At 39.8% G+C, this 57,671-nt stretch carries 46 protein-coding genes and 1 pseudogene (1 of these 47 running past the window's edge); 17 read left to right on the forward strand and 30 right to left on the reverse strand.

The genetic code is table 11. The features are described 5' to 3' along the window. Positions 1-370 precede the first annotated feature (370 nt). The 7 genes from H6G73_RS14910 to H6G73_RS14940 form a co-directional block, all read right to left on the reverse strand. A complete protein-coding gene (locus H6G73_RS14910) occupies positions 371-1,786 on the reverse strand; it encodes a WD40 domain-containing protein (RefSeq protein ID WP_190605787.1) in 1,416 nt (471 codons plus the stop codon). Positions 1,787-1,844: 58 nt separating this feature from the next. Next, complete coding sequence (locus H6G73_RS14915; protein ID WP_242034210.1) at positions 1,845-4,880, reverse strand: PAS domain S-box protein; 3,036 nt, start codon at positions 4,878-4,880, stop codon at positions 1,845-1,847. A 123-nt stretch (positions 4,881-5,003) separates the two neighbouring features. Then, positions 5,004-6,146 carry a glycosyltransferase family 4 protein gene (locus H6G73_RS14920; RefSeq protein ID WP_190605788.1) on the reverse strand — a complete coding sequence of 381 codons (1,143 nt, stop codon included), beginning with the start codon at positions 6,144-6,146 and terminating at the stop codon, positions 5,004-5,006. 340 nt (positions 6,147-6,486) lie between these two features. Continuing rightward, positions 6,487-8,100 carry an MFS transporter gene (locus H6G73_RS14925; RefSeq protein WP_190605790.1) on the reverse strand — a complete coding sequence of 538 codons (1,614 nt, stop codon included), beginning with the start codon at positions 8,098-8,100 and terminating at the stop codon, positions 6,487-6,489. Further along, complete coding sequence (recO, locus tag H6G73_RS14930) at positions 8,084-8,989, reverse strand: DNA repair protein RecO (RefSeq protein WP_190605792.1); 906 nt, start codon at positions 8,987-8,989, stop codon at positions 8,084-8,086. The genes H6G73_RS14925 and recO overlap by 17 nt, the downstream gene beginning before the upstream one ends. A gap of 79 nt (positions 8,990-9,068) precedes the next feature. Continuing rightward, a complete protein-coding gene (gene deoC, locus H6G73_RS14935) occupies positions 9,069-9,749 on the reverse strand; it encodes a deoxyribose-phosphate aldolase (protein ID WP_190605794.1) in 681 nt (226 codons plus the stop codon). Between the two features lie 173 nt (positions 9,750-9,922). Then, the gene (locus H6G73_RS14940; RefSeq protein ID WP_190605796.1) at positions 9,923-11,056 is read right to left on the reverse strand and encodes a DNA cytosine methyltransferase; all 1,134 of its coding nucleotides are present in this window, start codon (positions 11,054-11,056) and stop codon (positions 9,923-9,925) included. A gap of 454 nt (positions 11,057-11,510) precedes the next feature. Between H6G73_RS14940 and H6G73_RS14945 the strand changes: the two genes are divergently transcribed. Next, a complete protein-coding gene (locus H6G73_RS14945) occupies positions 11,511-13,001 on the forward strand; it encodes a site-2 protease family protein (protein ID WP_190605798.1) in 1,491 nt (496 codons plus the stop codon). Positions 13,002-13,219: 218 nt separating this feature from the next. Here the strand turns inward: H6G73_RS14945 and H6G73_RS14950 are convergent, their stop codons facing one another. Beyond that, positions 13,220-14,374: a glycoside hydrolase family 10 protein gene (locus H6G73_RS14950; RefSeq protein WP_390840151.1), complete on the reverse strand. Its 1,155-nt coding sequence runs from the start codon at positions 14,372-14,374 to the stop codon at positions 13,220-13,222. 116 nt (positions 14,375-14,490) lie between these two features. Beyond that, positions 14,491-14,613 (reverse strand): annotated as a pseudogene (locus H6G73_RS14955) (ATP-binding protein); the annotation flags it as partial. 157 nt (positions 14,614-14,770) lie between these two features. Here H6G73_RS14955 and H6G73_RS14960 point away from each other — a divergent pair. Next, complete coding sequence (locus H6G73_RS14960; protein ID WP_190605804.1) at positions 14,771-15,259, forward strand: hypothetical protein; 489 nt, start codon at positions 14,771-14,773, stop codon at positions 15,257-15,259. A gap of 71 nt (positions 15,260-15,330) precedes the next feature. On the opposite strand, the gene H6G73_RS14965 is transcribed toward H6G73_RS14960, so the two are convergent. Continuing rightward, positions 15,331-16,026 (reverse strand): DivIVA domain-containing protein, encoded by a 696-nt coding sequence (locus tag H6G73_RS14965; protein ID WP_190605806.1) that lies wholly within the window; start codon positions 16,024-16,026, stop codon positions 15,331-15,333. After that, positions 15,909-16,487, reverse strand: coding sequence for a pantetheine-phosphate adenylyltransferase (gene coaD / locus H6G73_RS14970; RefSeq protein WP_190605809.1), 579 nt, complete (start codon positions 16,485-16,487; stop codon positions 15,909-15,911). The genes H6G73_RS14965 and coaD overlap by 118 nt, the downstream gene beginning before the upstream one ends. Before the next feature lie 258 nt (positions 16,488-16,745). On the opposite strand from coaD, the gene lgt reads away from it, so the two are divergent. Both lgt and cobM read left to right on the forward strand, forming a co-directional pair. Continuing rightward, positions 16,746-17,618 (forward strand): prolipoprotein diacylglyceryl transferase, encoded by an 873-nt coding sequence (lgt, locus tag H6G73_RS14975; protein WP_190605811.1) that lies wholly within the window; start codon positions 16,746-16,748, stop codon positions 17,616-17,618. A gap of 139 nt (positions 17,619-17,757) precedes the next feature. Continuing rightward, complete coding sequence (gene cobM / locus H6G73_RS14980) at positions 17,758-18,546, forward strand: precorrin-4 C(11)-methyltransferase (protein ID WP_242034211.1); 789 nt, start codon at positions 17,758-17,760, stop codon at positions 18,544-18,546. Positions 18,547-18,563: 17 nt separating this feature from the next. Here cobM and H6G73_RS14985 read toward each other — a convergent pair whose 3' ends face one another. Beyond that, positions 18,564-19,496 carry an RluA family pseudouridine synthase gene (locus H6G73_RS14985; protein WP_190605815.1) on the reverse strand — a complete coding sequence of 311 codons (933 nt, stop codon included), beginning with the start codon at positions 19,494-19,496 and terminating at the stop codon, positions 18,564-18,566. A 374-nt stretch (positions 19,497-19,870) separates the two neighbouring features. Here H6G73_RS14985 and H6G73_RS14990 point away from each other — a divergent pair, with 374 nt between their 5' ends. The 7 genes from H6G73_RS14990 to bioF all read left to right on the forward strand — a co-directional run bounded on the left by H6G73_RS14990 (position 19,871) and on the right by bioF (position 26,365). Further along, the gene (locus H6G73_RS14990; protein WP_190605817.1) at positions 19,871-20,899 is read left to right on the forward strand and encodes a response regulator; all 1,029 of its coding nucleotides are present in this window, start codon (positions 19,871-19,873) and stop codon (positions 20,897-20,899) included. Positions 20,900-21,366: 467 nt separating this feature from the next. Then, on the forward strand, positions 21,367-21,678 hold the full coding sequence (locus tag H6G73_RS14995; RefSeq protein ID WP_190605819.1) for a hypothetical protein: 312 nt from the start codon (positions 21,367-21,369) through the stop codon (positions 21,676-21,678). Between the two features lie 373 nt (positions 21,679-22,051). Further along, positions 22,052-23,311 carry an exodeoxyribonuclease VII large subunit gene (xseA, locus tag H6G73_RS15000; protein ID WP_190605821.1) on the forward strand — a complete coding sequence of 420 codons (1,260 nt, stop codon included), beginning with the start codon at positions 22,052-22,054 and terminating at the stop codon, positions 23,309-23,311. Further along, positions 23,298-23,534, forward strand: coding sequence for an exodeoxyribonuclease VII small subunit (xseB, locus tag H6G73_RS15005; RefSeq protein WP_190605823.1), 237 nt, complete (start codon positions 23,298-23,300; stop codon positions 23,532-23,534). Before xseA ends, xseB begins: the two co-directional genes overlap by 14 nt. Before the next feature lie 260 nt (positions 23,535-23,794). After that, on the forward strand, positions 23,795-24,541 hold the full coding sequence (locus tag H6G73_RS15010) for a sucrose-phosphate phosphatase (protein ID WP_190605825.1): 747 nt from the start codon (positions 23,795-23,797) through the stop codon (positions 24,539-24,541). Beyond that, positions 24,538-25,185: a Holliday junction branch migration protein RuvA gene (ruvA, locus tag H6G73_RS15015; protein ID WP_190605827.1), complete on the forward strand. Its 648-nt coding sequence runs from the start codon at positions 24,538-24,540 to the stop codon at positions 25,183-25,185. Before H6G73_RS15010 ends, ruvA begins: the two co-directional genes overlap by 4 nt. Before the next feature lie 10 nt (positions 25,186-25,195). Continuing rightward, positions 25,196-26,365 carry an 8-amino-7-oxononanoate synthase gene (gene bioF / locus H6G73_RS15020; RefSeq protein ID WP_190605829.1) on the forward strand — a complete coding sequence of 390 codons (1,170 nt, stop codon included), beginning with the start codon at positions 25,196-25,198 and terminating at the stop codon, positions 26,363-26,365. A gap of 76 nt (positions 26,366-26,441) precedes the next feature. On the opposite strand, the gene H6G73_RS15025 is transcribed toward bioF, so the two are convergent. The 4 genes from H6G73_RS15025 to H6G73_RS15040 form a co-directional block, all read right to left on the reverse strand. Next, positions 26,442-26,648: a phycobilisome linker polypeptide gene (locus H6G73_RS15025; RefSeq protein ID WP_045870451.1), complete on the reverse strand. Its 207-nt coding sequence runs from the start codon at positions 26,646-26,648 to the stop codon at positions 26,442-26,444. 210 nt (positions 26,649-26,858) lie between these two features. Further along, entirely contained in the window at positions 26,859-27,347 is a 489-nt protein-coding gene (apcB, locus tag H6G73_RS15030) for an allophycocyanin subunit beta (RefSeq protein ID WP_190605831.1), read from the reverse strand. Between the two features lie 64 nt (positions 27,348-27,411). Then, positions 27,412-27,897: an allophycocyanin subunit alpha gene (gene apcA / locus H6G73_RS15035; RefSeq protein WP_190605833.1), complete on the reverse strand. Its 486-nt coding sequence runs from the start codon at positions 27,895-27,897 to the stop codon at positions 27,412-27,414. Between the two features lie 335 nt (positions 27,898-28,232). After that, positions 28,233-31,631 carry a phycobilisome rod-core linker polypeptide gene (locus H6G73_RS15040; protein ID WP_190605834.1) on the reverse strand — a complete coding sequence of 1,133 codons (3,399 nt, stop codon included), beginning with the start codon at positions 31,629-31,631 and terminating at the stop codon, positions 28,233-28,235. 425 nt (positions 31,632-32,056) lie between these two features. Here H6G73_RS15040 and H6G73_RS15045 point away from each other — a divergent pair, with 425 nt between their 5' ends. After that, on the forward strand, positions 32,057-32,398 hold the full coding sequence (locus tag H6G73_RS15045; RefSeq protein WP_190605836.1) for a hypothetical protein: 342 nt from the start codon (positions 32,057-32,059) through the stop codon (positions 32,396-32,398). Positions 32,399-32,455: 57 nt separating this feature from the next. Here H6G73_RS15045 and H6G73_RS15050 read toward each other — a convergent pair whose 3' ends face one another. Together H6G73_RS15050 and H6G73_RS15055 are read right to left on the reverse strand one after the other, a co-directional pair. Then, positions 32,456-33,592: a glycosyltransferase family 4 protein gene (locus tag H6G73_RS15050; protein ID WP_190605838.1), complete on the reverse strand. Its 1,137-nt coding sequence runs from the start codon at positions 33,590-33,592 to the stop codon at positions 32,456-32,458. A 16-nt stretch (positions 33,593-33,608) separates the two neighbouring features. Further along, positions 33,609-34,808 carry a glycosyltransferase family 4 protein gene (locus H6G73_RS15055; protein ID WP_190605940.1) on the reverse strand — a complete coding sequence of 400 codons (1,200 nt, stop codon included), beginning with the start codon at positions 34,806-34,808 and terminating at the stop codon, positions 33,609-33,611. 642 nt (positions 34,809-35,450) lie between these two features. On the opposite strand from H6G73_RS15055, the gene H6G73_RS15060 reads away from it, so the two are divergent. The 4 genes from H6G73_RS15060 (at position 35,451) to H6G73_RS15075 (ending at position 41,790) form a co-directional block, all read left to right on the forward strand. Next, a complete protein-coding gene (locus H6G73_RS15060) occupies positions 35,451-37,694 on the forward strand; it encodes a hypothetical protein (RefSeq protein WP_190605840.1) in 2,244 nt (747 codons plus the stop codon). 524 nt (positions 37,695-38,218) lie between these two features. Continuing rightward, entirely contained in the window at positions 38,219-39,004 is a 786-nt protein-coding gene (locus H6G73_RS15065; protein WP_190605842.1) for a PIG-L deacetylase family protein, read from the forward strand. Positions 39,005-39,044: 40 nt separating this feature from the next. Continuing rightward, a complete protein-coding gene (locus H6G73_RS15070) occupies positions 39,045-40,154 on the forward strand; it encodes a glycosyltransferase family 4 protein (RefSeq protein ID WP_190605845.1) in 1,110 nt (369 codons plus the stop codon). 463 nt (positions 40,155-40,617) lie between these two features. Continuing rightward, on the forward strand, positions 40,618-41,790 hold the full coding sequence (locus tag H6G73_RS15075) for a Vgb family protein (protein WP_190605847.1): 1,173 nt from the start codon (positions 40,618-40,620) through the stop codon (positions 41,788-41,790). Positions 41,791-41,990: 200 nt separating this feature from the next. On the opposite strand, the gene H6G73_RS15080 is transcribed toward H6G73_RS15075, so the two are convergent. Both H6G73_RS15080 and H6G73_RS15085 read right to left on the reverse strand, forming a co-directional pair. Next, positions 41,991-42,869: an aspartoacylase gene (locus H6G73_RS15080; RefSeq protein WP_190605849.1), complete on the reverse strand. Its 879-nt coding sequence runs from the start codon at positions 42,867-42,869 to the stop codon at positions 41,991-41,993. Positions 42,870-43,133: 264 nt separating this feature from the next. Further along, positions 43,134-44,570: an O-antigen ligase domain-containing protein gene (locus H6G73_RS15085; protein WP_190605851.1), complete on the reverse strand. Its 1,437-nt coding sequence runs from the start codon at positions 44,568-44,570 to the stop codon at positions 43,134-43,136. Between the two features lie 19 nt (positions 44,571-44,589). Between H6G73_RS15085 and H6G73_RS15090 the strand changes: the two genes are divergently transcribed. Further along, positions 44,590-44,730 carry a hypothetical protein gene (locus H6G73_RS15090; RefSeq protein ID WP_190605853.1) on the forward strand — a complete coding sequence of 47 codons (141 nt, stop codon included), beginning with the start codon at positions 44,590-44,592 and terminating at the stop codon, positions 44,728-44,730. A 131-nt stretch (positions 44,731-44,861) separates the two neighbouring features. On the opposite strand, the gene H6G73_RS15095 is transcribed toward H6G73_RS15090, so the two are convergent. The 10 genes from H6G73_RS15095 to H6G73_RS15140 form a co-directional block, all read right to left on the reverse strand. Beyond that, positions 44,862-45,881 carry a glycosyltransferase gene (locus H6G73_RS15095; protein WP_190605855.1) on the reverse strand — a complete coding sequence of 340 codons (1,020 nt, stop codon included), beginning with the start codon at positions 45,879-45,881 and terminating at the stop codon, positions 44,862-44,864. Then, positions 45,799-47,001 carry a glycosyltransferase family 4 protein gene (locus tag H6G73_RS15100; protein WP_190605857.1) on the reverse strand — a complete coding sequence of 401 codons (1,203 nt, stop codon included), beginning with the start codon at positions 46,999-47,001 and terminating at the stop codon, positions 45,799-45,801. The genes H6G73_RS15095 and H6G73_RS15100 overlap by 83 nt, the downstream gene beginning before the upstream one ends. 44 nt (positions 47,002-47,045) lie before the next feature. Further along, entirely contained in the window at positions 47,046-48,074 is a 1,029-nt protein-coding gene (locus tag H6G73_RS15105) for a glycosyltransferase family 2 protein (protein ID WP_190605860.1), read from the reverse strand. A gap of 18 nt (positions 48,075-48,092) precedes the next feature. Next, positions 48,093-49,217: a glycosyltransferase family 4 protein gene (locus tag H6G73_RS15110; protein WP_190605862.1), complete on the reverse strand. Its 1,125-nt coding sequence runs from the start codon at positions 49,215-49,217 to the stop codon at positions 48,093-48,095. Positions 49,218-49,308: 91 nt separating this feature from the next. Then, complete coding sequence (locus H6G73_RS15115) at positions 49,309-50,163, reverse strand: hypothetical protein (RefSeq protein ID WP_190605864.1); 855 nt, start codon at positions 50,161-50,163, stop codon at positions 49,309-49,311. Between the two features lie 150 nt (positions 50,164-50,313). Next, positions 50,314-52,164: a heterocyst formation ABC transporter subunit HepA gene (hepA, locus tag H6G73_RS15120; RefSeq protein WP_190605865.1), complete on the reverse strand. Its 1,851-nt coding sequence runs from the start codon at positions 52,162-52,164 to the stop codon at positions 50,314-50,316. Positions 52,165-52,339: 175 nt separating this feature from the next. After that, complete coding sequence (gene hepC / locus H6G73_RS15125; RefSeq protein ID WP_190605866.1) at positions 52,340-53,065, reverse strand: heterocyst development glycosyltransferase HepC; 726 nt, start codon at positions 53,063-53,065, stop codon at positions 52,340-52,342. A gap of 735 nt (positions 53,066-53,800) precedes the next feature. After that, complete coding sequence (locus H6G73_RS15130; RefSeq protein ID WP_190605868.1) at positions 53,801-54,799, reverse strand: glycosyltransferase family 2 protein; 999 nt, start codon at positions 54,797-54,799, stop codon at positions 53,801-53,803. 120 nt (positions 54,800-54,919) lie between these two features. Then, positions 54,920-57,151 carry a GumC family protein gene (locus H6G73_RS15135; protein WP_190605870.1) on the reverse strand — a complete coding sequence of 744 codons (2,232 nt, stop codon included), beginning with the start codon at positions 57,149-57,151 and terminating at the stop codon, positions 54,920-54,922. Positions 57,152-57,221: 70 nt separating this feature from the next. Next, on the reverse strand, positions 57,222-57,671 hold the 3' portion of the coding sequence (locus H6G73_RS15140; RefSeq protein WP_190605872.1) for a glycosyltransferase. The gene runs 651 nt beyond the window's last position; the window shows 450 of its 1,101 coding nt (coding positions 652-1,101); its start codon lies off the right edge, out of view — the gene reads right to left on this strand; its stop codon occupies positions 57,222-57,224.

Raw genomic sequence — 57,671 nt, forward strand, 5'->3', positions numbered from 1 at the left:
AGCTATTAGATAAACTTCGCTATTTACAATCTTGTATGTGTCAGAAAATCAGTTATGTTCATTGGTTTGAGGAGATTATGTTTTGTTGACATATTTAACCTTTTTAGAGCTAGTATAACTAGATATGTAAAGTTTTGTATTAGGATTCAACATTTCTGGAATAATATCAATCTTGTGGTGCGGGCATCTTGCCCGCGCTATGGTTGTACTTCATTTAAATGAAATTTGCTGCAATACCAATTGCGAAAACTCAAAGTTTCGATTGTGTTTCACTTCGTTTAACCCAACATACCCATCTATTTCATTTATTATCAATTTTTTACATGTAAATTAGCAAAAAACACACAAAACTGTCGTTTTTATAATAAGATTAATCTTTAAAATATCTGGATTTGATCTCTGCATGTTCAGCGAGGAAACGTTCTATTTCCAAATATGACCATCGTTCTATTTGAAACCCTTTTTTATGTTTCAAATTATCAAGTTTATCGTGTAGAGTAGAGTCGATTACGCCACTTGTCATGATACAAAAACCACCTGCTTCATGGTCTTCTAACATATCACGAATATTTTCAACCTTCTTGCCTGTGAGGGAATTACCGTTACGAAGCAATTTACACTGTACTATCCATTTCACAGCCTTTGGGTCACTATCACTAGATGTGTGAAATATAATATCTCTTCCACCATCACGAGCGCGAGATTTGCCCATTTTATATATTTCAATAGGATTGTGTTTGATTTTCAGGATATCGTAGCAAAGTTCCTCAAATTCTTCATCATTAAGTTGATTCCAAGGGCAGGATATACTTGATTTTGATGTTTTTGTAGTTGTTTCTTTTTGTGTCTCTGTCTGACTTACTGGTTGGAAATTTCTACAGGGAAATAACGCGATATCTTTTTTCTCATATCCAGCAGCAATCATTTGACCTTTAGGGTGAAAAGCAACAGAGTATACTTCGCTATTTATACCTTTAAAAGTATAAATTTTCTTGCCTTCTGTTAAATACCACAGTTTTACTGTTTTATCTTTACTACCACTCACTAACATTTGACCATTGGGACTGAAAGCTACGGATAAAATATCATCGGTATGTCCAGTTAAAGTGGTTATTTTTTGACCAGTTTCTACTTTCCATAATTTAATGGTTTTATCTTTACTGGCACTAGCTAAAATTTTACCATTAGGATGAAAAGCTAGCGAATAGATACCACCAAACCAATCAGAATGTCCGGTCAATGTATGAACTTTTTTTTCAGAGAGATACCAAAGCTTGATGGTTTTATCGTTCCCACTACCACCACTAGCTAGAATATTACCCTTAGGACTAAAAGCCACACATAATACATCATCTTTATGTCCATTAAATGAGGATATTTCTTGTCCTGATGGCATTTTCCATAGTTTGACTGTCTCATCTTTACTAGCACTGGCTAAGAATTTACCATCGGGACTAAAAGCCACACAATAAACTTTTGACTCATGTCCTGCGAGAGTGACAATTTCTTGTTTACTATTTATGTCCCAAAGCTTAATAGTTTTGTCATCGCTGCCACTTGCCAGTATTTTACCATCAGGACTAAAGGCAACAGAATTAACACCTGCGAACCAAGAAGATTTACCGTGTCCATTCAGGATGAAGGACTCTTTGGTAAATAAATTCCAAATTCTGACAGTTTTATCATCACTAGCACTGGCTAACCAACGTCCATCAGGACTAAAGGCCACAGATAAAACTTTGTCGGTATGTCCTTTTAAAAAGCGTGCAGATACCAAATCTTGCATACATACACAATTTTATGGGTTAATAACACAACATGATGATTGAGCCATATTTATTTAACTAGCTTTTATTAGCAGTTGCTAATTTTTGTGGTTGTGTTTGTAAGATGGGAATTTCAATCACAAATTCTGCACCTCCATCTGGTAGTGAATGACAAGACAATTTTCCTTGATGTCTATCAACAATGATTTGGTAACTGATAGATAGACCTAAACCTGTACCTTTACCAACATCTTTAGTTGTGAAGAATGGGTCAAATAATTTAGAAATAATTTCCTCAGAAATTCCTATACCGTTATCAGCAATGCGAATGGAAATGGTGTCATGATTGACAAGTTCAGTGGTAATGTGAATTTCTCTAGATTTGTTTCCTAGTCTTGGGTCTTCTAAAGCATCTATGGCATTACTCAAAATATTCATGAATACTTGGTTTAATTGACCCGGATAACATTCTATCAAAGGTAGGGTGGCATAATTTCTAATCACTGCTATTTCTGGATGATTAGGCTTAGACTTGAGGCGATTATGCAAAATCATTAAGGTACTATCAATACCTTCATGAATATTCACTTCTTTCACTTCTGCTTCATCCAAGCGAGAGAAATTGCGTAAAGAAATGACAATTTCACGAATGCGGTCTGTACCGATTCGCATAGACTTAACGAGTTTCATTAAATCTACTTTGAGAAAATCAAGGTCAATAGCTTCTATTTCTTCTTGAATTTCTAGGGGTGGTTCGGGAAAATGTTCTGCGTATAAATCCAGTAATCTTAAGATATCTTCAATGTATTCGCTAGCTGGTGATAAATTACCATGAATGAAATTCACAGGGTTATTAATTTCATGGGCCACACCAGCTACCATGTTACCTAAAGAAGACATTTTTTCACTGTGAATAAGTTGGATTTGTGTACGCTTCAAGTCTGACAGGGCATTTTGTAAACTAGTGGCTTGCTGTTGCAATAAAATTTCTGCTTGTTTTCGTTCTGTGATATCAGCCGATACACCGAGAATTTGCTTGACTTGGCCATTGTTATTGCGATTAAACACCGTATCTCGGCTGTATAACCAGCACAATTCACCATTAGCCTTTTGCATCCGATATTCAATTTCAACAATTTCACCATCGGCAATAGTGGTTAATTTCTGCCAATGGTCTAAAACTTTCGGTAAATCATCTTTATATGTAACATTGGGAATGAGATTTTCTCCCATGTTTTCAAAGTCGGTTTGACTATAACCAAGGAATTTATATAATTCTTGATTGGCGTAGACGTTACGTTTTTCTTCTAAATCGAAAATGTACAATAGATTAGGTGAAGAATCAGCAATACGCTGAATAAAGTGCTGACTTTCTTGTAGTGCTTGTTCAGATTTTTTTCTGCCAGTAATATCTAAGGTAGTACCGACAATTCGATAAACTTGACCTTCACGATTTTTAAGGGGGTTAAGTGTTGTAATCCACCAACTAGACTGATTATTAATGGTGAGAAATTCTTCATAACTAATGCTAGTTTCTGAATCTATACAACGTTGATAGCGTTGACTAACTTCTTTAGCTTCAACTTCCCCATGAAAGTATTCTAAGGTTTTGCCGGCAATTTCAGCTTGACTAATACCTGAGGCAATTTCAGCAGAAGAATTCCAACTAGCGTAGCGTAATTCACCATTTTCCATGACATCCACAACAAAGATAATTTGAGGAACGCCTTCATAGATAGTGCGGAGAAATTCTTCTTGTTCTTTGAGTTTAGCTAGTGCTTGTTTGCGATCGCGCAATGCTGCCTGTTGTTCGCTAATATCAAATAGACAGCCGTACCATATAATTGCACCGTCAGGTTGTGGTTCTGGTCTGGCTACAGCTTTTACGCTCTTTCTTTCACCAGTGGTAGTTTTAATCCGCCACTCTGACTGATAATTTTCTAAGGTTTGAGCAGACAGAGACATGGCTGATTGGATTTTGGGAATGTCTTGGGGATGAATATAGTTATAGATGAGCGACCCATCAGCTTGTATTTGTTCTGGTTCTATGCCAATGATGTCTCGACATCCAGATGAAGCATAAGGAAAGGATGTTGTACCATCACTAGCTAACCTAAATTCATACAACATGCCTGGCACATTGTCTGCTAGTCTTTTGAGTCTTGCTTCACTTTGATGTAAAGCTATAGTCCGTTCTTGGACTTTAACTTCTAATTCTTCATTTAATTCTCGTAATGAGATTTCTGCTTGTTTACGGGCAGTAATATCTAAGAGTACACCACAAAAAATCATCTCCCCTTGTTCATTTTTAGTTGGTGTTGACTCTCCTTGCCACCAGCGAATTTCACCGTTAGGTTTAATTAGTCTACCTTCATATTTCCAGGGGACATTTTGGGTAATAGCATGATTGATAGAGGCTAAACAGCAGTCAACGTCTTCTGGATGGATGAGTGCGAAAAAGTTATCTAAATCTTCTATAATTTCACTGGTGGTAATTCCTGCTAATTCATAGATAAAGTCGCTAATATAGTCTACTCGCCAGGTGCCATGACTGTTAGTGAATTGGAAAATTGCACCAGGAAGATTATTAGCAATATCTCTCAACCGTCTTTCGCTTTCTGCTAAGGCCATTTCTGCACATTTACGGTTGGTAATCACTTCCGTAAAGATGATGATGCCACCAATTTCCCCATCATCTTGATACCAAGGATGGATTTCCCATTTCAACCAATCTATACTGCCATCTGTATGGTATATTCTATCTTCCTCACAATGTTCAACAGCACCAGCTAAACAACGTTGGTGTATTTCCTGCCAAGACTGGGGAAGATGGGGGAAAATATCATAATGGCAGTGGCCAATTAATTCCCTATCTCCTAAGCGGTAATCTTCTCGCCAACGACGACTGGCAGACAAATAACGCATTTGCTTGTCGAAGATAGCGATCGCTGCCGGTGTATATTCGATAAATAAACTTATCTGCCTATAGTTATGGGAAAGCGGCTGAGAAATTTGGGGTTCCTTGCGCTCTTTCACTACCTGCCGTAATTGTGCTAATTCAGTTTGCAGGGATTCATAGATTGATCGATCTACAGGAATTACATCACAAGTCATAATCTAGTTATTTACCTGGCAAGGGTTGGAGATTGACTGCTTAATTTAGGTTTCCCCAAGTTGGCCAGTAAATAACATTTTTTTACAAAAAATATGTAAATGCTCAGAATTGAGATATGCAATTTACCAACTCAGGGTTAATTGTCGCTGTGCTAAAACCTCTGTGTATAGGTCTTGCAAGCGACTAATATTGTCGCTGAGAGTATAACGCTCTAAAACTCGCTTTCTGGCTTTCTGTCCCAATAAGGTTGTTAATTCTGGGTGGTCTTGAAATAATGGTAACAGGGTTCGCAGTTGCGATCGCACAGTTTTGGTATTGATGACCACTCCAGCCCCCTTTTCTAGCACTTCTCCATCCGCACCCACATCAGTGGCTAAACAAGCTAAACCACATGCCATGGCTTCCAATAAAGATAGAGATAAACCCTCTACTAGAGAAGGTAAAATAAATACATCTGCTCCCCGTAAAATTTCGATGCGGCGTTCTTCACCAGCCACAAATCCTAACCAAATAATGTTGTATTCTGAACCATAAAAAGGCTCTAAGGATGCTCTTAAAGGCCCATCCCCAACCACCAGTAATTTACTATCAGGGCCCAAGTCTGACTGCCTCCAAGCTCTTAACAAAGGCTCGATATTTTTTTCTGGAGCGATACGTCCTTGATAAACAAATAAGCGTTCGGCCCCAAATTCGGTTTTGACTTGAGAATAACCAGGGGAGTATTTAGCTGTGTCTACACCGTTAGGAATAACAGCAATTTTTTCTTCTCTCACACCCATTCGCGCTAATAATTCTCGTTGAATTTGCGAGAAGACAATTACCCGGTCATAATTGTCTAGAAAAGGTGCATATAACTGATAGGCTAAAAGCTGTGTGCCAGAAATTAATTTTGCCCCTTTCCCGGCAAAGGGAGTGTGGAATGTAGCGACGAGGGGTATATTTAATTCTTCACAAATTTCTGGCAGAACAAAATCTAAAGGAGATAAAGTCAAAGAAGCGTGGACGATATCTGGTTGAATGTTGCGGAGGGATTCAGTTAAAACTTTTGTGGCCTTAAATGTGGGAATTGTATAGACCTGAGATTTATAAATGAATGGCAAAGAGACTTCTTGAAAATTGGGCCAGTTATCTGGTTCTGCTTCTTCCTGTGCGAAATGCAAAAAACTGACTTCGTGTCCCCTATCTAACAATCCATTTGTAATTTCTCTACTATAGGTGACATTACCACAAAAGGGAGATTTTTTTCCAATCCAGGCTATTCGCATTCTTTGTTTTGCTCTTTAAAGTCAAGCGGGTTTAACTAGTTTACTATTTGGTACTTAGTCGTTTTATCCCGTTGTACTTGCTGGATTCTTAATTGATTATAGCTGGCCATTTGGTATTCAAAAAGCGATTTATCTTTGTTAGTTAAAACATTGAACTCATGGCTTTTTTAACTACTGTGAATAAGTCGTGTATTTGCTGAATAGAACACAACCAAATTCATGGCTAATTTTTGGCTAATTTTAATTGATCCCAGCAAGTATTTTATAGATTCTCGCTGGACTCAGTTTAGCATAAAAACCCATGATTTTATGCAGCTATTGATTATTTCCAGAGCAATGATTAGTTACGGGAGTTATACCAGGTTAATATACCACCTAAGAAGACAATTACAGCTAATACCAAAAAAACAGCCTTTAAACCAATAAAGGTTTCTGCCACACCTGCCAATGCTAAAGGTAGGGAGAGGGCAATATTAATCACATTATTTTGGAGTCCAAACACTTTACCCCGCATTTCTGGTGGGGTTTCGGATTGAATTGTGGTTTGCATAGGAATACCAACTAAAGAGCCAAAAACGCCTAACCCAGCTACTAAGATTAAATCCATCCATAAATGGGTAGTGAACATAGATAATCCCACCAGCGCCACAGTCATGCCCATGGAACCCCAGAGACTGAGGCGGTTATAGCTAAAGCGTTGACCAAATTGACCCAGTACCCCTGCCCCCAGAGCAATACCAACGCCTCCAGCAGCTAACAAAAAGCCAAATTGCGAGGCTTTCAAGTTAGGAATGATTTCTGCCATTCTCACCGCCAGGACAGTGAGGGCGGCGAAGATGGAAAATAAGATAATTAGTTGTAATAGGGCATTGCGGACGTGGGCATTAGTTTTTAAGTAGCGTAAACCATCCCGGAGGTCTGAGAACACATGGGGAAATTCGGTTTCTGGAGGATGGGGTTTTTCATTGGTTTGCAGAAGGAATAAAATAATTCCAGCGATCGCATAACTACCACCCACTAAAATTTCCTTTCCCAGTCCATCACCGCTGCCAAAGAACTTTAACCATAATTCATCTGCTATCCCTAGTACAGGTTCTCCCACCGCAAAACCAATAATCACCGATGCCATCATGGTTGTGGTGTAGAGAGAATTCGCTGATAGTAAATGCTGTTCTTCCACCACTAACGGAATTGCCGCTTGTTCCGCTGGTGCAAAAAACTGGGTGAGGGTAGAAACTAAAAAAGTCACACCCAAAATAATCAAAAATCCCACAGGTAGTAATCCCACTGGTTGCCAGTTATGGGTAAACCACAATAAAAAGGGAATTCCTAACACGAGAATTCCCCGCCACACATTAGATGCCACCAATACCACTTTTTTCGACCATCGGTCTACAAATACCCCTGCCACAGAACCAAACAACACAGCGGGAATAGTAAAGGCCATCATTAAGGCGGATACCCAACCACTGATACTTTGTTCACTACTTTGAAACTGGCTGTTAATTAAAGCAATCATTAACACCAAATAAACCTTATCAGCCAGTTGGCAGAAAACTTGACCGCCCCACAAAGCTAAGAAATTGGGATTTTTCAACACAGGGAAAAAACCCTTGTTCTTGGTATGAACAGAATTTGATTCATTCCCTGTCCCAGAACCATTGCCTGGTGTTTGCTCCCCTATTAATTCTGCTGGAGCATTAACTTTGCCATTAGTGCCATTAGTAGGAGCAACTATTTCTGCGGCCTTGGGAATCTCCGCAGCAGGTATTTCCGGCTGCCAATCTTTCTCCTGGGAAAACTCGGTGGGAGTCATATCTTGGCTAATCTGACTAGATACAGGGCTGGAAGCAGCAAGGGTCTTGCTAATCTGAGTATCTGCTACCCTATTCTTCTTTTTAGCTGGGGTTGACAAAGTAAGGATTTTAGTATCCAAATCAGACGATTGCATCATGGTTGGCGGCAAAATAGGAATCGATCAAGGTGGCAGAGCGAATGGAGTAGCCAAAGTGATACTGTGCATACTGGCGCAAAATCTGCTCAACAGATAGCCAGCCATCATCTGTAGCTGCTTCTATTTGCATTATCTCTGGTTGGGACAGATATTGAAGCATGAACAGTTGTTTGGCTGTCAAGCGACGAGAAATTATTGGTAATTCTTGTCGATGAACAACGGTTTGATAATCAGGGTTTGAGGCTTGCGGGGTATCAGCAGGATGATTCTGTTGTCCCTGTTTTTCCTTTTGCCTTTCTAAGCGTAAACGTTCCCAGGCTTGTAAACAAACCACTCCACCGGCGGGAATACTCAATCCTACTCGCCAAAAGGGGTTTGTCCAGTCTGGGTGGAGGGGTTGATGGGTTAAGCAACAGGTGTCTAGTTGTGGCGTTAGTCCAGCTAAGGCCAAAAGTTGGAAGACTCCATGGGCTAAATAAGCAACAACATTCCCTACTTCCGTTTTGGATAGACTTTCTATCCTCTGGAGATATTCATTGAGTAATTGAAACAGTTCCTCTTGGGGTTGGTCGCTTAAAGCCTGACACAGAGTAATTTCCGCTAAATATTGACTAGCAGCTAATTTACCCAAATCTTGAGCGAGACCAGGATAGGTTTTAATCGTTTGGGCTTGAGTAATTCTATCAAGCGATCGCCCCTCGGCAATCAACAATTCATTGACGACAAACATCCCACTCCTACCACCCAAACTAGAGTTATGCTTCCTGGCCCCAGGAGCAACAACCCGAACTAGACCGAACTCTTTGGTCAAAATGGTCACTATCCGATCCGACTCCCCAAAAGTTTGAGTTTTAAGATTAATACCAGTTGCTTTATAGGTTCTACTCATAAGTTATTAGTCAGTGGTCAGCCGGAACAAAAAATAACCAAAGACAAATTCAACATGACCAATGACACCAAAACAATAGCTACTCTTTCTTTTGTGGATGATCACGCTGGCGTAACAAGTCTACACTCCTAGAAGTGCCTAATCTCGTAGCGCCCGCCATTATTAAATCTAACGCTTGCGAGAGGGTACGAATCCCACCGGCTGCCTTAATTCCCACTCTGTCCTTGACTATTTCCTTCAAGAAGCGGATATCCTCTACAGACGCGCCACCATGCCAACCTGTACTGGTTTTTAAGAAAGCTGCTCCTGCATCCATAGCTATTTCCGCTAACAACTTTTTCTCTGCATCGGTGAGCAAATTGGTTTCTAAAATGACCTTAACAGGTTTATCAGCTTCTTCACAAATAGTAGCAATTTCCCGATGGACTGCCTCTGTTTTCCCTGCCTTTAACCAGCCTAAATTCACCACCAAGTCTAACTCAGTTGCCCCATTGTCTACCGCTTCTTGGGCTTCATACAACTTTACAGCAGAAGTTGTCGCTCCGCTGGGGAACCCAATCACAGTACAAATCTTGGGTTTCTTGTTGTGCAGCGATTCGGCTGCTTGCTTGACAAAAGCAGGATAGAGACATACAGCCGCAAAATTAAATCTATCTGCTTCTTCACACCAACGCTCCACCTGTTCCGGGGTGACAGTAGGTGACAGGAGTGCGTGGTCAATAAATGGCGCAATATCAATGTCTGGATAGTCTGCTGCCATCGTCGTCTTGTGCCCGTAAATGTTTATTAAACTTTATAAAAAATTAAAACATTTTTTATCTATTAAACCATAGATATTACGAGTTAACCCGGAAATTAGCTCCTTAATCCTTTGTAATATGCTAGATTTTCTGGGTTTTTCACCTTCATACTAGTATTAAAATTAACCTAAAACTATTTATTAATAATTGTTAAGCAATCCAAAATCGATTTAGCCAAAGCTTGAGCGGCCAAGTAGGGAACACCATTACCAATAGTTTTAAACATATGAGTCAGTGACATATTAGCTGGGAGCAGAAAATTTTTCGGTAAAGACTGTATTGCTAAAGCTTCAGCCACAGAAATTCGTCGCAGTTTGTAAGGATGTAAATGTACTTCATTATTACCATAACAAGCTGTAGGAGAATAACGCCATCGATGTAGACGTTTAAAAGATTTTTTAGAATCATCTCCTTCATCAATGGTAGCAAATTTAGTTAGACCGGCTCGTGGTTGAAAATAATGTTCACCATGAGGATGATTAACTACATCATTGGCTCTAAACCAATATTCAACAGTTAATTCTTGAGGAATATTCTCAGGACAAGGCAGAATAGAATCCACTTGAAATGGATGGCTTTTATCCCAAGGATAAGCAAATACTTGTGCTTGAGGATAAACAATATATTTTTCCCACGGAAATTTAAAATTATCTACCATAAACATATCCTGGAAAAAATCTTTTTTAAAACCAATTAAAATAATTCTTTCTCGATTTTGAGGCACACCATATTCCAGAGAATTAATTAACCTATCTGTTAAAATATAACCTGCTTGTTGTAAATTCTTTCGCAGAAAATCATAAAACAAGCGGTGTTTTTTTGTCTTCCATAAACCCTTGACATTCTCAAAAAGAAAGAAATCAGGGGAATTTTGACAAATCAATTCCATATAAGCAGAAGAAATTTGACCATGGTTTCCTAAATGTCCTTTGTTTTTTCCCCCCATGGAAAAATCTGGACAGGGTGGCCCACCAATAAAGCCAATTAGATGATGAGATTTACGGACATCCTGAACTAATTCCTTGAATCTTTGTTGTGCATTTCCTACTATTAATTTGCTAATATCTGCTGCTTCCCCTTGGTGATATCCATACTCAGGAGATGGAAGGTGCATATTTTCCCTGGCATAGCGATACGCATTGAGAAATGGAGGAAATATTTCATTAACATAAGCAATTTTATAGCCAGTGGTTTCAAACCCTAAATCGAGGAAACCAGAACCAGCACAAAAGGAAAATATATAAGGTTGTATACAAAGATTTGCCACTTATATGGTGATAGAAATTATAGAGATAATTGACTATTGAATAAAAAAGCAAAAACGCTAGCCTAAATTGGTGGTAAACGTTTTTGCTTTATTTTGTTATCACTCCATTGTGCAAGGAGTATTTGTGTAATTAACTTAACAATAAGTAGTTTCTTATATTTGGTTTTTACCAAACCTGGGGTGAATGTTACCTCATAAATTGCTTTTTGTCAAATTTATGGTAATTGAGGAAATAAATCTGTGCAGAAATATGACTTGCACCAAGTGAGGAAATAAGTAAAGGTGAGACTATGTGGGCACAGAAACCAACCATCGTTATAGATTAATTATATGGTCTTCTTCTCCAGATGCGGGAAAAAGGAGATTTTTCCTTTAACTTGTTCATTTGGTAGAGAAACTCTGTATGGAAAAACCGGACTTGTACTAGCTCGGTCTCAATAGCAAAGGGTTGGATATGTTTACTTCATCAGAAACTCCTATAATTGCGGCAATTGTGCTGGTAGCGTTCGGCATTTTAGGCTGGGGCTATTATCGCGCTAGACCTTTTGGTAAGCTGGGAATTCTGGCTTGGTTACAGTCAGTAGTCTTGATGGCTCCTTGGTTGCTGTTCTTTGGCTTTTTTGCTGCCGGGATTTATATCAATATTGTTGGGATATTGTTATTGCTGGTCGTTTCTGTCGGTGTATATGTGTTTTTAGGTAGACAGTTACGTGCAGCTGGACAAGATGCCATTCTCAAACAACGGGCTACAGAAAGAATTGCGGCTCAAGAAACTAATGCCACAACTGATACTAATAATCCTGTAGTAGTTGCCGAAGTGAAACTAGAGGCAATACCCATACCAGAAGAAGATTTAAATGGGATTAAGGGCATTTTTGGCATTGACACTTTTTTTGCTACTAAAACCATTGCTTATCAAGAAGGAGCTATTTTCGAGGGGAATTTACGGGGTGAACCGGAACAGGTTCACGATCGCCTCACTAAAAGTTTACAGGCTCGTTTAGGTGATAAATACCGCCTGTTTTTAGTAGAAAATACTGATGGGAAACCAGTGGTAATTGTTCTCCCTAGTCGTAATGACCCCCGTCCGGCCCAGTTACCCCAAAAAGTATTTGCTGTGATTTTGCTCATAGCAACCATCGCTACCAGTTTAGAAGCCTCTGGGTTACTACTGAATTTTGATTTATTGGCAAATCCTGCCAGATTAGCAGAAACTTTACCCATTGGCTTGGGTTTATTTACAATTTTGATTGCCCATGAAATTGGTCATTGGGTCTTAGCCCGTCGTCACCAAGTACGGTTGAGTTGGCCGTTTTTCTTGCCGGCTGTACAAATTGGCTCCTTTGGGGCAATTACTCGATTTGAATCGCTCCTACCTAACCGCAAAGTCTTATTTGATATTGCCTTGGCTGGCCCAGCTTTTGGTGGCATAGTTTCCTTGGTGATGTTGGTGGTGGGGTTGCTCCTATCTCACCCTGGCAGCTTATTTCAATTACCCAATCAGTTTTTCCAAGGCTCTATTTTAGTGGGTAGCTTGGCTAGGGTAGTTCTGGGTTCAGCTTTGCAGTCACCGATGGTGAATATCCATCCTTTGGTGGTGGTTGGTTGGTTGGGCTTGGTAATTACAGCCCTCAATTTAATGCCGGCAGGACAGTTGGATGGAGGGCGCATTGTCCAAGCTATTTATGGCAGAAAAACCGCCGGGAGAGCGACATTTGCCACTTTAATCTTGCTGGGGATTGTATCCTTGGGTAATCCTTTGGCAATGTATTGGGCCTTTGTGATTTTATTCTTACAACGGGATTTAGAGCGTCCCAGTTTGAATGAAATTAGCGAACCTGATGATGCTAGGGCGGCTTTAGGTCTTCTGGCGTTGTTTTTGATGATTACCACCCTGTTACCACTGACTCCGGCTTTGGCTGGACGGTTAGGTATTGGTGGTTAAATACAGTAGGTGACAGTTAATAGATTACACAGTTAAAAGTCTTGTGTTATCTGCTTTTCATCATCTTGACAATGTTCTAAATACCTTGCCTACTGCTATAGCAGTTCAAAATGCAAAATTTAGTTTTGCACTAGACATCTGGTGAAAATGAATGTAGAGACGTTCCGACGGAACGTCTCTACAAGGGTTTCAAAACAAGTACAATTTGATTTTTTGATTTAAGGCTTCCAGCCCAAAAGTAAATTGGGATATTTAGCAGGTGTAGGGAAGATTTGTTGCCAGGTTGCTTGGCGTGTTTCTGCTTTTTCTTGGCTCAGATTCCAGAGGGTTTCATAGAAAAAGAAGGAAACTCCGGCAAAATTGCGCTCCCTGACTTTTTGCACTTGGGTTTGAATCTGTTCCATGGAAATGGAGCGATTTTTCAAGCCAGTTAAAATGCCAATGCTCACAGGAATATGGCTTTTAGCTGCTTTGACTTCTGGATATTCCAATTCCTTGACAAAGACCTTTAAATCATCACGGTATATCTGCAACACTAATTCTTCGATTAATCCCATTCGCTCCCATTTTTGCCAATCTGCTAAAAAGAAGTCGTAGGAAAAACGCTGTGGATTTGGTGCAACGGAGATTAAACAATTTTTATTCACAGTTTTGACGGCTTTAAATACCCGTTCCATAAACTTGGTGATTTTATTAGCACGCCAATTTAACCATTCTCGATCTAAAGGATTTTTGGGTGGGGCTTTTCCTCTATGTTCTTTTCTGTAGAGGGCAACGGTATAGGCATCATAGCCTAATTCTGAAGGCAAGCCGAAGTGGTCATCAAATTGTATCCCGTCAATATCGTAGTTTTTGGCAATTTCTACGATTAAATCCAGGATGAATTGTTGTACATCTGGACGAAAGGGATTGAGCCATACCCGGTCATGTATTCCTTCTTTGACAATTCTGCTGCCGTTACGCCGATTAGTTAGCCATTGGGGGCGATTTTTAGCTAACAGAGAATCAGCAGGGGCCATGAAACCAAATTCAAACCAGGGAATAACTGTTAAGCCGCGCTTGTGTCCTTCCGTGACAATTTCTTGCAGCATATCCCGTCCCTGTAGTCCTGGTGTGGGGTCTAGGGAACGTCCAATCACTTTGGCGGCAACTTGACTAGGATAGAGGGTATAGCCCCAATTCCACACCGCTGGATAAACAGTATTAAAGTTCAGGTCATCTAACTTTTGCAGAGAATTTTGCAGGCGATCGCGTGCAAATAAGACATCACTATCAATATTGGTTAGCCAAACTCCCCTTAACTCGGAGGTTGGTAATCTATTCACGGTGGTTTGAGCATTCAATGGTAAAGACAGCATCATCACTGTCACCATACTCAGAGCTAGTAAAACTCCAAACCAACTGCGCTTAATCCAGCTATAACTATTTCTACTCAAAAATTTTCTACTCATCGGCTACATGATGTAGTAAAAGTCATCCGCTATAGATGTTACATCGGTAGCTGGATCATAAATTCAGTTCCTTGACCTGGTGTAGAATTGACATCAATGATACCTCCATGGGATTCTTCCACAATCTGCCGAGCGATCGCTAAACCCAAACCTGTCCCCTGCTATAACTAGCTTGTTTTCCTATACTGTCGTAATAGTAATACGGTGCTGCCGGAAATCACCCCTGATGCCAGATGGATATCACTGCTGATCAGTTGCCATATAATAAGAAAAGACAGACAGTTTTAATTGCTTTTGTATGAAAATACAGGATTTTTCATGACCACTTATAGTGCAACTTCAGATTGGCAGGTTAATAACTCATTATCTCTTCATCGGTTAGAAAGAGCGATCGCAGTTGCAGGTCAAGAATTTTCCCTGATATTAGCTTGCTGTAATTCCATTCCTAAACAACAGCAAATCACCACATTATTAACAACATCTTCTACTTTAGATATCCAAGCAGTTAACCTATCTCCAGAAACAACAACCCTGTACACAACTATTAACGATTTGCTAGGGCAGACTCAACCGGCAGCATTGATCATCAACGGCTTAGAAGCTGTGGTGGAAATTAATCAGCTGTTGCTCAGTACCAATTTCATCCGCAATGAATTTCCGAAGCGATTTCATTGTCCCATCGTTCTATGGGTCAATGACGAAATTCTGACGAAATTAGTTTGGTTAGCACCAGATTTAAAAAACTGGGCTGCTACTACAATCAGATTTGAGCTTCCTGCTATCCAGCCTGTGTGTCTGGGTACTTAAATTGAGGTGACAGTGACAACAAGGGTATGGGGTCAGAAATTTCTCCCCGTTCCCCCATCAACACCTCAACATTATTTTTTCTTCGGATGGGAAGCATTACGTGGTGGTGGGGAGTCACCGCGAATTTGTTGCCTACCATTAGTGACAACTCGCAGCATTTCTTTGAGGTTATCTTCAATATTTTCTAAGACGTTATCAGCATATTGATCAGCACCATCTTCAATTTCCTTGGCTTGAGCAATAGCAGCTTGACGCATTTCCTCTAGTTCTTGTTGAAGGGCGCGACGTTGACGATCATTTTCTGCTAAGGTCTCTTGCATCATAGCTTCACATTCTTGCTGCACCTTACGTCGCATTTGGTCAGCTTCCCATTCTGCTTGTCTGACAATATCGCTTTCGGCAAGGATTTGCGCTCTTTTTGCTTGGGCAGCTTCTACCACCTGCTGTCCATATTCCTCTGCTTCCAGCAGAATTTCGTCCTTTTGGGCGAGGATTTCTGCGGCTTCTTGAAACACAGATGGTAAAGAAAGACGGATGAAATCCAGTTGTTCTAGGAGCTTATCTTCTTCTACGAGAGTGCGACCTGTTAAGGGAATTCTCAAACTAGAGAGAATCATATCCTCTAGACGGTTCAATTCCTGCTGAAGGTCTACACCTCCCATTTCTTCAGGGTTCCCGTCGTAGGTGTTTCCGTCGGTATATCCTGATGCGGGAGGGGTGTTTCCGTTGTAGTTGGATTCAAGGCTGGAGATTTTTGGTTGTAGCATTGGTATATATCTAGGGCAATGTGTGGGGGAACGAGATGATCGACAGAGCCACCAAACTTTGCAATCTCTTTTACCACACTACTACTCAAAAAACTATACTCATTTGAGGTGGCGAGGAAAACAGTCTCTATTTGAGTAGAAAGAGTTTTATTTGTATGAGCCATTTGTAGCTCAATCTCAAAGTCGGAAACGGCTCTTAAACCTCTGAGCAACACTTGGGCTTGTCGCATCTGGGCATAGTTAACAGTCAGACCATCGAAGCTGTCTACCTCAACATTGGGCAGGTGTGTGGTAGCTGACCGAATTTGTTCTAGTCGCTGTTGCACTGTAAACAATGGGGTTTTGTTAGGATTTCGCAAAACGGCAACTATCACCTGATCAAACAGCCGACTGCTGCGCTGGATGATGTCTAGGTGTCCCAAGGTAATAGGATCAAAGCTACCAGGATAAATGGCAATCACGATTTTAAATTCATGAGAGTAAATTAGGTGTTTTTATTGAAAGCGTTTTATGGATCTTAATCAAATCTAACATCTGGTTTCCCTTGTGGGGCAAGAGTGATAGATGCAAATTTTCAGGTCAGTCTAGATTCAGATTCAACGGTATCGACAAATAGGGGCAGATATTTGTACAGTAAGTAGCGCCTACCGATTGGGCCACTTTTTTACTGACAAGCCTAAACTGCGTAACTAGTCAATCCACTTTCTAGGTGATTTTGCATGGTACTGGATTTTTCGATTTTGCCCTTGGCATTTCAATTTACCTCCCCAGGGCCGATTTTGGTGAAAATTGGGCCAATAGTTATCCGCTGGTATGGCTTATTGATAGCCTCTGCTGTGTTGATTGGTGTCAGCCTGTCCCAGTACCTGGCAAAGCGCCGTCACGTTAATCCAGAGTTGCTGAGTGATTTATCAATTTGGTTGGTAATTGGTGCAATTCCCGCCGCCCGTTTATATTACGTTTTATTTCAATGGTCAGAATATTCCCGTCATCCTGAACGAATTATTGCCATTTGGCAAGGAGGTATTGCCATTCATGGTGCGATTATTGGGGGTGTTTTGGCGGCATTAATCTTTGCCAAATTAAAAAAAGTATCTTTTTGGCAATTAGCGGATTTGGTGGCTCCTTCGCTGATTTTAGGGCAAGCGATCGGTCGTTGGGGTAATTTTTTCAATTCGGAAGCTTTTGGCGCTCCCACTGATTTACCTTGGAAGTTGTACATTCCCCCAGAACGTCGTCCACCCAATTTAGCTAATTTTGAATATTTCCATCCTACTTTTCTCTACGAATCATTGTGGGATGTCATGGTATTTATTCTGCTGCTGACTTTGTTTTTCCGTGCTTTATCTGGGTTGCCAAGATTAAAAGTAGGGTCGCTATTTTTAATTTATTGGGTAGCTTATAGCTTAGGCAGATTTTGGATTGAAGGGTTACGCACAGATAGTTTGATGCTAGGGCCACTGCGTATGGCACAGGTAGTAAGTTTATGTGGTATTAGTTTAGGACTGGCTGGTTTGGCTTGGCTGTACTTGCGGAAGCGTCCTTTACCTGATGTTGTGTCACCATCCCGTGGCGATGGGTTGATGGAGTAGGCATTTGAACTCCTGAAAATAAAAAATGCCCCAGAGTGTTCTCCAGGGCTTAACCAGGGTGCATCTACCACTTCTCTCTACTAGGGAAATAGACATCGTCCGGATAAGTCATGAAAAATGCCAAAAAATTCTTTTGATTATGAGCGTGAGTTCTAATTTCTCTAGCTATGCCTTGGCACCAGCAGTGTATATTGTGGGTGCGGGTCCGGGAGATCCAGATTTATTGACGGTGAAGGGGCAAAAGCTATTAGCTGGGGCTGATGTGATTGTCTTTGCTGATTCCTTAGTACCAGAGCAAATTTTAGAGGTTTGTCGGCCAGATGCAGAAATAATTCCTACGGCAGATAAAACTTTAGAGGAGATTGTACCCATTATGGTGGCTAGGGTGCGATCGCATCAATCTGTAGTCCGTCTTCATTCTGGTGACCCTAGTCTTTATAGTGCTATCCATGAGCAAATACAGCTATTAGCAGAGGCGGAAATTCCCTTTGAGGTAATTCCTGGTATTAGCGCCTTTCAAGCGGCTGCGGCTAAGTTAAAGGTGGAGTTAACTGTACCTGGTTTGGTGCAAACTATCATTCTCAGTCGCATTAGTGGACGGACAGAGGTTCCGACTAGAGAAGAATTAGCTAGTTTAGCAGCACATCAAGCCAGTCTGTGTTTATATTTGAGTGCGCGTCATGTTGACCAAGCACAAGCCAAGTTACTAGAACATTATCCTGGGGATACTCCGGTAGCGATTTGTTTTCGCATCGGCTGGCCTGATGAAAAAATTCATGTAGTACCTTTAACAGAAATGGCCAGTTGTACCCAGGCAGAAAACCTGCTGCGTACTACACTATATTTAATTAGTCCAGCACTCGGGTCAACTGATGGGCGTTCCCGTCTCTACCATCCTGAACACCGTCGTTTATTTCGGGCTGACTAAAAGAGAGAAGCCAAGTATCAAGAAATTGCTACTCTTCTGCGTAAAACTTCCAACAGAGTAGTGAAGGTTGGGGGAATAGGTGCTGTAACTGCAATTAAATTTTCGGTTATGGGATGTTGTAACTTTAAACGCCACGCATGGAGTGCTTGACCAGGCAAGTTTACCCCCACGGAACGACCAGAACCATAAAGGGGGTCACCAACTATGGGATGGCCGATTTTAGAACTATGAACGCGAATTTGATGAGTTCGTCCCGTTTCTAGTTGGAAGTGAATTAAGGTGTAATTGCCTAAGCGTTCTTGAATCCGCCAATGGGTGACTGCCAATTTTCCTCCTTGTTCAGGGGCAATAACAGCCATTTTTTTACGGTCTTGGGGATGACGACCGATAGGTAAGTCAATGGTTCCACTTTCGGTTTTTGGGGCACCGTAGACCACACCTAAATATTCCCGTCTGGCGGTTTTGGCTTGCAGTTGGGCTTGTAGGTGTTGATAGGCTAAATCAGTTTTGGCAATGGCGATCGCACCGGTGGTATCTTTATCTAAACGATGGACTATTCCCGGTCTTTGGACTCCTCCAATTCCCGGTAAGTTGGGACAATGGGCTAATAAAGCATTGACTAGAGTTCCGTCAGGATGGCCGGGTGCAGGATGGACTACTAAACCGGCGGGTTTGTTGAGAATCAGTAACTGCTCATCTTCATAGAGAATGTCTAAAGGTATATCTTCCGCTTGTAACTCCAAGGGTTGCGCTTCAGGAATCTCTAGAGTAATGCGATCGCCTATTTTCAGATTTATCTTTTTTGATGTGCATACTTGACCATTTAATTGGACATTACCCTGCTCAATTAATTGCTGGATACGAGAACGCGATAAATCTGTTAACTCCTGGGATAGGTAGCGATCAAAACGTTCACTGTTGGCTTGAACTTGAAGATGAATAGCAGTCACCTGAAATTACTTATAACCTGATATTTTTATTACGCTACTCACCATTTTAACAGTATTAATTAACAAAAAAGTCATATACTCCAGAAAAAAAATGAAAACTTTGCATTCATGCCCTAAAAGTTGAGTTAGATTAGCAAAATATACAGAAAAACTAACCCCTTCTAACCATAATATTGTCTGGCGAGAAGACCATCGTTTTTCTCCTTTGGTAATTGTGGGTTTATCTACTACATTTATTAGCTTCTCATCTACTAGTGAGTGGTTTTACTGTGCCAATAAATGCACCTGATACAAGATGAGAATATTGGTGAATTGCCAACCACTAATTCACTGGTTAAAATTGAACTTTTTAATTACAGCTTTGAGCAGTTTGCATGAAAACACTTCCTATTAGTAGATACAGGTTTTTTCAAAAATTACAACCTCTATCGCTGTTGCAAAAAATTACCAGTCCTGCCTTTACTGGTTGTTTGCAAGTATTTAGTGCCAATGGCGCTTGGTCAATTTATATGGAGGAAGGAAAGTTAACTTATGCGTGTTACTCAGAGCAAATGTTTGAGCCTTTGTACAGAAATTTGCAAACTTTAAGCCAGCAAATTTCTACTTTACCCAGAGGCATTAATGAGCAATTAAAGGTCATTTTTGAAAAGGAAATTGAAAATCAAGCTATTCCCAATCCTGACTATCTGGCTATTTGTTGGTTAGTCAATCAGAAGTACATTAGCAAAATTCAAGCAGCAGTATTAATTGAAAGATTGGCTGTAGAGGTGCTTGAATCATTTTTAGAGTTAGAAGTAGGTAGTTATGAATTTATCCCTGAAACATTTTTAGATGATTTACCTAAGTTTTGTCATTTAAATTTGCGCTTATTAGTGGAACAATATCAAGCCGCAGCTAAAGTCGTTCCCAATCAAGCTAATCATACTGTCAGAGAAAATCATCCACAACCTACCAATAATTATCAAGCTACTAAGCTCTCTGACTATAAAATCAAGCATCAGACTAAGCCTTTAGTATGTCCACCATCAACTACAAAAAAAGTTTACAATATCTTTTGTATTGATGATAATGCCACAGTTTTAGAGACGATTAAAGGTTTTTTGGACGAAGAAATTTTTTCTGTCATTGCTTTAACTGATTCATCTCAAGCATTAATGGAAATTTTGCGGGTTAAACCAGCACTCATTTTGCTTGATGTTGTGATGCCACATTTAGATGGCTATGAAGTATGTTCTCTATTGCGAAAACATACTTATTTTAAGAATACACCAGTAATTTTGATGACAGAAACCAGCAGTCTACGAGATAAAGCCAAAGCCAAAATGGTGAAAGCTACAGGTTATTTGCAAAAGCCATTTACGCAAGGAGATTTGTTGAAGATTCTATTCCATCATATGGTATAAAATCAGGGATGACTGTATATTTTTATCAGTCATCTTATTTAACTATTTTTTAGATTGGGACTCAATTAATAATAAGCTATATATTGAACGCAGATACCCACAGCTAAATATGGGTCAATTACGTGGTGCATGATTGTGTTTTTATATAAAAAATATATTTCCTCACAATTATCTAGTAATTTACGATAAATATTTTGCTCATAGTTATGGAAAAAGCCTATTTAATCTCTAGCAATAATTTTATATAGAGACAATTAGAAAATTTCTGGTTATTCCTATGTCAAGATTTACTCATGTAAAGAATAATTATATTTAGTTATTTGGTTACAAATTAGTCAGTATTAAATCTATAGTTTATAGTGTGTTTACAAGGTATTGATCATTACTGTAGAATAAAAACAGCATGATTGGGATGTTCTCTTCGTTAAATTCCTACGCTGGCAACAATAACATTAATCTTAATTAACATGATGAATCGCTTCATGTCTTTTGTGCTTGCGGGTCTAGTAGCATCCATGTCAGCTTTTTCTAATATTGAGAGTGCTGATGCTGCACCGCGCAGATATTATCGCCACTGTCATCGTCATGGCTATGTTCACCACCGCAGACATTATCGCCGTCATTACTATCGTCCTGTAAGTCGCCATCACCGACATAGAAGATATCGCCTGCGTCGTTCTCATCATCATTATTATCGCCCAGTTCATTACCATCGTTCCTATTATTATCGTGGACATGGACATCGTTATCGTAGATATAACCGCTACTACGGTTACTAATAGTTAATCTGATTTTTTGTAGGGGGGAAATATGATTATCAACCCCTACAACACAGGTTTTTGATTCAGCTTGAAAGGTTATGAGTTATATTCTTTTTAAAATCAAAAATTGGTAAGGCTATCATGTCATTAGTGTTTTCAAATTAAACATATACAGGACTTACGCAAAATATCTGTGAAACTGTCTTTCCTATCCCTTCGGGACGCTGCGCGTTAGCGGAGCTTTCGCTTTAGCGATACGTGGTTCGATTCTTCCCTAGTTTGTGCGTAAGTCCTAATAGATTGAAAAGAGTTAATTTTGACTCGGTATAATAAGTAGGTTAGTTGAACAAATAGGAATTAATTTAATTCTCTATACTAATCTACAGGTTTTATGAATGTTGATATTCCTGTCACTGCACTCTCAGTAGCTGGGTTAACCGACTATCTGCGGTTGTTATTAGAACAAGATGAGATACTCAGACAAGTTTGGGTGACTGGTGAAGTTTCTAGTGCAAATCATCATCGGAGTGGTTTATTTTTCACTCTTCAAGACCCCGATGGCACAGCTGCGATTAAATGTGTAGCCTGGAATAATCAATTGGCAAAGTTAGCACAGATGCCTGTTCCCGGTGAGCAGTTAATTATTTTAGGCAGTATTCGACTGTATCCACAACGAGGAGAATATCAGTTAACAGTCTGGCAAGCTTTACCTGGGGGTGTTGGTTTACAAGCATTACGCTATCAACAACTGAAAAACCGCTTGCAAGCTGAAGGATTATTTGATATTGATAGAAAGCGATCGCTCCCTCTGCATCCCCATACTATCGCTGTCGTCACCTCTCCCACCGCAGCAGCTTGGGGCGATATTCAAAAAACCCTCAAACATCGATATCCTGGCTTACATGTCCTCTTTTCACCCGCTACAGTGCAAGGAGAACTAGCACCACCATCCATAGTCAAAGCCATTCAACGAGTAGAAAGGGATGGACGCGCACAAGTATTAATTTTATCTCGTGGTGGTGGTGCAGTGGAGGAATTAGCCTGTTTTAATGATGAAAGAGTGGTTATGGCTGTTGCTAATTGCCAAATTCCCGTCATTACTGGCATAGGACATCACCGAGATGAATCTTTAACAGATTTAGTGGCTGATATGTGTTTACACACACCCACAGCCGCAGCAGAAAAGGTCGTGCCTTCACTCTCTGATTTATATTTTCAACATCAACAACGAATTACAACTTTGTCTCAAGCCGTAAATTCATCCTTAGCAGAACAAGCAGACCAACTGCAAGGATTAAAAAATCGGTTGCGGAGGTTGCGGTTAGATAGACAAGTGGAACAGGAAACCAACAAACTATCTTGGAAGCGTCAACAACTGATACAGATAACCACAGGGAAAGTGCAACAAGCCACCCAGCATTTAGAAATGCTACGCCAAAAATTGGCCAGTATCGACCCCCAAGCGGTGTTACAGCGGGGATATGCTGTGGTGAGGCAAGAACAGGGTGACATAGTTCGCGCTGCCTCAGAATTGACCATAGGACAAGATTTACTGATTCAATTGGCCCAAGGTGAGGTAAAAGTTAAAGTGGTGGAAGTGAAGAAACCACCAAAACCCAGAGGACGCAGAGGAAGTAATGGTCAAGCGTAATAATGCTGCTAATTCTGATTTCCTAGCAAGTGGCAGTTATGAAGAAAAGGTAGCAGAAATAGAGCAAATTATCACCCGCATTGAAAAAGGTGAATTGCAATTAGCAGATGTATTTGCACAATTTGCTACTGCGGTGGAATATTTACGTCAATGTGAAAACTTTTTACAACAGCGTCAGCAACAGGTAGATTTGTTGATTGAAACTTTGCAGGATGAAAGTTAGAACAATAATATAGTGTTGATCACAATAGACCTCTGGTGAAAATGAATGTAGAGACGTTCCGGCGGAACTTCTCTACAAGGGTTTCAAACCACGCACATTTAATTACCACCAGATATCTAATAGGCAGACAATTTCAACATCCACAGCTAGTAACCAATAAAGTACGGAATTATCTACATTTATCTGCGTTCATCCGCGTTTAATTATTACCAAAAACAGCATAAACTTTTTGTTGATTAACCCGACAAAAGGAGATAGCTGTGACTAAATTCTTATTTGTAACTGATTTAGACCATACCCTAGTTGGCGATGATGATGCGCTGCAAGAGTTAAACCATCGTCTACAAACACACCGAGAGGAACATGGTACAAAAATAGTTTACGCTACAGGGCGATCGCCCATGTTGTACCGCGAACTCCAAGCCGAAAAAAATCTCCTGCATCCAGATGCGCTGGTTTCATCTGTAGGTACAGAAATTTATTTGCATAATAGCGATGTACCAGATCCTAGCTGGTCACAAGTCCTCTCTCCCGGATGGCAACGGGAAACAATTGTATCTGTTACTAAGCAGTTCCCTGAATTGATTCCCCAACCCGATTCAGAACAACGGCCTTTCAAGGTCAGCTTTTTCCTTAAGGAGGAATTGGCAGGAATTATACCACAGCTTGAGTCAGAGTTGCAAAAAATTAAATTAAATATAAAGTTAATCTATAGCAGTGGTATTGACCTTGACATTGTTCCCCGAACCAGCGATAAAGGTCAGGCAATGCAGTTTCTACGTCAAAAGTGGGATTTTGCAGCGGAACAGACTGTCGTTTGCGGTGATTCAGGCAATGATATTGCATTATTCACCGTGGGGGAAGAACGGGGAATCATTGTCGGAAATGCTCGTCCAGAGCTAATCCAATGGTACAAGCAGTATGCTGCTCACCATCACTACCTAGCACAAAAATTTTGTGCTGGTGGAATTATGGAAGGACTAAAACACTTCGGTTTCTTAACATGATTAGTTATTTAAAAGGAATTGTTGCAGGAGTTCAAGCAATTAGTCCTAATCGGACAAATTTGACTCTAGAAGTGAATGGAATGGGGTATGATTTACAAATTCCCCAACGCCTCGCCCAGCAATTAACCAATACTGGGGAAGAGGTACAAATTTTTACCCATTACCAGATTCGGGAAGAAATACCTTTACTGTATGGGTTTTCTTCCCCGGCTGAACGGGATTTATTCCGGCATTTGCTGTCTGTCACTGGCATAGGTGCTGCTTTAGCGATCGCTCTTTTGGATACTTTAGAATTACCTGAGTTAGTCCAAGCGATTATTGCTGCTAATGTGCAAATGCTCATTCAAGCTCCTGGTGTGGGCAAGAAAACCGCCGAACGCATTTGTTTAGAATTGAAGAGCAAATTGATTGAATGGCGGAAATCAGCCGGATTTTTCGTGGCTACAGGTGGCCCTGCACCAGGCATTTTAGAAGAAGTGCAAATGACCCTATTTGCCTTGGGATATACTGCCCATGAAGTTAGTCACGCCTTGCATGTAGTCAGCGAAGACATTGGTTTACCCAAGGATGCCTATGTGGAAGACTGGATTAAACAAGCTATCGCCCATCTAAGTAGCAGCGAAATTGAGGTGAGAAATTCCTAATTTGTGACGAATGAATACTAACCCTTATGCTTGGATAGAACAATCTCTAGCCACAATTCATCGGGCTGACTGGTATCGTTCAGTACAAACTATACAGAGTCGTCCTGGTGCAAAAGTTATCCTCGAAGGAAAAGAAGTCATTAACTTTGCCAGTAATGACTACTTAGGTTTAGCTGGAGATGAGCGATTACAGAACGATGCAATTGCTGCTATCCAAGAATTTGGTACAGGTAGCACAGGTTCTAGATTACTCAGTGGACACAGGGAATTACACAGAGAATTAGAAAGAGCGATCGCATCTACCAAACAAACAGAAGATGCGGTAGTATTTAGCTCAGGCTATTTAGCGAATCTAGGTACAATTACTTCCCTAGTTGGCAAAAAAGATTTAATTTTATCAGATATATATAATCATTCCAGCCTAAAAAACGGGGCAATTCTCAGTGGTGCAACAATCATTGAATATCCCCATTGTGACATTGCCACATTAACGGCAAAACTCCATCAAAATCGTCACAATTACCGCCGTTGTCTAATTATTACTGATAGTGTCTTCAGTATGGATGGAGATTTATGTCCCCTACCAGAACTGTTAGATATAGCTGAAGAATTTAGCTGTATGTTACTCATCGATGAAGCCCATGCTACCGGAGTCATAGGTAAAACTGGGGCTGGATGTGTAGAGTATTTCGGATGTACAGGTAGAGAAATCATTCAAATTGGTACATTAAGTAAAGCCTTAGGTAGTTTAGGCGGATATGTCGCAGGAAACAGTAACCTCATTGACTTTGTACGTAACCGCGCCCCTAGTTGGATTTACACAACTGCCCTTTCACCCGCAGACACAGCAGCAGCCTTAGCCGCATTTCAGATAGTACAACAGGAACCCCAACGTCGCCAGCAACTTTGGGCCAATGTTGATTATTTAAAACAATTAATTACCAATAATTTACCTAAATTAAAAATATTACCTTCCCAATCACCAATATTATGCTTTCAATTATCTGACGCAGCCACAGCAGTAATAGCAGGTAAATATTTAAAAGCAGCGGGCATTTTTGCTCCCGCAATTCGTCCCCCCACAGTCCCTACTAGTCGCATCAGAATTACCATGATGGCTACCCATCAACTCGAAGAAATTGATCAATTAGTGCAAGCTTTGGAGCATTTTAATTTGTAACCCTAAAGTCCCCAAAAAAAAAGGTCTTTTTAGACCTTTCAATAATTTACTATATATAATCTTTGGTTTATAGCAATTACAGCAACCCAGTATTTGTACCTTGCTTACCAGTTGCCAATTCCACCTTAACAATTTTGCCACCCATTTTCATAATGCGTTGTTGCTCACGAAACCAGTTTTCAAAAGGAACTAGTTTGGTGAAGTAGGTGTTTTGTAATTCACGTTGGGTGCGAATCCGGGTTTGGCTAGGAACGCAAGCAGTTACTTTAAATAAACGGGCCATGTTTGTGAAATCTCCTGTATCGTTTGCGGAAACTTTTTTATCTCAAAACCTGGAGAGTAAATCTTTAATTATTTTTCTCAAAGTCTGGAAATCAATCATCAATACTAGACCGCTAATACTCCAATTTCAGCAATATCACGTTCTAAAACTCACGATAGATTTCCAGACCTGAATAAAGCCGCACCTAAATCATTAAGTGCAAAGCAAATTCTAGCTCAAGCCAGAGGAGATGTAGTCTAAGTAAACGCCCATTTCCTTACCAGCGTCGGGACCTACCAAGCTAGCGGTTACTTCTTTGATAGCTTGGATAGCTTGAACGGTAGCACCAACGGGTACGCCCAAGGAGTTGTAGGTTTCTTTCAAACCATTGAGTACGCGCTCATCTAGGATGGAAGGATCGCCAGCGAGCATAGCGTAGGTAGCATAACGCAAGTAGTAGTCTAAGTCGCGAATACAAGCAGCATAGCGACGGGTGGTGTACATGTTACCACCGGGACGGGTGATATCAGAGTACAACAAGGACTTAGCTACAGCTTCTTTAACAATCGCAGCAGCGTTAGCGCTGATGGTGGTAGCTGCACGAACGCGCAGTTCACCGGTGGAGAAGTAGCCTTTTAATTTTTCTAAAGCAGCGGTATCGAGGTACTTACCTTGAACGTCTGCGGAGTTAATGACAGCGGTAATTGCGTCTTGAGCCATGTTTTTAATTCCTTATTTCCAACCTTATTGCAATAGTTTCATTTCAGTAGGGAAGAAACTCAACCTACGCTAATGCACCTACTACGTAGTCAAAGTAAGAGCCAGCTTCAGAAGCGTCTTCAGCAGACAATAGAGTAGAAGCAACGCTCTTCATAGCAGCAACGCCACCAGCAACTGCATCGATGGGGGTGCCTAAAGACTTGTACATTTCGCGTACGCCAACGATACCGATTTCTTCGATGGGGGTAACATCGCCAGCAACGATACCGTAGGTAACTAAGCGGAGGTAGTAGTCGAGGTCACGCAAGCAGGTAGCTGTCATTTCTTGACCATAAGCGTTTCCACCAGGAGAAACAACATCAGGGCGCTTTTGGAACAGTTGGTCGCCAGCTTGCTTAACGATACGCTCACGGTTGTCGGTCAATACTTGAGCGATGCGGAGGCGTTGTGCGCCACCAGCGGTGAAGCTCTTGATCCGATCTAATTCACCAGGGCTCAGATAGCGAGCTTCTGCATCAGCATTCACGATGGACTTCGTGACGATACTCATTAATGGAATCCTCCAAAACTAATGAAACCAGAATAATGAACTGGTGTAATTTCAATTGGTTGATAGTAGCTCTGTACGCAAATACATTGTGAGTTTGCTTGAGTTATTACAGACGCAAGCTGGAAAACTCAGCTACCTTCCGCAAAATATTCTCCGGCATTATGTTGAGCATTTATGACTGCTCTTAATAGTTTGTAACATTGTCTTTCAGATTTACTCTCATTCTGAGAGTCCCAAAGCCGGATTTACAGGGAAATAACAGGAATATAGATAGGTAACAGGGAATAATTTACATTTCCTCTGTCACCTACCACCTGTGATTCGTCACCTAATGTCTAGCTGTTGGTAGAACGACCTGTTAACACAGCAGGAGACAAACTAGACCAAGATTGTTTCACTAGGTCAGATGCTGCCTTAACACTACCTAAGTAGTTACCAGCAGGTAGGGATGGGAAGCGGTTGTAAGGTACAACATCTTCTCCAAAGTAGCGAGCGTATTCAGGGCTATTCACAATTGCCTCTACAGCCGCTCTCAAGCCGCTATCAGCCAATAGTTTGTTGTATTGACGAATTTCACCTTGAGTAGCTGGTGCACGTCCCAGCAGGTGACGGAATAGGAATTCAATCACTTTGGTGTTGGGATAGGGGGTGTAGAAGCGCTTGCGATAAATTTCGGAGCTAGCCAGTTCTAGAACGAACTCACGCACGGTAATTTCACCATTACGCAGTTTGCTGTCTAAGTCACTGCGACGCAGATAATCAGGGATTTGTCCGCTAAATACGTCCATCACTTGAACGTAGATGGCATTAATCACTTGATTAGCTTCTGCTTTGTTAGCACCGATGGTAGCACGGTAAATGCGGGTAGGTTTACGACGGCTAGTACCCACACCTACTTCTACAGACTGACCACGACCATCGTTGAAGGAACGACCCAACTCGATGAACAGAGGTTTGGTCTTGTCCATTTGTCGGGCTTGAGCCGCCAAATCTGCGATCGCCTTCGCTAAAATTGGCGTATTCTCAGACTTAATCCGTGCCTTCACAGGTTCAAAGCTAGGCACAACCAAATCGTTATTTTGCTTAGTTAATTGGTTGTAAAGCTTCTCGGTATTGGGGAAGTTAGCCGCAGGTAATGTGGGGAAGCGACGATAAGGTACTGTATCTTCACCAAACACTTGAGCATATTCAGCACTATTCACCAGGGCACCGATAAAGGCGCGAATCCCTTGAGTAGCCAAAATTTGGTTGTACTTGCGGATTTCTGCTTGGTCAATGGGTGCACGTCCCAAGAAATGCTTTGTACCCAACTCAATTACCTTGGTGTTGGGATAGGGCGTATAAAATTCCTTGAGATACAGGTTAGAGTAACCCAAACCTTCAATAAATTCCTTCACAGAAATCTCGCCGTTACCCAGCTTGCTTTCTAAGTCAGTGAATTCATTCTTAGCAATGTAGGGAGCAATATCACGCTCGAAAATCTGACGGTAAGCAGCACTAATTAAAGTTTGAACTGCTACTTTATCTTCAGTGTTAGCAACCAGCTTGAATATCTTGGTTTGCTCACGCTGCTTGGTCACACCTTGATTAATGCGGAATTCAATATCTGGTGCTGTTCGCATTTCTGCCACAGTACCCAATTCCACAAACCGTGGAGTTTCTTCCTTCTGCACCTTAGCGGCGACATCTTCACGGATGCTGCCTACACGCAACTGACGTAGTGCCACACCAGCAGGTGTTAAATACCGTTCGTAAGGAACTGTATCTTCATTGAAAGCTTCACTGTATTCAACACTGTCAATGATGGCATCAACTACCGCGTAGAAGCCCTTCTTAGCAGCAATATCGAAATACTTGTTGTTTTCTTGACGACCGTAGGTAGGACGACCTAATAAGCGACGGTGAATGTATTCAATGGACTTACATACATATAAAGAAGTCCAGTACATCTTCCGGAATAAATCTGATTTCGCCAAAGCGCGAATAAATTCCCGTACAGAAATTTCCCCGTTTTCCAGTTTGATTTCTTGTACTTTCAGCCGTTGTCCTTCATAAACGTCACGACCGAATACTTGGAGGTAAGCGGCCCTAATTACTGCTTGGGTAGAGCTTTCGGAGAATTTAACACTAGCACCCTTGGCAGCTTTCTTGCCGATAGTACCGGGTAATTGGTCTAATTTGAAAACTTTGGGGCCCAATGAACCAGGGGCTACTCCTCTAGCACCAGGGTTGCTCACTTGGTTATTAATACCAGGCCCTTGGTGAATTAAGATGCGTCGAGTATCTTTACTAAACGGTGCGGGGCTGCTGCTGGGGTTACGAGTTTCTTTCGGGAAAATCGCTCCGAATTGGATTTCTAATGGGTCGTTACCAGAACCATAGGGGTGTTGATCAGGTAAGGGCTGTTCGTAAGCAGCAAAGGTGGTAATAAATTGAGGTACTTTGCGGAAAGGCGCACTGTAGTTGAAGAGGTCTTGTTGTGGACCCCAGTTGCGACATTCTTGAGCTTCTTGACCAAGACCACGAATGTAGGGAACTGTTTCTTCACCAAAGTAATCGCTATATTCCTGAGAATCTACCAACGCATCAACTAAAGCAGGTAGACCACCGTTGGAAATAATGGCAAAGTATTTTTGTACTTCTTCACGGCTGCTGGGGCCTCTACCTAAAATGTGGCGGAAGGCTAATTCAATTACCCGGCTGTTAATAAAAGGCTGGTAAAACTGTTTTTGGTAAAGGGGAGATTTGGCTAAACGGCGGATAAACTCCTTCATGGAGATGTCGCCATTTTTGACTTTAGATTCCAAATCAGAGATGGACAAGCTGTAAGCACGGGTAATGTCGCGCTCAAACACTTGACGGTAAGCAGCTTTGACTACTTCTGTTTTTTCGCTGAAGGACAACCCAGGTTTCATGACAAACTTGGGACGGCGTTCTGCGGAGTTGAAGTAGATTTGTGGTAGTTGTAACCCTTGCTGGTCTCCAGAGGGACGTTGCCGCAGTTTGGTGGATGGTGTTGGTGCTTGGAATTCTGTCAACAACACATCCATGTATTCGGTAACGATGTCTGCGGCTACAGGGTCTTTGCGGAAATAAGACAGGGAAGCCGCTTTGATTTCTTGTAAAGCAACTAATGTAGCTTCACCGGAACAAGCATTTTCAATAATTTCTCGCAAACCTCTAGTGTTGACAGCGATGATGTTGGGGTCGCCGGCAACGATCGCATAAGTAGCATAGCGTAAGAACCAGGATAAATCCCGCAAGCTCTTAGCCATGTTGCTGGGGCCGTAGCGTGCAATGTTAATGGGTCTAAAACCTGGAGGTGTAGGGCCACCTGCACTGGTGTTGAAAATGGAACGGAGGTTTTCAAAGAAGCCACCGCGGGTTTCAACATAGGTGACAGTACCTAACTTCATGCCCTCTTGGACATTAGTTGCACCCGCACCAACCATGACTACTTCTTGTTCTCTGGGCTTTTCTAAGAAAGCCATGGGTGAACCACCAACAAAGATCCGGTTGGCAGCCCTAGAGACGATAATCTCAGAATTTTCCGTCAGTACCTGAGCAATTTCCAGCCGTTTTGCGCCAGATGAAAAATAATTCGATAGTTCGCTCAGTTCACCTTTTCCTAAAAAGCGGTCTTGTTGTTCCGCTTGTGAGATGGTTGCTACTGTTAGGGTTTGATACAGTTGCGGGCGCGCAACTGAGCTTCCTCCACTCGCCTTAACACTCATCGGATTTTTAAAACTCCTATCATAATGTTTTATGTGTTAAGTCTGGGTCGCTTGGGGCTTGACACTCATGTGCCTTTTATGCCTTAGGGATACTGCCTTCAGAAATGCCAGTAAATTAACCCAGTCAGCTTTTAGATTAGAACGTTTTGCGTTTGCGCTGCTAATTTATTAAGAAGTATGTCAAACCTGTAATCTAAATGCAGTCAGAAGGGCATGTCAGGATTAAAACTTGATTAACATCTGTATAAAGTTTATTTTTATACATTTAATCAGGTTTAATTTAAATTTTTGGTATAAAATATATTGTAAATACTCATAAGTAAAGAAGAAATTTTGTCCTTCTTTACACCCGATTGATTCTCCAGAGAGGGAATCCCTATTCTTTTAAGTTAAGGTATAGAAAACACGGTTAATTAGTTGAAATTATGGGCTTTTTGTTGAGAATTGTCGGCTTAGGTTTACTAATTATGGGCATCTACTTGGTTGGGCAAAACATCATGTTTACAACCAATGTGAGTCCTTATTGGTGGCGGGGTATAGCGGCTGATACTTCCGTACTTACACTGACCATAGGAGTAATGATCTTGATTTTTTTCCCTAGAGGTATGAAAAATCTCGGCTGGATATCTATCGGCATGGGGATGATTTTTGTGTTTATGAGTAGTCGCGCGATTCTTAATCCTATGAGTCTCTGGCAATTTTTATTATCATTAGTTTTAATGTCAGCAGGTTATAAGATGTTTGCTTCGGGACGATTACCTGTTTAAGAGAATTTTGAATACAAGCTCTCTCACAGCAACTCCTGAAGAAGGCAGTGATATTGATTAGATAGATTTTAACAATTGGGCAATTTGTTGGTTAATTGTGGTGAGATTAAATTTTTGGCTGGCAGTTAGTTGTGCTTGTTTCCCTAGATTGGTAATTGTTTGTGGGTGCTGAATGCAGGTGTTGATGATTTCCGCCAGTTTTTGGGGGTGGTTCGGTGGAACTAAAAAGCCATTGATGTTATGTGCGATTAGTTCTATGGCTCCTCCAGCTTGAGAGGCAATTACAGGTTTACCACATAACATCCCTTCAACAATCACTCTACCAAAAGGTTCTGGGGCAGTGGAAGTATGGGCTATTAAGTCACAAGCTGCCATTAATTGGGGAATATCTGCGCGAAATCCTAAAAATTTAACTCTGTTTTCTAGTCCCTGTGCGCTTACTTGTGTATGTAATTCCTGCACATAATTTTTTTCTCCAAATAAGGCATCACCTACGAAAATAGCGATTACTTCTGGTGGACATTGAGCTAGTGCATTGATTAATATATGTTGTCCCTTCCAAGGGGAAAGACGGCTAAAATGTCCAATGACAAATTTACCTTCTATTCCTAATTGTTGTTTTAATCTGGCGATATCTTCAATGGCAGTATGATAATTTTCTGGGTGAAAGCCGTTATAAACAACTTTGACTATCTCTGATTTCCCACCAGCTGCCACAAATGCAGCTTGACTAGCTTGGGAATTAGCTATCACTAAGGATGCACAACGGTTAGCTAGGGTAATGGCAACTCGTAGGTTTGTGGGGCTAAAGTGTTCTAGGGAAAGAATGTCGTGTAAATGATAGACGAGGGGACAACGGGTTAATACACTAGCGATCGCACCAACTACTAAAGCTTTTTGTGTATTAGCATAGATAATATCAAAGTTTTTCGCCTGTTGAATGACTTGAGCAATTAACGGTGTGATTGTTCCCAAACTGGTTAATGCTGGAATCAAGCCACTTTCTTTTTTGACTTTGATGGACTTTTCGGTGAGAACTTGCACGGGAATTTGCTGCTGTTCCAGTAAATCTTTAAAGTCACCGTTAGCAAATAGACCTACTAGAGATGTTTTTCTATAAGGTTTGGCAATGTCAATTAAACATAATTCTGCACCACCGGGTTTACCGCTTTGGTCTAAGAAGAGTATTCGCATATTTTTGGGAAATCAATTATTTTGTAGCTGTTCTTAATAAGACTTGTCGAACTTTTTGAGCAATATGAGTCCAATCATAATTAGTAGTTGTATATTCACGACATTCAGCCCTAGAAGGTAAAAATATTTTTCCTAAAATGGCTTGTTCTAAGGTATGAGCAATACTTGCGGATGTAATTGATTCTGTAATTAAATCTGGTGAGAATTTATGCAAGATTTCTGGCATTCCTCCCACTGGTGTACAAACTACAGGAGTACCACAAGCTAGGGATTCAATAATGGCTAATCCAAATCCTTCAAAGGATTGACTGGGCATAACTGTTAAATCAGCAGCTTGATAAGCAATTGGTAAATTAGCATCTGGTAAAAATCCTAAAAATTTGACGTGATTTTCTAAACCTAATTCATCAGCTTGTTGTTGCAGTTGGTTTTGAATATGACCACGACCAGCTATGGCTAACCAAATATCAGGAATGCGATTTTTAATGGTAGCAATTGCCTGTAAAAGTTTATCTATTCCTGTTCTGTATACTAATCTACGAGAAGTAAAAATGATGGGGCGATCGCTTGGCCAATTTAGGTGCATTCTTGCGGCTTTTGGTGATAGTTGGGGTTGAAAATGCTCAATATCTACACCACCAGGAATGACATGGATTTTGTGTCCAGGAATTTGATATCTTTGATGTAAAATGTTACCAAAAGCTTGACTAAGAACAATAAAGCGATCGCATCGGTTGTAGGTATTTTTTTCAATTAGCCATTCTTTTAAGAGAATACTCAGTTTTTTATCAACTACTTCCTGTTGACTTTCCGCAGCCCAAGGCCCATGGAAGCTGAAAGTAATAGGTATATCTTTGGGGAGAATATCTAAAATAGGAAAACTGTAGAGGGCAAAATGTAAATTAATGGCATCGGGTTTATCTACTCTAGTTTTCTGAAAATTTTGCCGAATAGACCACAATCTTTGGTAAATTGGGCTACTGGGATTAGCTAAATTAGTTAACTTAATGAGTGGATTTTCTGAACTTTTAGGTATACCAACTCCACAAAGTTCTATTTTGTCCTGATTAGCAGCTAATTGATGTGTTAATTCATAGATATATCTTTCCAAACCACCTGGTGTTTGCGGAAACCAACCAGTTCCTAAAGTAAGTATTGATGCTGTTTCTAATTCATAGTTTTTGTTCTTACTTGCCACTGGTATATCTTCTCCCATATTTTTCACTACCACATATAGACATGCTTGTTGCTGCTTTTCTAGCGCATGTTTAAATAGTTTCTCTTGATTTTCCTCCTTTTATTCACCTGTCATATCAGGAAGGTGCCAAAAATCCTATCAAGATAAATCATTTCTAAAAAAATGTATATCGAGTTACTATTTTTTGGTTTTATTTTTATCCTAATAAAATAGTTAACCAATATTTATTCAATTGAAGAATAAAAATTTTAAAAAAACAATGTTTTCTTGATAAAGTTTTGAATAAAAATGTTTATTCTGAGGGAAGCTCTGTTACTTTATGTAGGTATTGTCCCACTAGTAATAACAAGATTTAAAATTTCCGCCAATCCTTCTCTGGAGTGATTTATAAATCAACGACAAACTGTATTAATAACCAGAACACAGCATTAATTGCATGGTAATTAGTGGCAACAATTACATTTATGCCCAGTGAATATGGTGATAAAAACTTGGGAAATTTCAATTAAATAAACAGGAAATAATTGCTGTAGTTACCCGGAAAACGATAAAGAATATATGAATAATTGGGAGCCAGCAATAAATTAATGATGTGGTGGTGCTTTGTATAAGTTGGCAGTCCTCAAAATGCTTCTTTAAAGCTTAATCTTGAGTGTTTTTATGAAAAACAGATTATTGCTTCCATTCCAAAAATTTATCCACAAGATAAATCAATACATCAATAATTTTTCTCGGCGTAGTAACAGATGGATTATACTCAGTTTTAACGGTTTATTGGGTTTAACTTGTGCATTATTGATTACATTTTTGGGAATGGCCATGGATAGGGCCAGTATCAGTCCCAACTCTAAAACTTATATAAAAATAGGCCTACCTTATCAAACTTCTTGGCTTGGTAATTCCATTGGTAATGGTAGACTGCGGGTGCAAAATAATATCGAATCAATGTATGTAGCTGCCGATGGTACTGTATATACAAATAGCCATTGGGATGAAGCAGCAGCGGAAGCTGGTATATACAAAGATGGTAAACCGATCGCTATTTTAGAAGATACCCACGGTTGGAATCGCATTGGTGGTAAGGCCATCACTGTAAATAGCAAATATATTTTCATGGCTATGATACAGGGAGGCATGAAAAGCGATAAAGAAGATTATCCACCAGAAGGTAAAAATTGGTATTGTGTGAGACGCTATACCCTCCAGGGAAAAGCTGCACCCTTTAAGGGAGGACGTGGTTGGGATAAAAGCATGTTAATTACCAGTACAGAAACTGAAGTTACTGGTTTAGCAAATATCGGTGATAAATTATTTGTCAGTATTGGTGGTGCGAACTTAGTTCGTGTTTACAATACGACCACCATGGAGGAAGTTAGCAGCTTTAGTGTGATTAATCCCGGTGCCATTACTGTAGACCGTCAAGGTACTTTGTGGATTATTCAAGCTAGAAGAGGCTTTATTCCTGCCACTGTGGCCCACTATTCACCAAAAGGAACGAAGTTAGCTGAACAGATTCTTGATGTTGTCGATCCTTCAGCGATCGCTATTGATCATCGAGGTAGATTGTTAGTAGCAGACAATGGCCCCCGTCAGCAGGTTCTAATTTACGATATCAGCAAGCAACCTACTCAAGTTGGAACTTTTGGCACCGAAAAGGGGATTTTTGGCGGTTTACCGGGAGAAGTTCATAGTTTAAAACTCTATGGCATCACTGGTATTGGTACAGATGCCACAGGCAATTTCTATATCAATAACAATGGTTTCAACAAATCTGGCACCGATTTGAGGATGTATTCACCTTCCGGTCAACAGTTATGGCAACTATTAGGATTGATATTTGTTGATAATGCCGATGCTGACCCAAAAACAGATGCAGCTAATGTCTTCACCAAGCATGAACAATATTTGATGGATTACAATAAACCGGCTGGTAGACAGTGGGTTTATAAGGCTTATACTCTCAATCCCTTTAAATATCCTCAAGACCCTCGTCTGCATACATCACCAGATGGCACATTTTTCCGTCGTATTCAAGGAAAGCCCTACCTGTTTCTGACGGATATGTATAATCAGTTTTTGCAAATTTATCGTTTCCAACCAGACACAGATGGGAAAATTGCCATTCCTGCGGGGATGTTTGTAGGCACTAATGCAGAAGGGAAAGAATCTATCCAAGGTAACTGGCCACCTCATCAACCAGTGAAGGGAGAATGGATTTGGCGCGATCGCAATGGCAATGGTGGATTTGATAAAACTGAATATGATAGCAGTGAAGATTATCCCTATATTGGGGGATGGTGGGTAGATAGCAAAGGTGATGTGTGGAAAACTTTACGCACCCAAGATGGTATTGGCATCCGTCATTATCCCTTACTGGGGATAGATGCTAAAGGTAATCCCATCTACAGCTACAAATCGATGGTGAAAGAAACCACTCCTAGTTTCATTACAGATATACGTCGCATAGAGTATTTTCCAGAAACAGATACTATGTATTTATCTGGTTTTACAAAAGAACATCCACCTGTGGGTGACGACTATGGAGTAGTAGGTTCAGAAATTGCTAGATTTGATAATTGGAGTCAAGGAAATCGTAATGCCACTTGGCGGGCTGTTGTTCCTTATGATACTACTGGTCAGCGTCAAATCTCCACAGCTGCCATGAGTATAGCCGGTGATTATCTATTTACAATTACAGTCAAAACAGCCGAAGTGTCGGTGTTTAACTTAGCCAACGGAGAACTAGTGAAAAAGTTCAGTCCAGGCCCAGAAGTTGACCAAGAAAGTGGTTGGGTTGATATACCCTATGGTATTCGTGCTTTCCGTCGTGCTAATGGCGAATATCTGTTATTTGCAGAAGAAAACTGGAAAGGTAAAGTTCTAGTGTATCAGTTACCTATCTAATCATTCTCATGATCTAGAAACCTTCATTCCAACTATCTTTTAGGAAATAACTCTATATTGGCGGTAATTGATTAATTTTAATTGCCGCTTTTTTATTTTATCTATTCTTAAATGTGATTATCTCTGTGCATAAATACATCTCTATAGTTATTATTATTAGACTTAAATTTATTTACACTTCATACTTTTATGCGAAATTAACACAAAAAACAAGAAATAAACAACCGAAGCTCAATTATGATGAAATTAATGATTTAGGTTCTTCAGAAAAATACATTTTTTGCTAACAGGTCACAATTATGCCAATTAAACATAAACATCAATAGCAGAACATAATAATTTATATATTTCTAGATTGTATTGATAAATTCAAATGACAATAAAACAGACAAATTCATATATTCATGCAAAACATCGCCTAAAATTAGTCACCAAATTACAACAATTGATTTTTTCTATCTAGTTTACACTTGTCTGGACACCAAATAAATTGAGAATCCAGTGATTTAACTTCACTAAAATTTATGCCAAGTAAAGCCATCTTAAAACAAATACAAAAATTAATTCCCATCTATTTGCTCAGATTATTGCAAGAACTTCATGCCAATTTAGTTTCTCGTTGGATTCTCACCTGGGGAAGTACACCACTGACCGTTAGTGAAAAATCAGTGCTGGTTTTTTCACCCCACCAAGATGATGAAACCTTCGGTTGTGGGGGCATGATTGCCATCAAACGTGAACAAAAAATTCCCGTCACCGTGGCATTTTTAACTGATGGACGAGGTTCACATGGTTTAGAAATACAAACTCAAAACCAAATTGTTCAAGTCCGTAAACAGGAATCATTAAAAGCATTAAGTATTTTGGGTGTAGAAGCTTCAGATATTTATTTTTTAGACCATCCAGATGGTAGCTTACAAACACTAGATTCATCAAGTAGAAAAAAAATTATTACTCAAATTATCGCCTTATTAAATTCTTGTAAACCAGGAGAGATATATGTTCCCCATCGTCTAGATTCTCATCAAGACCACGAAGCTACATACGAATTAGTTAAAGAAGCAATCGCCCAAATAGGAATGAAAGTCGAATTACTCGAATATCCTATTTGGTTATTTTGGCGAGCACCAGTATTTATTATGTTGAAATGGCAACATCTAACCGCAGCATATCGATTAGCCATTCCCTCGGTGCAGGAGAAAAAGCAGCAAGCTATTGCTATCTATAATTCTCAAACTCAAGTTTTACCTCATGGGTTTATCCAACAATTTACTAAACCCATGGAAATATTTTTTAAAACAGAATTCTAGCCTCAATTTCTGTAAATTAATTACTAGAGGAAAATTTTATATGCGAATTCTCCATATTACAAACCACGTCCAAAAAGTTGGTAATGGCATTGTAAATGTAGCTGTAGATTTAGCATGTTTACAAGCCAACGAAGGCTATCAAGTTGCTGTAGCCTCTAATGGAGGAGAATATGAAGAATTATTAGCAGATTATGGGGTTCAGCATTTTCAACTTGACCAGTCACGGACATTACCCAACATCATGAAAGCAGCTTGGTGTTATCGGCAGATTGTGGAGAACTTTCAACCGACGATTGTTCATGCTCATATGATGACGGGGATTGTACTTGCACGTCTTCTGAAATATACCAGTGGATATGGTTTAGTTTCTACAGTTCACAATGAATTTCAACGCAGTTCTGTTTTGATGGGTGTTGCAGATCGAGTTATTGCTGTGAGTAAAGCTGTAGCTGAGTCCATGACTCGCAGAGGAATTCCACCGCAAAAATTGCGTGTAGTGCCTAATGGAACTTTAGGAAGTCCAAGACACCAAAGCATCCATAGTTATGAACCAATTACCCTCAACCATCCAGCTATTACTACAGTAGCCGGAATGTATAGCCGCAAAGGAATTATTGAGTTAATTGAGGCTTTTAGTAAAATTGCCTTAGATTTTCCCCAAGCCCATTTATATCTAGTAGGAGACGGGCCAGAACGCGGTTTGTTTGAGGAAATTGCCAACAAAACACCCTGTAGCGATCGCATTCATTTTGAAGGTTTTCAACCCGAACCGCAACGGTACATGTTAGAAAGCGATATTTTCGTCCTCGCTTCTCACTGCGAATCCTTTGGTTTAGTCCTCACAGAAGCTAGAGAAGCAGGTTGTGCCATTATTGCCTCCGATGTAGATGGTATTCCCGAAACATTAGATCATCGTCAAGCTGGCATTCTTGTGCCACCGAAAAATAGTCAAGCCTTGGCAAATGCTTTAGCCCAACTACTCAGCAATTCTCAACAACTTGCTTATTGGAAACATCGTGCCCAACAAAATATAGAACGTTTCCACGCGGTAAGAGTGAATAAAGAAACAATTTCTGTTTATCGTGAATTAATCAAACAATATGATGTCGCCCCACGATTAGCAATGCAGAAATTATTAGTTAGTAAATAATAATTGTTACCAATGTTTTGGAGCGGGCTATTTAGCCCGCCTTTTGCATATTAATCATTTTTTGTCAATATTAGAACTTACCCGCCAGTCACAGAATAATGAGCCACCTATCGAAGACAGCGTTCGCACAGCAAAGGAAAGAGGGTTTGAGACATATCTTGCCTAACTGCTGAATATTTACAATCTAAAATACATAAATAATTTTTTATTGAAGGTTTAGTAAATTTACTGTAAATATATAAAATTTTTAATTAAGTAAAAATTAGATGAATTCACTAAAAAAACATAAAAAGATTCACTTTGTTTAATATTTAACAAAGTTACTGTTAAAACAAATTTTAATCATTACTTTTAATGCTTTTATATTGGTATCAAGTCAGGGAAATTGCTGATAAATGTCTGCAAATATGCAATTTATCACCATTATCCACCATGAAGATAAAAAATTCATTAATTTAATCCGATGAAGACAATAAATAAACAGAGTTTTGCTCTACCAGCATCACTACTGTTAGGAACATTTGGTATTTTTTGCTTTGATGTAAATCAAGCTAACGCCACCCTACTCATTAGCAATAGTGGCAGCAATACCATCACTATTTTTGATGAACAAACAGGCAGTTTTTTGGGTGATTTTACCACTCCTGGCAATGGTGGTTTACGTGACCCTGATGACTTAACCTTTGGGCCTGATGGCAACCTTTATGTGAGTAATGGTGGATCTTCTGCCTTGAATTTGTTTGACTCTTTATATCCCAACGATTCTGCCGTGTTGCGTTTCAGTCGCACTGGAGAATTTTTAGGTGTAGCGGCTTCTGGTAATGAGTTGATTCGTCCTTATGGTAATGCCTTTGGTCCCGATGGAATGCTCTATGTGAGTAGTTTTCGCACTAATCAAATATTGAAATTCAACCCCACAACCGGAGAATTTTTAGGCGTTTTTGCTTCTGATAATAATAATGGTCAAGGGTCTTTAAATGGGTTAAATGGCCCCAATGATTTGTTATTTGGCCCAGATGGTAGCCTTTATGTTACTACCCAAGGTTCTGCTAATGATCAAAATGGGGATTTGGATTATCTTTACGATAGCCAAGTTTTACGTTACAGTCCAGAACAGGTAGCAGGGATAGAACCTACTACAAACCCTAGTGTTTTTGTTTCCCAACCAACACCATTACCAGAAAGTTTTGGATTTGTTAGTTTACTAGGACTAGCTCTTGCACCGAACAATGATATCGTTGTTAGTGATTTTGCTGGAGGAATTCGTCGCTATAACTCGGCAGGAAATCTAGTTGATATAATTTCAACTAACTATACCAACACAATTTACAGCAGTAACTTTATTGGTAACTTAACCTTTGGAAATGGTGCTTTTAGCAATAATCTTTATGTTGCTGGTTTTGATTTTACTCAGAACAATATAGGCTCAATTTTAGCCTTCAATGGAGCGACTGGTAGTGAAACCAGTTTTACTGGTGTTGCATTTAGTAACCCTAATTTAGTGCGGTCTATTGGTATTACTGCGGTACCAGTTCCAGAAAAATCTACATTGGTATGGAGTCTAATTACCTTTGGTGCATTATGTGCAATTAGCCAGAAAAAGCGTAAAAATAAATTTATGCCAATGAGTAATTAAAAATTGCACAGAGATAATTTCATCAGGGTTTCATTTGTTATCTAGACAAACTATTGAGCAAGATAGTTGTTGATTAGCATCATTAAAGATGATATTCATCTATAGCAGGGGACAGGTTACAGGTTACAGGTTACAGTACTAAAAGCCTTTTTGTGTCTAAGTTTTAGTTGTAGTTAATATCCTAACTGTCTTGTCTACAGCTATAAATGGATTTCTTGCTTTTGAGTAAAGTGCATGGCAATACCTTTCTCATAATAAGCAGCTTCATTAATAAAAATGGGATAAACTGTTGATTCACCTTTATAAATAATATTTTCCCCATTAAAGGTCACAAACATCGGCTCACCTGGATGAAGGGGTTGATAATCTTGATATTGCAGTTGAGGATGAATCATTGCGGCAATTTCTCCCACTTCATTTCTAGGATAATCTACAATATTAATAGACTGATAAGCCGTTAATATATTGCTGGTTTTTGGTGTTTTACCTTGATTGCTGGCTTGAAAATAATCTAGAATTGCATAGACAACTTGCTCAGTTTGTTGAAATAATTCTGCATGTAATACCCCTTGGGGAACTGCACCAACTTCCACGACAATACCAAAATTACATATAGAACGCAGAAAACCACTAAATTTTGGTTGTTCATGGACACAAATTTTGACCAAAGGGTTAATTGTGGATAAATAAGCCCCTAGATTTAACAAAAAAGGATGCTGATTACTGAGAATAATACTGATACCCATATTTGAGGTTGTAGTATGCAAATCAATAATGGCATCTACACCAGTTTGATTATTTGGGTGTAAAATTTGATGGATTTCCTTTGCTCGTAAGTCCTCATACGTAGAAGGAGAGTTGTCTTGTAAACCATAAGCATGAAAACAGCGATTTAAATCTTTATCAATATATCTTTTGTTTTCTTGAATTGCTTTGAGATTGCCCAATACAGATAAAGTTTGAAAACTGGATCTAATGATTAAATTGACATTTTTTTGAAACTTTTTCACTAAAAAAACACCAATTAACTCATTGCCATGACTACCTCCTACAATGGCGACGCGATTGATCAAGTTCATACAGCCTCCTGATGTAAATAAAATGGCAACAAGTAAAAATAATTAAAAGTCTATTTAAATTTTCTGTTAAATATAAGCAAGTAAATGTTGGCAGAAAAACAAATTCAATTTCAATTGGCTAGGAAAGGATGACATAAGATTCCCTACTAGTTCAGGAAATCATATTCTAGGACATAAAAACATAGAAAAAGTGTATTACCTCTATAAGTAGAAGTAACACATTCTATATTTTATGTTTTTTGATGCAGTAATTTTCGTTTCGTATTAAATATTTCTGCTATGATGTTGATAATACTTATGAGCAGCCATAGCCATAGCAAAGAATCCCCACATAATCATCCCGGAAATACTCAGCATTCCACTACTAATAATTAGCTGCAAGCAGGAACTGATCCCAATAGCACGGGCTGCACTGATAAAACTATCAAATTTAGCTTCTGTATATTTGCTGACTGTAACTACTATTAAAATTAAGCCACCTAAATAGGGAATGGCACCAAACCAACCCAAGGTGAAAAACATATCTAAAACACCACTATCAATTACCACTACTTCGATTTGCCCGGTTTTTTCATTTACCTTCCAAATATTTCCTAAACCATTACCGAAACCGTTGGTCAGAGCTAATCCCAGGTTTCTGTCGTAACTACCAGAGCGATCGCGGAAACTGCTATCTTTTTCTAAGTTGGTAAAACTTTCTAAGCGGGTGGTGACAACTTTAGATATTGGTTCAATGGTGACTAAGGGCACTACACACAATGCCATTACCAACAAAATGGTCACTAAGCGGATTTGAATTTTTGTCTTGACTGAACCCATAATCAAAATTACGCCCAATAACCAGCCACCCCAATTAGTACGTGCTTGGGCTAATAGGAATGATAAATAACCAACGGCAGAAGCTGGAAAAATCAGCGGTCCGGTACTACTGAATAGTAATAATAACCCAGTTTGCATGACAGTACCGAAGGGGCCAACTGAGTGCATGGTACTCCAAACCCGCATCCCAAAGGGTTCAGGAGAGCCGGAACTACTGGTCATTTCCGATTTAATCAGCCAAAATTTATCCCACTCTGGAGCTACCACAAATTGATAGATACCATAGGCACCTGTAATGATGACACACCAGAGAAATACTTGCTGTAGATTCCGACGATAACTAGGATAGTCTCGCCAATTCACAAACAAATGAAAAGCAAAGATAATGGGGCTAACCCAATCTAAAAAGCCTCTAAAGACTGGTACAGGTTGATTGTAAATCAGACCAACTAAAAAGCCATAAAAAACCCCCACAAAGGCTAATAAAAAGGGCAAACCTCCCTGCTTGAGAGTGCGAGGCAGGTGCTTGAAAAAAGTAAAAATAGTAATAAATACGACTAAATAAGGGGTGATTAACATTTGGCGGGTCGGGTCCCAGCCCACCCGGTAATCTACCAGCCGAGTGAGTAAGGGGGTGAGAAACCAAACCCACCAAGTGAAGCCCAGATAAAAAATAGGATGACGTAAATATAAAAAGATAGCTACAACAAAAGCCGCACCAGGAAACACAGTCCGCAACATAGCACTGGAAGTAAAATAGCAAGCTGCGGTGATTAAACAGAAGCCAAAAAGAGCGATCGCGGCTTCTGCGTTTCTCTGTTTATTAGGAGAAAAAGTTTGTTGTAGAGGGATTTTCTTTAAAGGTATTTGTTCAGATAGCATAAGTAAGGAGTTCAGGAGTATGCCTTCGGCACGCTGCGCGAACAGAAGTTTAGAAGTTCAGGAGTATGGCTGCGCCACGCTGCGCGAACAGAAGTATGCCTACGGCACGCTGTGCGAACAGAAGTTGAAAAATGCCAGAATTCAGCAGCAATCGCATTAATTATTCTGTAACTTCTGTCTTCTTCTTTCTGCGGTACGCTACGCGAACAGCAAACCTGAACTAAAAAGAATTAATGTGTATTCCCCTGCTGCCCGTGTTTCCCCTTTTCCCCACCACACCTATGCTGTTAATCAATTATTCTCAGCCGAAAAGGTGGTCTGAGGATTAACATTCACGCCATAGCTTAAAGGTAGGCTTTCTGACGCTATGGGAGTTGGGGTTGGGGGAATGGGAGTTTGCCATGTTTGCCATCCTTGCCAGCGTCCTTGCCATGATGCTACAAGCTTTTGACTGGCTAGTTGTTTTTGGCTGGGGAGGAATCTCAACCATTGGAGTAAGCCAAAACTATCTCTGGAGCCGATGATTAAGGCCCAAAGTAAGAAGATGGTGCGGCGAACAGGGGGGAGATGGTCTAGTAAGACAAGGGTTTCGTTGTGAACGAGGTTAGTTAAGGCTGTGGCGTTGAATTGCTGGCGTTGGTCTTCGTCAAACCGTGGGGCTGGGTAATGGTCTACGGCAACATTGGGGTCATAAATGATTTTCCCACCTGCCCGTTTGAGTGCTAGGGTAAATGCCATTTCAAAATGGACTTGGGCCCCTGTTCCTTGCATTCTTTCATCAAATCTGAGTTGTTGAATGGCGCTGTGACGAAAGCTCATGTTGACTCCTTTGAGGACATCAACTTCACGGGGTTCACCAATACCCAGATGATGATTACCAATGACACGACCAAACCATTGCAGTTTACCGACTACAGTGCGGGAGCCATCTTCTAGTCGCTGATTTTGATAAATCCAATCACGTCCACCCACGGCAGCGATCGCTTTATCGGCTTGAAAGTGAGCGTTGATTTTCGCTAACCAATCGGGACGGGGGGCAGCATCATCATCAGTGATGGAAACAATATCGCCTTTGACTAGTTCCAGTCCGGTGTTTAGGGCAGCAACTACACCGGGTTGGGTGACGATCACAATATGTAGTGGTAGTTTGTGAGGGTAGAACTGACCCAAAAATTGCCAAGTTTCTGCATCCGTATCGCGGACAACGATAATCAGTTGATCAACTGGTTTAGTTTGGGCTTGCAGTGCTAATAGACAACGGGATAGATCCTGAGGACGACGATAGGTAGGGATGAGAACTGTGTTCCTCATTGACAATCAACTCCTCAAATAGATCTACATAGGTTTGTGCCATTTTTGTCCAGCTATGTTGTTCGGCGATCGCCCTAGCTGCTTGACTCATTTGTTCGCGGAGGGAGCGATCGCTTGTTAATGAAGACAGTGCGGTGGCTAGAGCATTAATATCGTCAGTGTCTGCTAAAACTATTCCCGCCTCTGGTGTTACTAATTCTGCACCCCCTGTAGCGATGGCGGTAATAACAGGCAGTCCTGAAGATAGTGCCTCTAATAATACGAGGGAACAGGCTTCGTAACGGGAAGGAAATACAAAGAAGTCCACTGCCCGCATAATGGCAGCAATATCCCGCCGATAACCGACAAAATGTACTCTGTGAGTAATACCTAAGTTAGCCGCTAATTCCAGAAAGGGGCTTCCTTCTGTGTTGCCAACCACGACTAAATGGAGGTCGGGCACCTGGGCTAATGCCTGGAGAATCGTATCTAGGTTCTTTCTGGGTGTGCGAATATCTCCAGCAAATAAGGCTAAGGTGACGTTGGCTGGTAAACCTAATTGTTGGCGGGAAACTACACCAGGGGAAAATTCTTGTAAGTCTACACCATTGACAATCACCTGGAGTTGGGAAGGTGGAACGCCGATACTAATTAGTTCTTGGGCAACTTTATCGGAGACTGCAACCACTCTTTTAGCATGACGAAAGGCGCGTTTTTCCCAATGAGCGTTGAGGGCAGTAAATAACCATTGGTACAAGCCATAGAAGTCTCGCCGCAATCGGGAAATATGCACAGGCGATCGCAACCAGGAACTATGGACAAAATGCACAGCGTTGATATCTGCCACACCACCAGTAATTGCCCCATTCACTTTGACTAAATCTAGTTCCCCTCGATGTTGGCGTAACCAAGCGGCACTTTTTTGGGCAAATATCAAATTACGTAATAATTCTGTTGGATATTTATCCACAGGAATTTGCACCCAATTAACTAATTTATGCTCTGCTAAATCTGAAGCAATTTCACTGGCTAATAATGTTAAGGAATGTCCGCGACGAATGGCTTCTTTAACTACTTCATAATTCACTCGTCCCTGACCATCACCTGCTTGAATTTTATGGGTGACAATGCCAATTTTCACTGCTAACCTCGAATGGAGTTTGGATTTATAAATAGACAAATGTTTTAAGCATTGATCAAACTATTTTCTGATTGATTTTTTCTCCTTTGCATGAAAATTAGCTTATTAACCAAAAACCACGGAATAAAACTGAGAATTAAGGCAACAACAGTGCGGAAATTAAATTTCTGTCCCTTGAGTGCTAGCAAGAAATAAGGACGGGCATCAGCAACTTTTTTATCTCGCAATAAACCAATTCCCAAAGTGGTATGCGCCTCTAGGCATTGCTGTTTAAAATATGGATAAAACTCTTGCAGTCGCACATCTTCCATGAAAGTTTGATAACAGAAAATTTCGCTCTTAGCCTTGCGAATTTTGGCTTGAATATTCCGACCACCACTCATCATCGTGTCGGTTTCTTCATGGCAACGATAGCGGGTTAATTTTTCTGGATGATAGTAAACAGCATACCCAGAAATACAAGCCAGATAGGTTAAATATAAATCCCACATACCGCCAACTTCAGCCGGAATTTTATCCCAATCAATGACACCATTGCGAAATACAGCTGCTGCCGCAGTGGGAATGCTTTTATAAACTAAACCCATGGTGGTAAAGTTGGTATGTACTCCACCTTTAATTTTATTGCGTTTATAAGCCCGTGAATTTTCTTCCGTTGCTACCTCGTCAATGCGGGTATATTTATCAATAATATATTGGTCACAAAAGGACAAAATGACGTTGGGATTCGCTTCCAAAGTAGGAACTAATTTAGCTAAAAAATCTTGATTCCACAAATCATCATCATGCAAACTAGCAAAGTATTTACCTTTAGCCATTTTAAAAGCATGAAGTTGATTAGCTAACAAACCCACATTTTTTGGATGTCGCCAAAAACGGATGCGTGGGTCTTGAAAAGATGCAACTAAAGCCTGGGGATTTTCAGGGGAGCAATTATCAGAAACGATAATTTCAATATTTTGATAAGTTTGATTGAGGGCGCTAGTAATTGCTTGTTTTAGGTATTCCGGTCGATTATAAGTAGGAATGATAACACTGACGAGAGGTTCTAATATCTGAGAACTAAAAACCATTCATTAACTCCAGATTTATTAATAGCGAAATTCAGCAATAGTTGTGTCGTAGATTTTTTTCAATCGTTGAATATGAATATCTAGGGTAAATTCTTGTTCGTACCAAGCTTGACCTTGCTCACCCATCAATCGGGTTTGTTCATGGTTATGTGCCAGTTGATTGATTGCCTGTGCTAGTTTTTCAATCTTCAAGGGAGGAATTAAAATCCCCGTTTTACCATCCTGGATATGTTCAGGAATACCACCCACAGCACTAGCAATGACGGGACGATAACGTGCATAAGCTTCCAGGGTGACTAAACCAGCAGGTTCTGGCCATAGACTGGGGAAAACAACAGCAAAACAATTGTGATAGAGAGATTCGAGTTTTTCACCTTGACACCAACCATGCCAAGTAATGCGATCGCTCAGTCCCATCTGAGCAGATAATTGCTCTAGTCTGGGTCTTTCCCAACCTTCTCCGGCAATATCTAAATGAATGTGACTGTCGGTTTGCGCTAAGGCTTTAATCAACCATTCCAATCCCTTGTCAGGAACAATCCTACCGACAAATAAAATGCGCTGATTTTGATGAATGTCTGCCCTTAATTTTGCTGCCGGTGATTTAGGTTTTTGTACCCCGCAATGCAATGTTGTAACTCGTTCAGGAGGTAAACCATTACTAATAATTTGCTCACGAATATAGTTGCTATTCGCAATGACAGGAATATTAATTTTTTTGAGATTTTCCAAAAAATGATGAGTATTCCACAACTTTTGACTCAGCACTTGTGGTCTGCGACAACCACACTTGTCTACAAAATGTCCCCAGGTACATCCCAAGGGGTGCATAGTGCGATCGCATGGCTTTTGTTGTGCAGCTAAATACTTGGTGCCACTCGGACAATAACTACAGTGATTATGTAGTGTAAATATTGCTGGTAATTCTCCTGTCAGTTCTCCTAAACATTCCGGGTCATGGAGATGTAGCAATACACAATTATCGCGCTTGAGATATTTTAAAGCCGGAAGGTGAGCGTTTTTCACCCCTGGCATATGGGAATTAATTAAAGATGCGATATAAGTTTCTAACCCACCACCTTTAGTAATATCAACTGCCGAGCATTGATATATGATTTTTTCTGTAGCTAATGTTGATATCATGTTTGTATGTAGCAGATTCTAAACATCACTTCAAAAACCAATTAAATTTTCTAGGGCAAAGTAAATTTTGATGAGTCCAATACTGTGTCAATTACACTAAATTCAACCAGAATTTATGGCGAATGTCGCTGACATAATGACGCAACGCTACTTGTTGATAATTACAATTGTCTTGATACCGGAATTGGTCATTAACATGTAGCACAAACTTCTCTGAATTTAGTGGTTTAGCTTGAGCTTTGTGCATCGCTAAATGTACTACAGTTTGTTCTGTAAAATATTCAGGTACATCGATGACTTGTTCTACTCGGTCTAGCGCTTCTTGCCAATCTATTTGTTGTTGCAGTAAGAAAAAACCAGCATTAACTGGATGGAGTTCTTTCTCGTGATTTAATAACAATCTTGCATCTAGTGAAGGTAAACAATCTGGTAAATACCAAGCATGACTTTCATCAGATTGGCATAACTTAATGATTGTTTCTGCACCGGGGAAAAATAAAATATCGGCATCAGTATAAATAGTTGGCTTGTCGATAGACATTGAAGTTAAGACTGCCAATCTTTTCCAAAATGCCATGATTGCTTTTTGTGGACTATTGACCGCAAATTTCCTAATTATGGGATGTACATAATTTGTTAATAGTTCTTGCCAATCAAATACCTGGACACAATTGTGAATTTGTTGTAAAGTGTGAATAGATTTAGTTGTATAAGTGCCATCAGAAATCACCACAAACTTGGCAGGAATTCCTACAAAGCGAAGAAATGAGCGAATATTTGCTACTTGAATGGCTAAATCACGCTCACAGGAAAAAGCATAAATATCGATATCAACTTGGCGTTGATGTTGAATAGGAAACTTAACAATTTGATTGAGAGACTTTGTGTATAAAGAGCGAATTAATTGACCTTGAATTTTAGCTGAATGATATCCTACGTTAACCATATTTTGAGCGATTCCCTCTAAAGTTAGAATTCATGGTTAATTGGAAATTCAGGAATTAGAAATCAGAAGTGCTTATTAAATCAGGAATATAGAGAAGGAAGATTTGCTGATCATAATTAATTCTGATTTATCCCTGAATTCAAACTTTATTTATTCCCTTTGACTTGTTTCATACTGCATTTGGTGATAGTGCCAAAGTTTACCTCGTAGGTCTAGCAACTCCTGATAATTACCCTGTTCTACTATCCGTCCCTGTTCTAAGACCACGACTTTATCGGCTTTAGCAATAGTAGAAAGACGGTGTGCGATCGCGATGACAGTTTTACCCACAGATAGTTGTTCTAAAGCCTCTTGAATCAAGCGTTCTGAGACCGAATCTAAAGCACTAGTAGCTTCATCCAAGATTAAAATTTCTGGGTTGCGTAATAATGCGCGAGCGATCGCTATTCGTTGTCTTTGTCCACCAGATAAGCGCACACCTCTATCTCCTAGTTGGGTGTCAAATCCTTCTGGCATAGCTAAAATAAACTCTAAAGCATTCGCTAATCGAGTCGCTTCTTTTATTTCCTCTTCCGTTGCATATGGACTACCATAATTAATATTATTCCAAACAGAAGTATTGAAAATAAAAGTATCTTGACTAACGACAGCTATCTTATTTCTGAGAGAATTAATTTCAAACTGACGAATGTCTAGGTCATCAATATAGATATGACCTTCCGTAACGTCATTAAAGCGAGGAATTAAATCAGCTAGCGTAGTTTTTCCTGCACCTGAAGCACCGACTAAAGCAGTCATCTTACCCCGTTCTACTGTCAAGGTAATATTATTCAGAATTTTTTGCTCTGGACTATAAGCAAAATCTACACCCACAAAATTAATCGATCTTTGCAACCCAGGAAATTGAATCGCACCATTTTGAAAATAAGGCTTATCTTCCGACTTCAACAGATTTTTAATGCTATCTGCTGAACCTTGCATTGTGCTGAGAAATGCTCTTGTTCCATTAATATCTTGAATAAACGGAACCAGTCTAAATAGTACAAAGAAGAAAGTCAATAAAGAACCAACTTCTAAATGACCATTAGCTACAAAGGTAGTAAAAGCTAAAATAATCATCCCAATTAGTATAGTAGTCGCTGCACTTTCCGCAATTGGTCTGACTAAATTCCAAACATAAATAACTCTAGTGGAAGCTTGGACTACTTGATTACTAGCCTTGTAGTAACGATGACGCTCAAAATCCTGGGTATTAAAAGCATGAATTGTGCGAATTGCATGGATAAACTCTAAAGCTGTAGCGGTGAAATTGCCATTAGCTGTGGACACATCAAAACTTGTTTCTCTTGCTCTAGCATTGAGAGTTGATAATCCTACTGCCAGAAGTGCAAATAACATCACAGCAATAATAGTCAGCTTCCAGGAAAGCAACAGCATTGTGATGAAATAAACACAAACTGTTAAGCCTCTAGTAAATAGAAATGCTCCACCGCTAAAACTTTGTTTAATCTTTTCAATTTCTGTAGTAATTGTATTTACTAATTCACCAGAACGAGCATTAGTAAAATAACTGATATTGAAAGATTGTAATTGTTCAAAAATCTGCTTTCTTAACCGATCAGCAAGATGAACTTGCACTAATTCTGTATATATTTGGGCAAAATAATTAAAAATTGCCCGCATCCAGGTGCTGATTAGAATCAGAAAGCAGATTCGATATAGGCGGCTAATAGCTGATGTATTAACCCCTAAAATAAATTCATCAAACCACTGGTTGCCTATTCTCATTGGTTCAGCATTAGGGTTAGTCAAGTTCTGGAGAAATGAGAGTAAAAATCCAACGCTGATTCCTTCAAATGTAACAGCAAAAAATGTGAAAATTAAAGCCAGTACAGTAATTTTTCGCAGGTGTTTAAATTCTCTCAAAATTAAATAATTTGCCTGCCAAAATTGAGTTGCCTTGAAAGAAAAACGTAAAAAATTCAGAATTTTTAATTTCATTGGTGTTGTTTAACAACAGTTAATCTAGATTCATCAACCTATTTGGCTACTAATGATGCAACCAACTAACAATTCAATGTAAGTGCGGAACAAAGAAGCGAAAATTACCGCACTAGAGCCATGGAAATGTTTACAAATAATTCACAAAAAATTTGTCAACTTTCCCAGGCAATACTTATAGATTACTGGTATTCAAGCCTGAGTAAGATACTAATGGCTGTTGAATATTTAAACTCGACTGCACAGCTTCATCTAATTGACCATTATTATAGCCAAAAAAACTCAATTCTCCCCTGATGATATTAACCAATTTTGGTAAATTATCTAAACCATATTTTCGCATCCATGATCCAATGGGAATCATATTAGCTTCACTACCAGTGTAGAACTTGAGACCCCGTATCAGCTTACCTCTTTCCCCAACATACCATTCAGAGATAAACAGCATTTCTGGTGAATATCTACGAATAACAAACATTAAAGCGAGGATGATTGGACTTAACCACAGCAGTAGTCCACATCCTAAGCAAAAGTCAATAATTCGTGCAAAAAACCTCAAAAATGGATTACTCTTCTTCAGAAACCTATTACTAAATGCACTCCGAATATATAATTGTTTGTTGGCTTTATGACATGCTTCTGCCCAAAATAATAAACAAGTAGTGCCTAGTCTGGGGTCTATATCTACCAAGTTAATCGGAGAATGTTGTAAACAGTTGACTAACAATTCTTCATTTTCCAATGCTGGTAAATATGGCTGTTTCGATTTTCTCGGTAGAGTGACTAAAAGCTTGCCCATTCGCCATTGAATTGAGCAGTATTGAAACCGAAAATGTGGATGGGATTGAGGCGGAGAAATAGTATAGTTACTCTGTACACTGGGAATGATTGACGCTGACATATATCTTTTCATGTATACAGGACTTAATGACTAACTTGATATTCAAATAGGCAAAAATTTGAATATCTCAGTGACAGTGCAGGATAGACAATATAGAAAAAGAAAAAATGAATCTGGTTACAGAATCGATGAAGATTATCTGCTTGTTTATTTTAAAGATTCAGTATTTCACAAAAATACGTCACTCTTACCTTTTACTGCAATTGCATCTTCATTTTCTAGAATATAAGAAAATAAAAAAACTGTTGCGGCCATGAAACATTCTTTATTCACTCTTTAATTACTTGGTTTGACAATCATGATTTGATTAAAATGAGATAAATTGCAATTAACATAACTGAAATAAAATTATTGATTGTTATGTAATTAAATCAACAATTTCTCATGAACATGCCAGCCCCATTCTTGAATTGGTGCAGAAAATCCATGATATAAAATATATTTTTGATTAAATAATACAGTTTAATTTATGGTGAATAATATTCTTTTTAAAATCAATATATAAGATTCAAGTTTGTTGTTATTTTAAAATCCTCACATTTTTCTGACAGCAGGATAATTTTATTTATGTGAATTTAATCAAATATATAAGGGTAGACATCTTGTCTACCCCATCAATAGTTAATGTTAATACAGTCAATTACTATACCAAAGTATATTTTTAGGAATATTTGACGGTGCGTTGACCTATGGGACAACACACCCTACATAGTCTAGATAGACTTGCTGATATTCTTAGCCTTGTCCTTTAAATCCAGCTATTTCCCAAATAGGTATACGTTCAGATTTAGGAATAAAGGTTAACAATAGTCCCAGGATTGCCCGGAGACTATTTTTTTTCTGTTGAATTATTTTGGAAAAATAAAAACGTGCTGTTTCTGGTTGACCATCTTGCAAAAAGCTTTGAGCTAACACAAAATTAGCTGCTAATAATCTCTGTTGAAAATATGCTTGAAATTTCTCTAAGTTGGGATCTGCAATAAATTGTTCATAGCAAAATAGATGGTTCTTGGCTTTACGAATATTACTTATGGGGTTATCAGTTAAAGTATCAGATTGTGGATGCTGTCTATAGCGAGTCAGCTTTTCAGAGCTATAATAAGCGCCTAGACCAGAACGAGAACAAAGGTAATTAATATATAAATCGTAGCAACCACCGACCTCTAAAGGAATTTCATCCCAGTTGACAACTTCCTTGCGAATGACCGCAGCATTAGCACTAGCTACAGACATATTAATTATGCCCTGTTCATAAAAGGGTTGATAAATGCCTGTTTTTAATTCGCTACGTTTAAATGTCTGCGAATTTTTAGCCGTCAATTCATGGTCGATGATGCCCTTGGAGTTAATAATATAACAATCAGAAAAAGCAACAGCCAAATGGGGATTAGCTTCGAGCATAGGGACAAGTTTGACTAAAAAATCTTCCTCCCATATATCGTCATCATGTAGGCTGGCAACATATTTTCCCCATGCCATTTTAAAGCCATTTTTAATATTAGCTACCATACCCAGATTTTTTGTATTGCGCCATAAGCGAATACGTGAATCTTGAAAAGAATCAATAATTGCTTGGGGACTGAGATCACTACAGTTATCGCAAACCAGAATGTCAAGATGGCGATAAGTCTGGTTGACTGCACTAGCGATCGCTTCCTGAAGATACTCTAGTCTATTATAGGTAGGAATAATAACGCTGACTAAGGGTTGTGTGTAATCATCAAACTCTGTCATAAGGTTGGCATGGGTATTGTTAGTAAAAGTGCACAAGAAATATAGGACTTACCCACCAAGTTATTTGTAGAGATACCAACTGGTGTAAGTCCTACCCTAAGACGACCAAAAATGATTTAACTATTTCTCTACCGCTTGTTTGAGCGCCAATCGTTGTGGCTTAACATAGGGAACGTATGTAGTATCAGCATTCGAGACCCCATTAGCTACAACCCCAATCAAATTCAATTTGCTTAACATTGCTGTAGCTTGAGCTATCTGAGTTTTTGTCACCTTACCCATACTGGCCACCATCAGCACACTGCGACAAGATGATGCTGCCAGTAGGGCATCTACCAAACCCAGGACTGGAGAGGCATCAATCAATACCAAATCATAGTTTTCTTCAAATACTGCCATCAACTCCTGCATTCTGGGAGAACTCAACAGATGGGCAGGATCACTGGGGATGGGGCCTGCGGTGAGAATATCAATATAGGAAGAACCAGAATAGGGAACCCCTATTTGATTAGGTATGCTCACATCACTAGCAAGTAAAGTTGCCAGTCCTTGTTGATTGGGAAGATTTAACTGCTTGTGTAAATGTGGGTCGCGTAAATTAGCATCAATCAACAGAACTCGTTTATGCAACCTTGCTGCACTCATGGCTAAACCTAAAGCCAAAGCTGACTTACCTTCATCTGGTAAAGCAGAAGTCACCATTAAAGACTTTAAATCAACAGACCGATTGAGTAGTTCAATATTCTTATAAATCAGATCCAAAGATTCCCAACGAGGTGGAGAATGCAGCACTTGTATTGTCCAAGGTGCCAAAACTTCTGGTTTACCAAAGGGCAACTTAATCATTGATTCCTTTGGTTTGGCTGGTGGTAGTTTGGGTGTAGTGCCTAATAAGGGTACAGAAAAGCGTTTCTCTAACTCAGCCGTTGTACGTACAGAGTCATCAGATGCTTCACGAATAAAAGCTGTCATTCCACCTAGCAATAACCCCACCACTGCACCCAACAACAAATTTTGTTGCAGGTTTGGGCCGACCATCACACCTTTTTGGGGTTCTTCTACTACTTCCCAGTTAAATCCACCTTTAGAAAGTTCTTGCCGCAATTGTTGCTCTGCCCTTAACAATTGCTCCATTCTTTCCCGGCTAAATTGTAATTGAGGTAATAGACGATTGTAATAAGCCAATAGCGAAGGAAAACGCTTGAGTTCCGCACGCAATTCATTTTCCTTTTGTGCCAAGGTTTGATCACGGGCAGCTAACGCAACTATATTTGTCTGGGTATCTACCAGTTGACTAGTGAGAGTCAGGTCAATTTGTCCTAGTTGACCTTGTTCTAGTAGAGGTTGCCCAGAACCAACAGCCTTGAGGGACTGTCCACCTAAAGCTCGACTCACCTCTTTTTGCAATAACTCTTTTTGGCTTTGCAGTTGGTCTTTTAACTTCTGCACACTGGGTGTGTCATCAGTAAAACGCAACCGTTCCTGTGCTAAAGCCAGTTCAGTTTTTTGAATTTCATTGAGTAAGCTTTGATAACGAGAAGACTGACTCAACCGCGAAGAAACCAAAGCATTTTGAGGAGAACGATTCAGTTGTTCTTGCAAGGATTTTTGCTTGGCTAAAGCTTCTTCGTATTGAGAACGAGTAGTTTGTCGCTCTTGCTGGACAGTATTTAAACTAGTTTCTAGAGCCTTAGCTTGGGATTCTGGATCAATCAGATTTTGATTGCGGCGAAATCGTTGTAAATTCGCTTCTGAAGCATTAACTTCATCACTCGCTTTTCTTAATTGTTCACGAATGACTTGCAGACCTTTTTGTAACCGAGAATCTTGTTGTTGTTTGTTATATTCTACGTAAACTTCGCGAATAGCTGTGAGAACCGCTTGAGTTTTTTCTGGATCTTGATGAGTATAATCAACTTGAAATATTTTGGTGGCAACATTATCTTCTTTAGTTTTTAATTGTTCTAAAACTAAAGATTTTTTCAAATCAGCGACAGTAATGTTGGGATATTGAGATTTCAGTTTAATTACCGCTTTTTGTAATAATCCCGTACTTTGCATCAAGTTGAGTTGGGTGGCGGTGTCAATCTCTACATTCGCATCAGTAAATTGAGTTTCTACTCCTCCTGTTTCTCTTTTACCTTGATAGTTTGGCTCTACCAACAGTTGCATTGAGCTTTTGAAAGTGGGGGCTGTTCTGAAAGTAATCAGACCTGCAATAGCAGTAGAACTCAAAAATACTAATAAAAACCAAGGAAATCTCCGCATAAATACAGCAAAGATTTGTCCATAACTTGGTTCATCATCTGCTATAGCTGGAATTATTTGCGGATTTAGACTTGTTTGAACCACTTTTATTATCTATCCTTATCTGCAAGATGCTATGCCTATTTTTTTATCTCCAAGAGTGCATTGAGTGAGATTAAATGAATGCGCTACGCATACCACAAGTCCCATGGAGAATTTGCTCAACCTTACTAAAAAAAGCTTGCTCAGAAAAATTGTTGACTGCGTGATTACGAATTTTTTCGTAATCCCAAGCAATACTGTTTCCTTCTAGTAATGCTGTGTGTAAAGAATCTGGAGTTTGTTTTTTAAAGAAAACGCCTGTTTGCCCAGGTATTTGCGTATCTAAAACGCCACCAGCACCATAGGAAATAACTGGTGTGCCACTGGCATTGGCTTCTACAGGAACTAATCCATAGTCTTCTAAAGCAGCAACAATAATTGATTTAGCTTTAGCAAATAAGTCTTTGCGAGTTTTATCACTGACATGACCTAAAAACTCGATATTCGGTAATGCTTTGGCTTGGAGGCGTTCTTTTTCTGGGCCGTCACCTGATATTAATAAATGCCACCCTAACCAGTTAAA

The organism is Richelia sinica FACHB-800, assembly GCF_014698825.1.
In the GTDB taxonomy this organism is placed as follows: Bacteria; Cyanobacteriota; Cyanobacteriia; order Cyanobacteriales; family Nostocaceae; genus FACHB-800.

What these genes read in the sequence shown, in the direction of transcription:
- H6G73_RS14910 (WP_190605787.1), bottom strand. Translation starts at nt 1,786, where the DNA reads ATGCAAGATTTGGTATCTGCACGCTTTTTAAAAGGACATACCGACAAA.
- H6G73_RS14915 (WP_242034210.1), bottom strand. Translation starts at nt 4,880, where the DNA reads ATGACTTGTGATGTAATTCCTGTAGATCGATCAATCTATGAATCCCTG.
- H6G73_RS14920 (WP_190605788.1), bottom strand. Translation starts at nt 6,146, where the DNA reads ATGCGAATAGCCTGGATTGGAAAAAAATCTCCCTTTTGTGGTAATGTC.
- H6G73_RS14925 (WP_190605790.1), bottom strand. Translation starts at nt 8,100, where the DNA reads ATGATGCAATCGTCTGATTTGGATACTAAAATCCTTACTTTGTCAACC.
- recO (WP_190605792.1), bottom strand. Translation starts at nt 8,989, where the DNA reads ATGAGTAGAACCTATAAAGCAACTGGTATTAATCTTAAAACTCAAACT.
- deoC (WP_190605794.1), bottom strand. Translation starts at nt 9,749, where the DNA reads ATGGCAGCAGACTATCCAGACATTGATATTGCGCCATTTATTGACCAC.
- H6G73_RS14945 (WP_190605798.1), top strand. Translation starts at nt 11,511, where the DNA reads ATGTTTACTTCATCAGAAACTCCTATAATTGCGGCAATTGTGCTGGTA.
- H6G73_RS14950 (WP_390840151.1), bottom strand. Translation starts at nt 14,374, where the DNA reads ATGGTGACAGTGATGATGCTGTCTTTACCATTGAATGCTCAAACCACC.
- H6G73_RS14960 (WP_190605804.1), top strand. Translation starts at nt 14,771, where the DNA reads ATGACCACTTATAGTGCAACTTCAGATTGGCAGGTTAATAACTCATTA.
- H6G73_RS14965 (WP_190605806.1), bottom strand. Translation starts at nt 16,026, where the DNA reads ATGCTACAACCAAAAATCTCCAGCCTTGAATCCAACTACAACGGAAAC.
- lgt (WP_190605811.1), top strand. Translation starts at nt 16,746, where the DNA reads ATGGTACTGGATTTTTCGATTTTGCCCTTGGCATTTCAATTTACCTCC.
- cobM (WP_242034211.1), top strand. Translation starts at nt 17,758, where the DNA reads ATGAGCGTGAGTTCTAATTTCTCTAGCTATGCCTTGGCACCAGCAGTG.
- H6G73_RS14990 (WP_190605817.1), top strand. Translation starts at nt 19,871, where the DNA reads ATGAAAACACTTCCTATTAGTAGATACAGGTTTTTTCAAAAATTACAA.
- H6G73_RS14995 (WP_190605819.1), top strand. Translation starts at nt 21,367, where the DNA reads ATGATGAATCGCTTCATGTCTTTTGTGCTTGCGGGTCTAGTAGCATCC.
- xseA (WP_190605821.1), top strand. Translation starts at nt 22,052, where the DNA reads ATGAATGTTGATATTCCTGTCACTGCACTCTCAGTAGCTGGGTTAACC.
- xseB (WP_190605823.1), top strand. Translation starts at nt 23,298, where the DNA reads ATGGTCAAGCGTAATAATGCTGCTAATTCTGATTTCCTAGCAAGTGGC.
- ruvA (WP_190605827.1), top strand. Translation starts at nt 24,538, where the DNA reads ATGATTAGTTATTTAAAAGGAATTGTTGCAGGAGTTCAAGCAATTAGT.
- bioF (WP_190605829.1), top strand. Translation starts at nt 25,196, where the DNA reads ATGAATACTAACCCTTATGCTTGGATAGAACAATCTCTAGCCACAATT.
- H6G73_RS15025 (WP_045870451.1), bottom strand. Translation starts at nt 26,648, where the DNA reads ATGGCCCGTTTATTTAAAGTAACTGCTTGCGTTCCTAGCCAAACCCGG.
- apcB (WP_190605831.1), bottom strand. Translation starts at nt 27,347, where the DNA reads ATGGCTCAAGACGCAATTACCGCTGTCATTAACTCCGCAGACGTTCAA.
- apcA (WP_190605833.1), bottom strand. Translation starts at nt 27,897, where the DNA reads ATGAGTATCGTCACGAAGTCCATCGTGAATGCTGATGCAGAAGCTCGC.
- H6G73_RS15040 (WP_190605834.1), bottom strand. Translation starts at nt 31,631, where the DNA reads ATGAGTGTTAAGGCGAGTGGAGGAAGCTCAGTTGCGCGCCCGCAACTG.
- H6G73_RS15045 (WP_190605836.1), top strand. Translation starts at nt 32,057, where the DNA reads ATGGGCTTTTTGTTGAGAATTGTCGGCTTAGGTTTACTAATTATGGGC.
- H6G73_RS15050 (WP_190605838.1), bottom strand. Translation starts at nt 33,592, where the DNA reads ATGCGAATACTCTTCTTAGACCAAAGCGGTAAACCCGGTGGTGCAGAA.
- H6G73_RS15055 (WP_190605940.1), bottom strand. Translation starts at nt 34,808, where the DNA reads ATGGGAGAAGATATACCAGTGGCAAGTAAGAACAAAAACTATGAATTA.
- H6G73_RS15060 (WP_190605840.1), top strand. Translation starts at nt 35,451, where the DNA reads ATGAAAAACAGATTATTGCTTCCATTCCAAAAATTTATCCACAAGATA.
- H6G73_RS15065 (WP_190605842.1), top strand. Translation starts at nt 38,219, where the DNA reads ATGCCAAGTAAAGCCATCTTAAAACAAATACAAAAATTAATTCCCATC.
- H6G73_RS15070 (WP_190605845.1), top strand. Translation starts at nt 39,045, where the DNA reads ATGCGAATTCTCCATATTACAAACCACGTCCAAAAAGTTGGTAATGGC.
- H6G73_RS15075 (WP_190605847.1), top strand. Translation starts at nt 40,618, where the DNA reads ATGAAGACAATAAATAAACAGAGTTTTGCTCTACCAGCATCACTACTG.
- H6G73_RS15080 (WP_190605849.1), bottom strand. Translation starts at nt 42,869, where the DNA reads ATGAACTTGATCAATCGCGTCGCCATTGTAGGAGGTAGTCATGGCAAT.
- H6G73_RS15085 (WP_190605851.1), bottom strand. Translation starts at nt 44,570, where the DNA reads ATGCTATCTGAACAAATACCTTTAAAGAAAATCCCTCTACAACAAACT.
- H6G73_RS15090 (WP_190605853.1), top strand. Translation starts at nt 44,590, where the DNA reads ATGCCTTCGGCACGCTGCGCGAACAGAAGTTTAGAAGTTCAGGAGTAT.
- H6G73_RS15095 (WP_190605855.1), bottom strand. Translation starts at nt 45,881, where the DNA reads ATGAGGAACACAGTTCTCATCCCTACCTATCGTCGTCCTCAGGATCTA.
- H6G73_RS15105 (WP_190605860.1), bottom strand. Translation starts at nt 48,074, where the DNA reads ATGGTTTTTAGTTCTCAGATATTAGAACCTCTCGTCAGTGTTATCATT.
- H6G73_RS15110 (WP_190605862.1), bottom strand. Translation starts at nt 49,217, where the DNA reads ATGATATCAACATTAGCTACAGAAAAAATCATATATCAATGCTCGGCA.
- H6G73_RS15115 (WP_190605864.1), bottom strand. Translation starts at nt 50,163, where the DNA reads ATGGTTAACGTAGGATATCATTCAGCTAAAATTCAAGGTCAATTAATT.
- hepA (WP_190605865.1), bottom strand. Translation starts at nt 52,164, where the DNA reads ATGAAATTAAAAATTCTGAATTTTTTACGTTTTTCTTTCAAGGCAACT.
- hepC (WP_190605866.1), bottom strand. Translation starts at nt 53,065, where the DNA reads ATGTCAGCGTCAATCATTCCCAGTGTACAGAGTAACTATACTATTTCT.
- H6G73_RS15130 (WP_190605868.1), bottom strand. Translation starts at nt 54,799, where the DNA reads ATGACAGAGTTTGATGATTACACACAACCCTTAGTCAGCGTTATTATT.